49 protein-coding genes and 1 tRNA gene (1 of these 50 running past the window's edge) are annotated in these 42,695 nt (G+C 62.5%); 20 read left to right on the forward strand and 30 right to left on the reverse strand.

Translation table 11 applies throughout. From position 1 onward, the window contains the following. A protein-coding gene (locus P2PM1_RS08750; RefSeq protein WP_028034401.1) for a heavy metal translocating P-type ATPase crosses the window boundary here: on the reverse strand, positions 1-227 show its 5' portion. The gene continues 1,906 nt to the left of window position 1, outside the view; only the first 227 of its 2,133 coding nucleotides appear in the window; its start codon is at positions 225-227; its stop codon lies beyond the left edge, outside the window. Between the two features lie 66 nt (positions 228-293). On the opposite strand from P2PM1_RS08750, the gene P2PM1_RS08755 reads away from it, so the two are divergent. After that, entirely contained in the window at positions 294-710 is a 417-nt protein-coding gene (locus tag P2PM1_RS08755) for a helix-turn-helix domain-containing protein (RefSeq protein ID WP_012092652.1), read from the forward strand. Between the two features lie 7 nt (positions 711-717). On the opposite strand, the gene P2PM1_RS08760 is transcribed toward P2PM1_RS08755, so the two are convergent. Together P2PM1_RS08760 and P2PM1_RS08765 are read right to left on the reverse strand one after the other, a co-directional pair. Continuing rightward, on the reverse strand, positions 718-1,653 hold the full coding sequence (locus P2PM1_RS08760) for a bile acid:sodium symporter family protein (protein WP_012092653.1): 936 nt from the start codon (positions 1,651-1,653) through the stop codon (positions 718-720). 8 nt (positions 1,654-1,661) lie between these two features. Next, positions 1,662-2,027 carry a helix-turn-helix transcriptional regulator gene (locus P2PM1_RS08765; RefSeq protein ID WP_012092654.1) on the reverse strand — a complete coding sequence of 122 codons (366 nt, stop codon included), beginning with the start codon at positions 2,025-2,027 and terminating at the stop codon, positions 1,662-1,664. Positions 2,028-2,455: 428 nt separating this feature from the next. Between P2PM1_RS08765 and trbB the strand changes: the two genes are divergently transcribed. Genes trbB through P2PM1_RS08820 form a run of 11 tightly spaced genes read left to right on the forward strand, consistent with a single transcriptional unit; the run spans position 2,456 to position 12,102 of the window. Next, positions 2,456-3,454 carry a P-type conjugative transfer ATPase TrbB gene (gene trbB, locus P2PM1_RS08770; RefSeq protein ID WP_012092655.1) on the forward strand — a complete coding sequence of 333 codons (999 nt, stop codon included), beginning with the start codon at positions 2,456-2,458 and terminating at the stop codon, positions 3,452-3,454. Then, positions 3,451-3,780 (forward strand): TrbC/VirB2 family protein, encoded by a 330-nt coding sequence (locus P2PM1_RS08775; RefSeq protein ID WP_012092656.1) that lies wholly within the window; start codon positions 3,451-3,453, stop codon positions 3,778-3,780. The genes trbB and P2PM1_RS08775 overlap by 4 nt, the downstream gene beginning before the upstream one ends. Then, on the forward strand, positions 3,780-4,061 hold the full coding sequence (locus tag P2PM1_RS08780) for a VirB3 family type IV secretion system protein (RefSeq protein WP_012092657.1): 282 nt from the start codon (positions 3,780-3,782) through the stop codon (positions 4,059-4,061). Before P2PM1_RS08775 ends, P2PM1_RS08780 begins: the two co-directional genes overlap by 1 nt. Before the next feature lie 8 nt (positions 4,062-4,069). Further along, a complete protein-coding gene (gene trbE / locus P2PM1_RS08785) occupies positions 4,070-6,580 on the forward strand; it encodes a conjugal transfer protein TrbE (protein ID WP_012092658.1) in 2,511 nt (836 codons plus the stop codon). After that, a complete protein-coding gene (trbJ, locus tag P2PM1_RS08790; RefSeq protein WP_012092659.1) occupies positions 6,577-7,359 on the forward strand; it encodes a P-type conjugative transfer protein TrbJ in 783 nt (260 codons plus the stop codon). Before trbE ends, trbJ begins: the two co-directional genes overlap by 4 nt. 16 nt (positions 7,360-7,375) lie before the next feature. Continuing rightward, positions 7,376-7,663 (forward strand): putative entry exclusion protein TrbK-alt, encoded by a 288-nt coding sequence (gene trbK-alt, locus P2PM1_RS08795; protein WP_012092660.1) that lies wholly within the window; start codon positions 7,376-7,378, stop codon positions 7,661-7,663. A 3-nt stretch (positions 7,664-7,666) separates the two neighbouring features. Further along, positions 7,667-9,025, forward strand: a complete 1,359-nt coding sequence (gene trbL, locus P2PM1_RS08800) for a P-type conjugative transfer protein TrbL (RefSeq protein ID WP_012092661.1) — start codon at positions 7,667-7,669, stop codon at positions 9,023-9,025. After that, complete coding sequence (gene trbF / locus P2PM1_RS08805) at positions 9,022-9,711, forward strand: conjugal transfer protein TrbF (protein ID WP_012092662.1); 690 nt, start codon at positions 9,022-9,024, stop codon at positions 9,709-9,711. Before trbL ends, trbF begins: the two co-directional genes overlap by 4 nt. Beyond that, entirely contained in the window at positions 9,708-10,736 is a 1,029-nt protein-coding gene (gene trbG, locus P2PM1_RS08810; RefSeq protein ID WP_012092663.1) for a P-type conjugative transfer protein TrbG, read from the forward strand. Before trbF ends, trbG begins: the two co-directional genes overlap by 4 nt. Further along, a complete protein-coding gene (locus P2PM1_RS08815; protein WP_012092664.1) occupies positions 10,733-11,860 on the forward strand; it encodes a TrbI/VirB10 family protein in 1,128 nt (375 codons plus the stop codon). Before trbG ends, P2PM1_RS08815 begins: the two co-directional genes overlap by 4 nt. 2 nt (positions 11,861-11,862) lie before the next feature. After that, positions 11,863-12,102, forward strand: coding sequence for a DUF2274 domain-containing protein (locus P2PM1_RS08820; protein WP_012092665.1), 240 nt, complete (start codon positions 11,863-11,865; stop codon positions 12,100-12,102). Here the strand turns inward: P2PM1_RS08820 and P2PM1_RS08825 are convergent. The 5 genes from P2PM1_RS08825 to P2PM1_RS25415 all read right to left on the reverse strand — a co-directional run bounded on the left by P2PM1_RS08825 (position 12,056) and on the right by P2PM1_RS25415 (position 16,412). Then, positions 12,056-13,003, reverse strand: coding sequence for a LysR family transcriptional regulator (locus tag P2PM1_RS08825; protein ID WP_012092666.1), 948 nt, complete (start codon positions 13,001-13,003; stop codon positions 12,056-12,058). The two genes, P2PM1_RS08820 and P2PM1_RS08825, sit on opposite strands and share 47 nt — an antisense overlap. Further along, positions 13,003-13,179: a hypothetical protein gene (locus P2PM1_RS08830; RefSeq protein ID WP_012092667.1), complete on the reverse strand. Its 177-nt coding sequence runs from the start codon at positions 13,177-13,179 to the stop codon at positions 13,003-13,005. The genes P2PM1_RS08825 and P2PM1_RS08830 overlap by 1 nt, the downstream gene beginning before the upstream one ends. Before the next feature lie 213 nt (positions 13,180-13,392). Next, positions 13,393-13,707, reverse strand: coding sequence for a metalloregulator ArsR/SmtB family transcription factor (locus tag P2PM1_RS08835; RefSeq protein ID WP_012092668.1), 315 nt, complete (start codon positions 13,705-13,707; stop codon positions 13,393-13,395). Further along, complete coding sequence (locus tag P2PM1_RS08840; RefSeq protein WP_034658511.1) at positions 13,704-14,750, reverse strand: cation diffusion facilitator family transporter; 1,047 nt, start codon at positions 14,748-14,750, stop codon at positions 13,704-13,706. The genes P2PM1_RS08835 and P2PM1_RS08840 overlap by 4 nt, the downstream gene beginning before the upstream one ends. Positions 14,751-14,906: 156 nt before the next feature. Next, the gene (locus P2PM1_RS25415; RefSeq protein ID WP_012092670.1) at positions 14,907-16,412 is read right to left on the reverse strand and encodes an MFS transporter; all 1,506 of its coding nucleotides are present in this window, start codon (positions 16,410-16,412) and stop codon (positions 14,907-14,909) included. A 469-nt stretch (positions 16,413-16,881) separates the two neighbouring features. Here P2PM1_RS25415 and P2PM1_RS08850 point away from each other — a divergent pair, with 469 nt between their 5' ends. Next, positions 16,882-17,097 carry a heavy-metal-associated domain-containing protein gene (locus tag P2PM1_RS08850; RefSeq protein WP_012092671.1) on the forward strand — a complete coding sequence of 72 codons (216 nt, stop codon included), beginning with the start codon at positions 16,882-16,884 and terminating at the stop codon, positions 17,095-17,097. Between the two features lie 81 nt (positions 17,098-17,178). Here the strand turns inward: P2PM1_RS08850 and P2PM1_RS08855 are convergent, their stop codons facing one another. The 9 genes from P2PM1_RS08855 to P2PM1_RS08895 form a co-directional block, all read right to left on the reverse strand. Then, complete coding sequence (locus tag P2PM1_RS08855; protein ID WP_012092672.1) at positions 17,179-17,682, reverse strand: YqaA family protein; 504 nt, start codon at positions 17,680-17,682, stop codon at positions 17,179-17,181. Positions 17,683-17,750: 68 nt separating this feature from the next. Further along, on the reverse strand, positions 17,751-19,139 hold the full coding sequence (locus P2PM1_RS08860) for a DUF305 domain-containing protein (RefSeq protein WP_197465310.1): 1,389 nt from the start codon (positions 19,137-19,139) through the stop codon (positions 17,751-17,753). 283 nt (positions 19,140-19,422) lie between these two features. Beyond that, the gene (locus P2PM1_RS08865; protein WP_028034404.1) at positions 19,423-19,833 is read right to left on the reverse strand and encodes a hypothetical protein; all 411 of its coding nucleotides are present in this window, start codon (positions 19,831-19,833) and stop codon (positions 19,423-19,425) included. Further along, a complete protein-coding gene (locus tag P2PM1_RS08870) occupies positions 19,830-19,997 on the reverse strand; it encodes a hypothetical protein (protein WP_186398809.1) in 168 nt (55 codons plus the stop codon). The genes P2PM1_RS08865 and P2PM1_RS08870 overlap by 4 nt, the downstream gene beginning before the upstream one ends. 14 nt (positions 19,998-20,011) lie before the next feature. Beyond that, a complete protein-coding gene (locus tag P2PM1_RS08875) occupies positions 20,012-20,500 on the reverse strand; it encodes a DUF411 domain-containing protein (RefSeq protein WP_012092675.1) in 489 nt (162 codons plus the stop codon). Positions 20,501-20,800: 300 nt separating this feature from the next. Beyond that, a complete protein-coding gene (locus P2PM1_RS08880) occupies positions 20,801-23,188 on the reverse strand; it encodes a heavy metal translocating P-type ATPase (protein ID WP_012092676.1) in 2,388 nt (795 codons plus the stop codon). A 105-nt stretch (positions 23,189-23,293) separates the two neighbouring features. Further along, positions 23,294-24,265: a cation diffusion facilitator family transporter gene (locus P2PM1_RS08885; RefSeq protein ID WP_012092677.1), complete on the reverse strand. Its 972-nt coding sequence runs from the start codon at positions 24,263-24,265 to the stop codon at positions 23,294-23,296. Positions 24,266-24,328: 63 nt separating this feature from the next. Beyond that, on the reverse strand, positions 24,329-25,837 hold the full coding sequence (locus P2PM1_RS08890; RefSeq protein WP_012092678.1) for a multicopper oxidase family protein: 1,509 nt from the start codon (positions 25,835-25,837) through the stop codon (positions 24,329-24,331). A gap of 73 nt (positions 25,838-25,910) precedes the next feature. Continuing rightward, positions 25,911-26,387 (reverse strand): hypothetical protein, encoded by a 477-nt coding sequence (locus P2PM1_RS08895; protein ID WP_197057541.1) that lies wholly within the window; start codon positions 26,385-26,387, stop codon positions 25,911-25,913. On the opposite strand from P2PM1_RS08895, the gene P2PM1_RS08900 reads away from it, so the two are divergent. After that, on the forward strand, positions 26,386-26,847 hold the full coding sequence (locus tag P2PM1_RS08900; RefSeq protein ID WP_028034407.1) for a cytochrome c: 462 nt from the start codon (positions 26,386-26,388) through the stop codon (positions 26,845-26,847). The genes P2PM1_RS08895 and P2PM1_RS08900 overlap by 2 nt on opposite strands. 106 nt (positions 26,848-26,953) lie before the next feature. On the opposite strand, the gene P2PM1_RS08905 is transcribed toward P2PM1_RS08900, so the two are convergent. Genes P2PM1_RS08905 through P2PM1_RS08925 form a run of 5 tightly spaced genes read right to left on the reverse strand, consistent with a single transcriptional unit; the run spans position 26,954 to position 31,601 of the window. Continuing rightward, entirely contained in the window at positions 26,954-27,160 is a 207-nt protein-coding gene (locus P2PM1_RS08905) for a hypothetical protein (protein ID WP_028034408.1), read from the reverse strand. Between the two features lie 2 nt (positions 27,161-27,162). Next, positions 27,163-27,678: a Cu(I)-responsive transcriptional regulator gene (cueR, locus tag P2PM1_RS08910; protein WP_012092680.1), complete on the reverse strand. Its 516-nt coding sequence runs from the start codon at positions 27,676-27,678 to the stop codon at positions 27,163-27,165. Between the two features lie 20 nt (positions 27,679-27,698). Then, positions 27,699-28,715 (reverse strand): 2Fe-2S iron-sulfur cluster-binding protein, encoded by a 1,017-nt coding sequence (locus P2PM1_RS08915; protein WP_186398810.1) that lies wholly within the window; start codon positions 28,713-28,715, stop codon positions 27,699-27,701. A gap of 11 nt (positions 28,716-28,726) precedes the next feature. Next, positions 28,727-28,990 (reverse strand): glutaredoxin family protein, encoded by a 264-nt coding sequence (locus tag P2PM1_RS08920; RefSeq protein WP_012092682.1) that lies wholly within the window; start codon positions 28,988-28,990, stop codon positions 28,727-28,729. A 52-nt stretch (positions 28,991-29,042) separates the two neighbouring features. Further along, a complete protein-coding gene (locus P2PM1_RS08925; protein WP_028034409.1) occupies positions 29,043-31,601 on the reverse strand; it encodes a heavy metal translocating P-type ATPase in 2,559 nt (852 codons plus the stop codon). A gap of 159 nt (positions 31,602-31,760) precedes the next feature. On the opposite strand from P2PM1_RS08925, the gene P2PM1_RS08930 reads away from it, so the two are divergent. Both P2PM1_RS08930 and P2PM1_RS08935 read left to right on the forward strand, forming a co-directional pair. Beyond that, entirely contained in the window at positions 31,761-31,955 is a 195-nt protein-coding gene (locus P2PM1_RS08930; RefSeq protein WP_012092684.1) for a heavy-metal-associated domain-containing protein, read from the forward strand. A 14-nt stretch (positions 31,956-31,969) separates the two neighbouring features. Beyond that, positions 31,970-32,374 carry a DUF305 domain-containing protein gene (locus tag P2PM1_RS08935; RefSeq protein ID WP_012092685.1) on the forward strand — a complete coding sequence of 135 codons (405 nt, stop codon included), beginning with the start codon at positions 31,970-31,972 and terminating at the stop codon, positions 32,372-32,374. Positions 32,375-32,478: 104 nt separating this feature from the next. Here the strand turns inward: P2PM1_RS08935 and P2PM1_RS08940 are convergent, their stop codons facing one another. Then, positions 32,479-32,655 (reverse strand): hypothetical protein, encoded by a 177-nt coding sequence (locus tag P2PM1_RS08940; RefSeq protein ID WP_156122387.1) that lies wholly within the window; start codon positions 32,653-32,655, stop codon positions 32,479-32,481. 178 nt (positions 32,656-32,833) lie between these two features. On the opposite strand from P2PM1_RS08940, the gene P2PM1_RS08945 reads away from it, so the two are divergent. From P2PM1_RS08945 to P2PM1_RS08955, 3 genes are read left to right on the forward strand one after another with little or no spacing between them, the layout of a single operon-like run. Continuing rightward, complete coding sequence (locus P2PM1_RS08945) at positions 32,834-33,109, forward strand: metal-sensitive transcriptional regulator (RefSeq protein WP_028034411.1); 276 nt, start codon at positions 32,834-32,836, stop codon at positions 33,107-33,109. Between the two features lie 18 nt (positions 33,110-33,127). Further along, positions 33,128-33,895, forward strand: coding sequence for a glutaredoxin family protein (locus P2PM1_RS08950; protein WP_012092687.1), 768 nt, complete (start codon positions 33,128-33,130; stop codon positions 33,893-33,895). A gap of 22 nt (positions 33,896-33,917) precedes the next feature. Beyond that, positions 33,918-34,421: a DUF305 domain-containing protein gene (locus P2PM1_RS08955; RefSeq protein ID WP_012092688.1), complete on the forward strand. Its 504-nt coding sequence runs from the start codon at positions 33,918-33,920 to the stop codon at positions 34,419-34,421. Positions 34,422-34,552: 131 nt separating this feature from the next. Here the strand turns inward: P2PM1_RS08955 and P2PM1_RS08960 are convergent, their stop codons facing one another. The 4 genes from P2PM1_RS08960 to P2PM1_RS08975 all read right to left on the reverse strand — a co-directional run bounded on the left by P2PM1_RS08960 (position 34,553) and on the right by P2PM1_RS08975 (position 38,539). Further along, on the reverse strand, positions 34,553-35,353 hold the full coding sequence (locus P2PM1_RS08960; protein WP_012092689.1) for a TlpA disulfide reductase family protein: 801 nt from the start codon (positions 35,351-35,353) through the stop codon (positions 34,553-34,555). Position 35,354: 1 nt separating this feature from the next. Beyond that, a complete protein-coding gene (gene dsbD, locus P2PM1_RS08965) occupies positions 35,355-37,205 on the reverse strand; it encodes a protein-disulfide reductase DsbD (protein ID WP_012092690.1) in 1,851 nt (616 codons plus the stop codon). Next, positions 37,205-37,813 (reverse strand): DsbA family protein, encoded by a 609-nt coding sequence (locus P2PM1_RS08970; protein WP_037092232.1) that lies wholly within the window; start codon positions 37,811-37,813, stop codon positions 37,205-37,207. The genes dsbD and P2PM1_RS08970 overlap by 1 nt, the downstream gene beginning before the upstream one ends. A 186-nt stretch (positions 37,814-37,999) precedes the next feature. After that, the gene (locus P2PM1_RS08975) at positions 38,000-38,539 is read right to left on the reverse strand and encodes a thioredoxin family protein (protein ID WP_012092692.1); all 540 of its coding nucleotides are present in this window, start codon (positions 38,537-38,539) and stop codon (positions 38,000-38,002) included. A 335-nt stretch (positions 38,540-38,874) separates the two neighbouring features. Between P2PM1_RS08975 and P2PM1_RS08980 the strand changes: the two genes are divergently transcribed. Next, entirely contained in the window at positions 38,875-39,531 is a 657-nt protein-coding gene (locus P2PM1_RS08980; RefSeq protein ID WP_109707754.1) for a L,D-transpeptidase, read from the forward strand. A gap of 107 nt (positions 39,532-39,638) precedes the next feature. Here the strand turns inward: P2PM1_RS08980 and P2PM1_RS08985 are convergent, their stop codons facing one another. The 3 genes from P2PM1_RS08985 to P2PM1_RS08995 form a co-directional block, all read right to left on the reverse strand. Further along, on the reverse strand, positions 39,639-40,979 hold the full coding sequence (locus tag P2PM1_RS08985; protein WP_012092694.1) for an ATP-binding protein: 1,341 nt from the start codon (positions 40,977-40,979) through the stop codon (positions 39,639-39,641). After that, positions 40,979-41,641, reverse strand: a complete 663-nt coding sequence (locus P2PM1_RS08990) for a response regulator transcription factor (protein WP_012092695.1) — start codon at positions 41,639-41,641, stop codon at positions 40,979-40,981. Before P2PM1_RS08990 ends, P2PM1_RS08985 begins: the two co-directional genes overlap by 1 nt. 545 nt (positions 41,642-42,186) lie before the next feature. Continuing rightward, positions 42,187-42,277, reverse strand: a tRNA-OTHER gene (locus tag P2PM1_RS08995). Between the last annotated feature and the right edge of the window lie 418 nt (positions 42,278-42,695).

The raw sequence follows: 42,695 nt of genomic DNA on the forward strand, positions 1-42,695 counted from the left end.
TCGGTCTGCTCGATCACTGGTGTGTAGCCGAGCGCTCGGATCTTTTGCTCAATGGTGCCGAGAGCCGTACGGTCCTCATCCAGTTGCAATGCGAGCGTCTCGTTGGCGTAGCTGACATGAATGTCGCTAACGCCCGGCAGGCGTTGCATCACCGTTTCAATTTTCAACGCGCAGGAGGCGCAGTCCATGCCTTCTACACGCAGTCTGTAAGGGCTCGCTGCCGCCATGATGTCACCTCGACTTTCCCGATGTGACATTGTAGATAGACCCTGTAGTAACTATAGGGTCAAGAGATGAACGACAGAATTCTGATGATCGGCCAATTGGCTAGACGAACGGGGACCAAGGTCGAGACGATCCGGTTCTACGAGAAGAACGGTCTCCTGCCCGCACCCTCGCGTACCGATGGCAACTACCGTGCATATGAGCCGGGCCACCTCAACCGCCTCAGCTTCATCAGGCGTGCGCGCGAGCTTGGTTTCTCGCTCGATCAGATCAGGGAGTTTCTCAAGCTGGCCGACGATCGTTCGCAGTCCTGCGCGGCGATTGATGCGATTGCAAAGGAGCACCGGAAGGAAGTCGAGCGAAAAATCGAAGACCTAACTGCGCTCAAGTCGGAACTGGACAGGATGATAGACCAGTGTGGATGCGGGCTGGTCGCAGATTGTAGGATAATAGAGAGCCTGTCTCCGCTGCCAGCCAGAACCTAATGACTGCTCACCGCAGCGCCGGGCCTCTCGATGCCAAAATCTTTGCGGCGATCGGTGACGTAATCATCTGGATCACAGCGAAGAAGGCGGCAGGCACGGCGATTTCCGAGGGCAACCCGGACGCCGCTACGAACGCCGCCGCAATGGAGAACTCCTTTTTGCTCACCGTGAACAGGTAGGCGATCAGCTCTTGCCGGTCGGCCACAAAGACTTTTGCGATGGACCCGACCGCATAGCCGATCAGGTTCAGCGTGAGCGCGGCCAGCGCGATTAGGAGGGCGAACCAGCCATAGCCGAGGATTGTTTCGGCGTTTGGACCCACGACCGCCAGAAGCAGGAGCAGGTAGAGCACCGAACCAAGAGAGGGATAGAGGCCATCGTGTCGGCCGACCGCTTCCGGGTATCGCGTGCGTAGGTAGACCCCGATCACGGTCGGCAGCACCACGATCAGCACTAATTCCATGATGATCGCCCCGATGGGAACTTGCAGCTCGATTCCGGTGAGAAGCAGGAACAGGATCGGCACGATGAAGGGCGAAAGCACTGTGTTGACCGCATTGAGGACCGCCGCGAGGGCGACATTGCCGCGTGCGAGCAGGACCAGCAACGGAGCGGAAACGTCAGTCGGCAGAGTGCCGACAAGGGTTTGACCGGCGGCCAGCGGCCCAGAGCCGAAGAACAGCCGCCCGGTGAGCCATCCGGCGAGCGACATGGGACCATAGACGAGGCCAAGCGCCCAAAGCTGCCGGCTCGGCTTCCGGAAAACCAGCTTCACGGCGTGAGCGTCGAATGTCAGGCTGATGACCAGCATCAGCAATGCCAGAAGCGGGCTTATGCCGCTTTCAAGGACCATGCCGAGCGAAGGGACGAGCAGGCCAAGCGCGGCCGTTACAACGGCCAGCAGCAGGAGATTGTTTTCAACAAAGGCGAGGGCTTTCTGCATCGGCAGTCCTATTCGCAGCGGATCGTACCGGTTGGGCGGCCCTCGCATTTCGCGAACAGGGCAATCGCTTGATCGCAATATTTGCAGTGACCTTGGCAGCAGTCGTGCATGAGGAAGGCGACGAGATCGGAGAGCGCCGGCCAGTTGGCGCTGTAGATGATCGACTTGCCATCTCGCCGCCCCTGCACGAGTCCGGCACGCTCCAGTTCCTTGAGATGGAAGGAGACGCGCGACGGCGGCGCATCATCGAGCGCGCCGGCGATGGCACCAGCGGCCATGCCGTCAGCCCCCGCGACGACCAACATGCGGATTATCCGCAAGCGGTCCTTGTGAGAGAGCGCGGCGAAGCCCGCGAGCGCGTCGTTTTCGTCCATATCATTTCAACGTTTCATGTTTTGTTGAAATTATTGCTTATAGATGGAGCGCGCGCGCCTCAATCTCGCGCAATTCCTGAAACCCGCAATAGATCGGCTGCACCCGGAAAGTCGCGGCTATTCGTTTCACAAGACTTTATCGCAAGTGCTAAGCCACTTGCGACATGATTTCCGAGAGCGGACCACCTGGGGCGAACGTCGGCTCGGTCCCGGCGAGGCGGCCTGACGCCACGGGCCGGTCGAATCAGTCGAGAGCATGCCGGTGTGCCTGCAGATCATCCGACTGGTCAGGCACACCGCCGTTCTCCTGTAATTTTATCCCACACTACTACGACGACCGAAACTTGTTGAAACGACCTGTTTTGTGTCTCTTTTAGTGATCCCCATCCGGGGATCGTCTCTCGCCTCCCCGGTGGAACGGGGACGAGATGCCAGGCATCAACCACAAACAGGCAAATGTGGACCGCGGCGCGCGCATGCTCCGGACAGCGCTCGGGCCTGCCATCTCAACCCTGCTGCAAGACCCGTCTGTCGTCGAGGTCATGCTGAACCCGGACGGACGCATCTGGGTGGACCGGCTGTCCGAAGGGTTGGCCGATACGGGCGAAATACTGTCCGCCGCTGACGGTGAGCGCATCGTGCGGCTGGTCGCCCACCATGTCGGCGTCGAAGTCCATGCGCGCAGCCCGCGCGTCTCGGCCGAACTGCCCGAAACCGGCGAGCGCTTCGAGGGGTTGCTGCCGCCGGTCGTGTCCGCACCCGCCTTCGCCATCCGCAAGCCCGCGGTCGCAGTATTCACGCTAGACGACTATGTGGCCGCCGGCATCATGTCCGCCGATCAGGCGGAAACGCTCCGCGCGGCCGTCGCGTCCCGCGCCAACATCCTTGTCGCAGGCGGCACGTCCACCGGTAAAACGACGCTGACCAATGCGCTGCTCGCCGAGGTGGCGAAGACGCAGGATCGGGTCGTCATCATCGAGGACACCCGCGAACTGCAATGCGCAGCGTCGAATCTCGTGGCGATGCGCACCAAGGATGGTGTCGCCACCTTGTCGGAACTGGTGCGGTCTTCGCTGCGCCTGCGTCCGGACCGCATTCCGATCGGTGAGGTGCGCGGCGCCGAGGCGCTCGATCTCCTCAAAGCCTGGGGCACCGGCCATCCGGGCGGCATCGGCACCATCCATGCTGGTTCCGGCATCGGCGCCCTGCGCCGCCTCGAACAACTCATCCAGGAAGCCGTCGTCACTGTGCCGCGCGCGATGATCGCGGAGACCATCGACCTCGTGGCCGTCCTCGCTGGCCGCGGCTCCGCGCGCCGGCTGGCCGAACTTGCCTGCGTCGAAGGGCTCGGCCCCGACGGCGATTACCGGATTTCCCTCGCTTTTCCCGACACCTCAATCCCTCACGTTCCAGGAGAACCTGCATGATCCGTTGCGCCGTTCGTATCCGTCATCATCTGGCGACCGCCGCCGCCTTCACCTGGGCGAGCCTGATGACTGCCCCCGCCCAAGCGTCTGGCTCCTCCATGCCCTGGGAAGCGCCGCTGCAATCCATCCTTGAATCCGTCGAAGGCCCGGTGGCCAAGATCGTGGCAGTGATCATCATCATCGTCACCGGCCTGACGCTCGCATTCGGCGATACCGGCGGCGGCTTCCGTCGCCTCATCCAGATCGTCTTCGGTATCTCCATCGCCTTCGCGGCGTCCAGCTTCTTCCTCTCGTTCTTCAGCTTCGGCGGCGGAGCGCTGGTCTGATGGCGGTGAGTTTCGAGGCGCTCGACGCGGTTCCGGGATTCAGTGTGCCGGTTCACCGCGCCCTGACCGAACCGATCCTGCTTGGCGGAGCGCCACGCTCCGTCGCGATCCTCAATGGCACGCTGGCCGGAGCCGTGGGCCTCGGCCTCCAGCTCTGGCTGGCCGGCATCCTGATCTGGGCCGTCGGTCACATCGCCGCCGTCTGGGCCGCCAAGCGCGATCCGCTCTTCGTCGAGGTCGCGCGCCGCCACCTCCGCATCCCCGGTCATCTTTCGGTGTGAGGAAGCCCATGATGAATCTCGCCGAATACCGCCGTACCGCATCCCGCCTCGCCGATTACCTTCCCTGGGTAGCGCTGGTCGGCTTCGGCGTTGTCCTCAACAAGGACGGCTCGTTCCAGCGCACCGCGAAGTTTCGCGGTCCCGATCTGGATTCCGCCGTCGCGGCCGAGCTGGTCGCGGTCGCTGGCCGCCTTAACAATGCCTTCCGTCGCCTCGGCTCCGGCTGGGCGATCTTCGTCGAAGCACAGCGGTCGGAAGCCGCCACCTATCCGGCGAGCCGCTTCCCCGATCCCGCATCGGCGCTGGTCGATGCCGAGCGCAAGGCCGATTTCGAGGAGAAAGGCAGCCATTTCGTCTCTGGCTATTTCCTGACCTTCCTCTGGCTTCCGCCCGCCGAGGATGCCGCCCGCTCCGAGTCCTGGCTTTACGAGGGCCGCGAAACGTCGAGCGTGAACCCTTGGGAACTGGTGCGCGGCTTTGCCGACCGCACCGACCGCGTGCTGGCGCTGCTCGACGGTTTTATGCCGGAATGCCGCTGGCTCGATGACGCCGGGACGCTGACTTACCTGCATTCGACGATTTCGATCAACCGGCATCGCGTCCGCGTGCCCGAAACCCCGACCTATCTCGATGCGCTGCTGGCCGATCAGCCGCTGACCGGCGGGCTGGAGCCGCGCCTGGGCAATCAGCATCTCCGGGTGCTGACGATCACCGGCTTTCCGGCAACCACCACCCCCGGCCTGCTCGACGAAATGAACCGGTTGGCCTTTCCCTATCGCTGGTCGACCCGCGCCATCCTCATGGACAAGACCGATGCGACCCGGCTGCTGACGAAGATCAGGCGCCAGTGGTTCGCCAAGCGCAAGTCGATTGCCGCCATCCTGAAAGAGGTGATGACCAACGAGCAATCCGCGCTCGTCGACACCGACGCCGCCAACAAGGCGGCCGATGCCGACATGGCCCTGCAGGAACTTGGCGCCGACATGGCGGGCATGGCCTATGTCACGGCGACCGTCACCGTTTGGGACGAGGACGCCCGCCGCGCCGACGAAAAGCTGCGGCTGGTCGAGAAGATCATCCAGTCCCGCGATTTCAGCGTCATGGTCGAAACGGTCAACGCCGTCGACGCCTGGCTCGGCAGCTTGCCCGGACATGCCTATGCGAATGTCCGGCAACCGCCGGTCTCGACGCTCAACCTTGCCCACATGGTCCCTTCGTCCGCCGTGTGGGCGGGACCGGAACGGGACGATCACTTCGGCGCGCCCCCGCTGCTGTATGGCAGGACCGAAGGATCGACCCCGTTCCGGTTTTCCCTCCATGTCGGCGATGTCGGCCATACGCTTGTCGTCGGGCCGACGGGTGCCGGCAAATCGGTGCTGCTGGCGCTAATGGCCTTGCAGTTCCGGCGCTACGCGCGCTCACAGGTCTTTGCCTTCGATTTCGGCGGCTCGATCCGGGCCTGCGCCCTCGCGATGCAAGGTGACTGGCACGATCTTGGTGGCGAGCTGACCGACGCTTCCGAAACATCCGTCTCGCTGCAACCTCTGGCGCGCATTCACGAGACGGCCGAACGCGCCTGGGCCGCCGACTGGATCGTGGCGATCCTGACGCGCGAGAACATCCAGATCACCCCGGAGGTGAAGGAGCACATCTGGACGGCCCTGACCTCGCTCGCCTCCGCCCCGGTCGGGGAACGCACCATCACCGGCCTCGCCGTGCTGCTCCAGTCGAATGATCTGAAACAGGCGCTCCGCGCCTATTGCGTCGGTGGTCCCTATGGCCGGCTGCTCGATGCGGAGACCGAACATCTTGGTTCAGCAGACGTGCAGGCATTCGAAATCGAGGGCCTTGTCGGGACCGGCGCGGCGCCCGCGGTCCTCTCTTATCTCTTCCACCGCATCGGCGACCGGCTAGACGGGTGGCCCACGCTGCTGATCATCGACGAGGGCTGGCTGGCGCTCGACGACGAAGGCTTCGCGGACCAACTCAGGGAATGGCTCAAAACCCTGCGAAAGAAGAACGCCAGCGTCATCTTCGCCACGCAGTCACTGTCCGACATCGACAATTCAGCCATCGCGCCGGCGATCATCGAAAGCTGCCCAACGCGGCTGTTGCTGCCCAACGAGCGCGCCATCGAACCCCAGATCACCGCGATCTATCGCCGTTTCGGCCTCAATGACAGGCAGATCGAGATCCTCGCACGGGCCACGCCCAAGCGGGACTACTACTGCCAGTCGCGGCGCGGCAACCGCCTGTTTGACCTCGGATTGTCGGAAGTCGGGCTGGCGCTTTGCGCCGCATCGGCCAAATCCGATCAGGCCCTGATCAGCGAAATCCTCACCGAGCATGGCCGCGACGGGTTCCTCGCCGCCTGGCTCAAGGCGCGTGGCGTCGAATGGGCCGCAGAACTGATCCCGGACCTCAGCAATCTCGCGACCGAAAGCGAGGATCTGCCGTCCGTCATTTTCGATGAGGACGCGTTCGAGCTCACCCTGGAAGAAGAGGAAAGTACCCCATGACGCGCACAAAGACCCGGATTTCCCGCATGGCCAGCGCTTCGGCGCTCGCCCTTTCGCTTGCCGCGCCGCTGGCGCTCGCGCCGGACTTCATCACCCCGGCCCATGCCTTCTTCGGCGGGTTCGGCCGGATCGTCTATGATCCGACCAACCACGCGGAGAATCTGCTGACCGCCGCCCGTACGCTGGAGCAGATCAACAACCAGATCACCTCGCTTCAGAACGAGGCGCAGATGCTGATCAACCAGGCCCGCAATCTCGCGAGCCTGCCTCACAGCTCGCTTCAGGCGCTTCAGCAGAACGTCCAGCGGACCCAGCAGCTTCTCGGGCAGGCCCAGAACATTGCGTTCGACGTTCAGAACATCGATCAGATGTTCCAGCAGGACTACGGCAAGCTGTCTTTGACCGCGACCGACACCCAGATGATCGCCGATGCGCGCTCGCGCTGGGAAAACACCGTCGGCGGCCTGCAGGACGCCATGCGCGTCCAGGCCGGCGTCGTCGGCAATATCGACAGCAATCGCACGCAAATGTCGGAGCTTGTCGGCCAAAGCCAGGGGGCGACCGGCGCGCTTCAGGCGACCCAGGCTGGCAACCAGCTTCTCGCCCTCCAGTCGCAGCAGCTTTCGGACCTGATCGCTGTCATCTCGGCCAATGGCCGGGCGAATGCCTTGACCGAGGCCGAACGCGCCACGGCAGCCGAACAGGGACGCATTCAGCGCGAGCGTTTCCTGACGCCGGGGTCAGGCTATCAGCCCGGCAACGCGCGAATGTTCAACTGAGGAAAGGAGGCGGAGTATGGAGGGGAAGGTGCTGGCCCGGATCGCGGCCATTGTGTTCGTGGCCGTGGCCATCACGGCGGCGATCATCGAGATGTCGCGTGAGGAAGGCCCCGCGCCAGCACCTTCCGTCCCAGCGCTTCAGCCCGCCACCGATCCGCTGCGTCTGGAACAGCGGCGTTGCCAGGCATTGGGCGAGGCGGCGGCCAATGATGCCGACTGCCTCCGAACCTGGGCCGAGACCCGCGATCGCTTCCTCGGCAAGACACCCGCGCCAGCGACCCCCGCACAGAACGGGAGACCGTGAGCCATGGGCGGAACGGGGGTCATCGATAATTTTCTCGGCATCTTCACCAGCTATATCGACTCCGGCTTCGGCCTGCTCGGCGGCGAGGTGGCGTTTATCGCCACGACGCTGATCGTCATCGACGTGACGCTCGCCGCACTGTTCTGGGCCTGGGGCGCCGACGGCGACATCATTGCGCGGTTGGTGAAAAAGACGCTGTTCGTCGGCGTCTTCGCCTATCTCATCAGCAACTGGAACAATCTCGCACGGATCGTCTTCGAGAGCTTCGCCGGGCTCGGGCTCATGGCGTCCGGCACTGGCTTCTCGGTTGCCGATCTGCTGCGCCCCGGCCGCGTTGCCCAAACCGGGCTGGACGCCGGTCGCCCGCTGCTGGAATCTATTTCGGACCTGATGGGCTGGATCGCCTTCTTCGAGAACTTCATCCAGATCGCGTGCCTGTTGTTCGCCTGGGCGCTGGTGGTGCTGGCCTTTTTCATCCTGGCAATCCAGCTTTTCGTCACGCTGATCGAGTTCAAGCTGACCACGCTGGCCGGCTTCGTGCTGATTCCATTCGGCCTGTTCGGCAAGACCGCCTTCATGGCCGAGCGGGTGCTGGGCAATGTGATCTCCAGCGGTATCAAGGTGCTGGTCCTCGCCGTCATCATCGGCATCGGCTCCACGCTCTTCGGCCAGTTTACCGCAGGCTTCGGCGGTGCGACCCCGACAATCGACGACGCCATGGCGATCGTGCTGGCAGCCCTTTCCCTTCTCGGCCTCGGCATCTTCGGCCCCGGCATCGCCACCGGCCTCGTCTCCGGAGGCCCGCAACTCAGTGCCGGCGCCGCCGTCGGGACTGGCCTTGCGGTTGGCGGCGCTGCGATCGCAGCCGGTGGCGCGACCATGCTCGCGGCGCGGGGTGGCGCAGCCGCACTCTCGGGCGGGGCAGCACTTGCCCGCGGCGGTGCCTCGGCCGCCGGTGCGGCTTCGTCCGCCTATACCCTCGGCTCCTTGGGCGGGTCCGGCACGGCCGGGGTCGCCTCCGGCCTTGGCGGTGTGGCGCGCGCCGGAGCCTCCGCCGCCGTTTCACCACTCAAGCGCGCCGCCTCCCGCGCCAGCGACAGCCTGAAATCCAGCTATTCCGATGGTGCGAAAGCCGGATTCGCGGCATCCGGCGGCACGTCGACCATGGGCACCGTCGGCAGAGATTCGTCGCCTGCGCCGTCAACCCCCTCAACCCCTGATGGGCCGCCGGCCTGGGCGCAGCAGATGCGGCGTGGCCGGGCCATGAGCCACGGCGTCACGGCTGCTGCTCATGCTGTCCGATCCGGCGACAGCCACGGCGGCGGCTCCTCCGTCAGCCTTTCCGAAAGTGACCGCACATGAACATCTTCAAACGACCGACGACCCATTACGGCAAGGTGCCGGAACCCGAGACTCCCTATCAAAAAGCCGCACAGGTCTGGGACGAACGCATCGGCTCGGCCCGCGTGCAGGCGAAGAACTGGCGCTATATGGCGTTCGGCTGTCTGATCCTCTCGGCCGGCTTTGCCGCCGCGCTCGTCTGGCAATCGGCGCGTGGAACCGTCGTGCCCTGGGTGGTGCAGGTGGACAATCTCGGTCAGGCGCAGGCTGTCGCGCCCGCGAACGCCGATTATCGCCCGACCGATCCGCAGATCGCCTTCCATCTCGGCCGCTTCATCGAGCAGGTCCGCGCGATCCCGGCGGACGCGATCATCGTCCGGCAGAACTGGCTTCGGGCTTACGAGTTCACCACCGACCGGGGCGCGGCGGCCTTGAACGATTATGCGCGGGCCAACGATCCCTTCACCAAGGTCGGCCGCCAGCAGATCGCCGTCGAGGTGTCGAGCGTCATCCGGGCTTCGCCGGACAGTTTCCGCGTCGCCTGGACCGAACGCCATTTCGAGAACGGCCAGCTTTCCACGACCGAGCGATGGACCGCGATCCTGACTGTCGTGATCCAGCCCCCGCGCGATGCCGAACGATTACGCGCCAATCCGCTGGGAATCTACATCAACGCAATTTCATGGTCGCGGGAGATGAGCCAATGACCCGCACGACTTTCCGTAGAGCCGGTTTTCCGGTTTTCCGTAAACCCGCTTTCGCGGCTTTGCTGCTTTCCGCGACCATGTTGGCCGGCTGCGCGACCAACCGGACGCCGCAATTCAACTATGACGCCGACGTGCCGCCGCTGCCCACCGTGCAGACGGTCGCCACCGACGACCGGCCCCGGCCGCTTCACACGCCGCCGGCCTGGACGGTCGCGCGGGGCGGAACTGCTGCCAGCACTCCGGACGGCCGTGTCGAAAACGCCAATGCCGCCGCCCGTGTCGAACCTCGCCGTGAGGGCTATTACAACGCCATCCAGATTTATCCGTGGAGCGAAGGCGCGCTCTATCAGGTCTATGCGGCCCCCGGCCAGATCACAAATATCGCGCTGGCGCCGGGCGAAAGCCTGACCGGCGCGGGACCTATTGCGGCCGGGGATACGACACGATGGATCATTGGCGACACCGAATCCGGTTCGGGCGCGAACCGCCGCGTCCACATCCTCGTGAAGCCGACACGCCCGGACATTTCCACCAACCTTGTCGTGACCACCGACCGGCGCACCTACATGATCGAGCTGCGCGCGCGGGAATCGCTCTACATGCCTTCCGTCGCATGGGCCTATCCCGCGGCGCCGGCGGGAAGCCGTGCCACCACGCCCGCCGCGCCCATCATCCCCGCCGAGGCGGCGCGGAACTATCGCTACGGATTGCAGGTGCGGGGCGACAGCCCGCCATGGCGGCCGCTCTCCGTCTTCGACGATGGCCGCCGCGTCTATGTCATTTTCTCGCGCGGCATCGTGCAGGGCGAAATGCCGCCTTTGTTCGTCATCGGGTCGGACGGAGAAACGCAGATCGTCAACAGCCGTGTCCACCAGAATGTCCTGATCGTGGACCGCCTGTTCGGTGCGGCCGAACTGCGCCTTGGCAGCGGCGATCGGCAGCAAGTGGTCAGGATCGTCCGCATCAACCCGACGCAGGCCGCAGCAGAACCAGCCAGCACGACCACGGGAGGATCGTCGTCATGAGCGATACCGATACCGCCGCCCCCATGCGCCTGCGCGCCGAGCCGCCTCGTGTCACCCGCCTGTCCCGAAAGTTGCTGGCAAGCGTTGGCGCGGTCGCGCTTCTCGGCATCGCCGGAACCTTGATCTATGCGCTCCAGACCCGCGATGCGGGGCCGGGTGGCGGCGAACTCTATTCGACCGAAAACCGACCCACGGCTGACGGCCTCGCCGGTCTGCCGCGCGACTATACCGGCCCCGTCCTGGGACCGGCATTGCCGGGCGACCTTGGCCGTCCGATCCTCGACGCGCAGAACCGGGGGCAGCCAGTCGCGCCTCCGGCAATCACCACACCAGCCGTCGATCCCGAAGAGGAGCGCCGCCGCGCCGAGGAAGAGGCCGCGCGCTTGAGCAACGTGTTCTTCCAGTCCGGGTCGCGTTCTGGCGGGACAGCGGGAACGGCCATGCCAGGAATAGCCGGGATAGGCTTGCAGCCGGACGGCACAGGGCAGAACAGGCACGCGGCTTTCCTCAATAGCCCGGTCGACCGACAGACGGTTGCGCCAGATCGCGTCACGCCGCCGGCATCGCCCTACATCCTTCAGGCTGGAGCCGTCATTCCGGCCGCACTCATCACCGGAATCCGCTCCGATCTGCCGGGCCAGATCACCGCGCAGGTCACCGAAAACGTCTATGACAGCCCGACCGGCTCGCTGCTTCTGATCCCGCAGGGAACGCGCATCATCGGCCAATATGATGACGGCGTGACCTTCGGCCAGCGCCGCGTCCTGCTGGTGTGGAATCGCCTGATCCTGCCGGGCGGCCGCTCCATCGTTCTGGAGCGCCTGCCGGGCGCGGACGCTTCCGGTTACGCCGGGCTTGAGGATGGCGTCGATTATCACTGGTGGGATCTGATGAAAGCGGCAGGGCTTTCCACACTGCTCGCGGTCGGTACAGAGCTGGCGACCAGCGACGAGGACCGGTTGATCCGCGCCATTCGCGACGGCGCACAGGATACCGTCAATCAGGCCGGGCAGCAGATCGTCCAGCGCCAATTGCAGGTCGCGCCGACGCTCACCATCCGGCCCGGCTTTCCGGTCAGGATTATTGTGACCCGCGACCTGGTATTCGAGCCCGCAGGAGGTTGAGCATGACAAAACTGAAACTCGGTCCCATCGTCGAGGACAAGCCCGTCAAGGTTACGGTAGAGCTGCCGGGGCCGCTTCATCGCGATCTTGCGACCTATGCCGAGGTGCTGGCCCGCGAGACCGGCCAACCCGCCGCTGATCCTGTCAGGCTGATCGTGCCAATGTTGGAGCGCTTTATCGCCACTGACAGGGGGTTCACGAAAGCACGGCGCTCCGTCCTGTCTCCGAAGTCGCAGGTCTGACGGCCATTGCTTTCGCCAGACTGAGAAAGCGACGGAAGGCGGGATTGTCGTTGCTCGCCGACCAGACGGCCGAAAAGGGCAGAACCTCGCCGAGGATCGGTCGGTAAACCACACCCGGAAATTGTGCGACGGTGATGGCTTCGCTCACCAAAGTCAGCCCTCGGCCGAGGGCGACAAGCGGCACCAGATTATCCCGACCGACATATTGCACCTGGATCTCGGGATGCCTGCCGAGATCCGCCAGCCGCCGCACCAGATGATCGTAAATTTCCTGTCCCGGAGCAGTCTCGCTGACGATAAAGGACTCGTCGGCCAGATCGCGCCATACGACTTCCTCCCTGTTGGCTAAGGCATGATGGTCAGGCAAGACCACGAACACACGCTCCGACCACAAGAGGACGCGTTCGCAATCCGGCCAGTCTCGTGTTCCAGTGATGAAGGCGACGTCGAGATTGAGTTGCCGGATCGCTGCGACATGCTCTGCGGGGTTCCCGTCAGCCACTTCGATTCTCACCGCGCTATGTCGCCTGCCGTAAACTTCCAGCAACTCCGCCAAAAAGCCGGAAGCGATCGAGGAATAAATACCGATCCGGACACGTCCCTTTTCAGAACGACCTGCGGAGGCAACCTCTCGAGCGCCTTCTCCAACAGTCCTGATGACCCTGCGGGCGTGTACGAGGAATCGCTGGCCGGCATAGGTTTGCGATACGCCCCATGTATGCCGGTGAAACAAGGAGGCGCCAATCTCGTCTTCCAGCTTGGCAATGGACCGACTGATTGCAGCTTGCGACCGTCCAACCGCAGCTCCTGCTTTGCGAAAGCTGCCATGCTCGACCACAGCCACGAAATAGCGGAGATGGCGAAGCTCGACTTTATCCGAACACTTGACCCCTTTCCGCATTATGCGGCCACCTTGCTTCTGGTCGCCAACATCAATGTCTGGAGAAAGCCCAAACGAATCCGTATGTCGGCACCATCATCGAGGTCCGCGGCATCATCTGCATAAACGTACCCTTCCGCGATCAGCGAGCCGAATAATTTGTCGACGGACGAACGGTTCTTCGCTTGGTCCTTCATTTCTGCCGCCTTGCATTGACGAAACGGGTATCAAGCAAGATCGTGCAGCCTCCAACCATTGGAAGGTCAAGACCGAAATTGCTTAAGTCCCGGTCTTAACCGCAGCGTGAAGATTGCCCTGTCGGCGATAAGTGCTGCTGCCTGCTTCAACGAACGCATTAGCGGCCCGCTCTTCAGCGGTACAGGCATCACATCGCCAAGAAGCCTTGTTTGTCAGTCATCAAAGTGCTCCTCGTCGATGTGGGTTGCCATGTCGATCAGCATGTCGCTCACGTGACTGTCTGCCACTTCGTAGAAAACCTGCTTTGACCGACGCTCCCCCCTGACGAGCCGTGCACCTCTGAGCAGGCGTAAATGGTGGCTAACCAGTGTCTGCGACAGTCCCAGGCTCTCAACAATGTCGCCGACGGACTTTGGACCCGGCAGGCAAAAGAGCAGAATTCTCAGCCGTGTAGGATCGCCCAGCAGGCGAAAAGTCTCTGCCAGTACGGTTACGTCGTTCTGCGACAGGGACGGGGCTTGCTTCAACGTTCATGCTCCTGCTTGCTGTGGACATGCTCAGGCCCATGGTTGTGGTGATGCCCATCATGGTCGTGTCGATCCCCATGCGCGTGCCCCGTCAAGGCAGAGGCTTGCGACAGGCTGCACGCGTCCGCATCGTCATTCCAGTCGATGGCGATGGTCGGATGTTCGATCTTAAACTGTGACTTCAACTCACGCTCGACCGCGCGCATCACCGAGCGAGCATCGACATCGGCTTTCGGCCGCACATGTAGGGTGGCCAAGGTCCGCCCGGACGTGATCGACCAGACATGGATGTGGCTCACCGACGCCACGCCAGCGATGTTCTCGACAAGATGGCGTTCGATCTTCTCGGGCGTCGCGTTATCTGGCGCACCTTCAAGCAGGATATGTATCGACTTGCCGAGGAGATTCCACGCGGCGCGCAGGATCAGCAGGGAGACAAACACCGAGAGGATAGGATCGATCAGCGTCCAACCCGTGTACATGATCACGATGGCGGCTGAAACCGCTGCCACAGAGCCGAGGAGGTCGCCCAACACATGAAGGATGGCACCCTTGATGTTCACGTGCTCGGTATCTCCGCGCGTCAGAATCCAGAACACGAGAATATTGATGAGGAGCCCCGCAATGGCGACGCCAAGCATCGGACCCGCGAGGATAACATGCGGTTCCTGAAAGCGCTGCCAGGCTTCATAGACAATCCAGACGACGATCGCGAATAGCGTGATTGCGTTGATAAAACCGGCAAGGACCTCGAAACGCAGATAGCCAAAGGTCCGCTTGGAGTCTGCCGCCCGCCGTCCGAACCGAAAGGCGGCATAAGCTAGCGCCAGCGCAGCCGCGTCGCTCAGCATATGTCCAGCGTCGGCGAGCAGCGCCAGCGATCCTGAGATCAGACCGCCGATCACCTCCACGATCATGAACGTGAGGATCAGGAAGAACGAGAGAAGGACCTTGCGCTCATTATCGCTCGTGACGGTCGGCGCATGGGAGTGATCATGGGAATGGTCATCATGAGAATGACCATGGCTGTGTGAATGGGACATTTCAGGGCTCATGCGGTTGACATACAACACATGAATATGTGTTCATATGTTGTATGTCAACCGCTCCGCTTGCAATTCGTCCAAGCAGGCGTCTGCGCAAGGCCTACGGCGGGTAGCGCGCCACGGAACCGCGCCGTAGGCTTAATGACTATCCTGTCAATGGACAGCGATCGTGCCGGTAGAAACCTGTCCCCTCTTAGCGTTGACCAGAACCGCGGCAATGACTGCGGCAATCACGAGGGCAGCTCCAGCTCCCGCAAGCGCAAGACCATAACCGTGGATCAGCGCATCGCTGGCCGATCTCACTAGCCCGGCGTCACCCGTCTCCCGCCCGCGATAGAGGGCGGCGAGTGCACCCGGCAACCTGCCAGCCGTGGCAGAGACTGCGATGGTCGAAAGGACGGCCAGCCCCAAGGCGACGCCGATCTGTTGCGAGGCGTTGAAGAGCGCCGATGCGATGCCCGTCTCCTGTGTCTGCACGCCTTTGACGGCGGTCAGCGCCAGTGCAATCACGGCCCCCACGAAACCGAAAGCGGTGAGGAAGGCCGCGGGCATGAAGTGCCACATATAGTTGAGTTCCTGTCCGATATTGGCGAGCCAGAACAAGGCAGCGCCGCCTATTAGTGCGGCGGGCGCTGCCACCTCGCGCGGCGCAAACCGCGTGACAAGCTTGGAACTGACAATGGCCCCAACGATAATACCCGCACCGAATGGCAGGAACGCCAGCGCGGTCATGATCGGGCTGTAGCCGAGGATGTGCTGCAAATAGAGCGTCAGCAGATAGATCATCCCCATCGGACCGAAGCCCAGCAGCAGCATGGCGAGGTAGGAACCCGCCCGGTTGCGCTCCTTGAACAGACGTGGCGGCAGAAGCGGGTCTTTGCTGCGCGACTGCAAGATCAGGAACAGCGGCAGCAGGATCGCGGCGGTAGCGAACGAGGCGAGCGTGATGCTGTCCGTCCAGCCATGTTCGCCGCCACGGGTGATCCCATAGACGAGCGCGGCCATGCCCACAATGCTGGTGAGCGCGCCGGTGAAGTCCGGGCGGCCTTTGTGCAGTTCCGCCTCGACAAGCGTTCTTGACCCCGCCAGCACAGCCAGGCCGATGGGAATGTTGATGAAGAAGGCCCAGCGCCAGCCCAGCAGCCCCGTCAGCAGCCCGCCGAGGATCAGCCCGGCGATGATACCAAGGCCGGACATTGCTCCGTAAACGGCCATCGCTCCGTTGCGCGCCTTGCCTTCGGGGAAGGTCGTCGCGATCAAGGCAAGAGCATTGGGGGCCGTCAGCGCCGCACCCACGCCCTGTAGACCGCGTGACGCGATTATGCTCATGCTGTCCTGGGCAAGCCCGACGAACAGGGAAGCAATGGTGAAGATCGCCATGCCCGCCTGCAGCATGCGCCGCCGGCCATAGATATCGCCCAACCTGCCGCCGAACAGCAGCAGTCCACCAAAGGCGAGAACGTAGGCGTTGATCACCCAAGGCAGGCTCGCAGCCGACATTCCGAGTTCGTTCTGGAGTGTCGGCAGGGCGATGTTCGCGATGGTATCGTCAAGCACCACCATGAGCTGAGCCGTCGCAATGACGGCCAGCGGCAATGTCGTGCTTGCAGGTGACGAAGCCACCGGAGGCTTCGGCGTTTGGGGGGAGAGCGTAGACATCCGGAGTTCCTGTTATTTTTCATGGGGCGTTCAGATGTCGCAGACCCCTAATCCTTCCAACGGCTGGAAGGTCAAGAACAAATTGCTTCCCAAATCCGCTGAAACTTGATCTATAAGCCGATGAGCTGCACATCGCCCACATTTTGCATGCGAGAAGCGCCGATCAGGCAATGGCGATCAGTGGTCTAGCTGGCCATGACATGACCAGATTCGTCGTTCACGGACGGGCCGAGCGGCCTGGCGCGGCAGGAACGGGCGGCGGTCAGACGGTCCTAGCAGCAAATTCGCCGGAACAAGGTTCGTCTTGACATGCTTCCTTCCTGATCCATTGCACCCCAGATGGGGCTTCCAACAATGGGAAGGTCAAGGCCGCCTTGGCCGCGATATCATTTTTCCTCGTTGACCCTTGACCTTGCCAACGTGGCAAGGACCAGATTTGTCCGTGAACGCCCAACAGAGGAGAGTTCGCATGTTCCGATTCACTGCTCCCGACATGACTTGCGGCGGCTGCGCGCGCCGGGTCAACAACGCGCTTCTGAGCGTCGATCCGGCGGCTGATGTCACCACCAATCCACCCACCCGCGAAGTGACGGTCACCACGAAGGTGGACGAGCAGGTACTCCCCGCCGCCTTAACCGAGGCAGGCTATCCGGCCGAACGCAAGGACCAGTCGGCGGCCGCGTGAGGCTTCTGGGCGCGGTGGCGGCTCGGCTGCGCCCCTTCGTCTCCGCCATTCTCAACAGCTCGACTCGACGTGCAAGTACACTCAAGAACCGCTCCACCAGAGAAATGCGCCGGCGACAAAGAGATAGCGTGCCGCTTTGCCGATCGACACGAATATGAGAAAACGAGAAAGGTCAACTCGCAGTGCTCCTGCCACAACTGTCAGCGGATCGCCGATAATCGGCAGCCAGGACAAGAGTAGAGACCACACGCCATAACGTCCGTACCAATCTGATGCACGGCTAAATGACCTGTCGTCAATCGGAAACCAGCGATGGTCTCGAAACCCTGAGAGGAACCTGCCCAGCGCCCAGTTCACCAAGGAGCCGAGCACATTTCCTGCCGTTGCGACGCCCACTAGGGTGACGAGGTTGGCCTGTCCCATTGTTAGAAGAGTCAGGAGCGCTGCCTCGGACGACCCTGGTAGGAGGGTCGCCGACGTGAACGCGCTTACGAAAAGGGCGGCATATGCGACAAGATCAGTTCCGATGTCTGCAACCAATGCCGTGCTGCCTCGAAGTTCGTCATGCACGCCGGCTCTGCTCATCGACGCCAATAGCTATTCTCAATTCTCAAGTCTGGCGCCAGAGCTGTTTCGCTCCGGCGCCGCGCTGCTTACTGGTTCGATCCGGCGTAGACTATGCCGTTCGGGCGATCGCCGACCGGCACGGTCTTGAGCACTTCCTGGCTCGCCACGTCGATGATCGAAACGCTGTCATCGGCAATGTTCGTTACGAACACGAATGCCCCGTCAGCCGATGCCGAGACGCCGTGGGCGCCGCTCCCGGTGGTGATCGTCTCGATCACGTTTCCGGACTCAATCTCGATCACGGAGACCGTGTCGTTCGGTTCCGCCTCGGTGCCCTGATTGGCCACATAGACGTAGGCTCCATCCGGGGTGGCGAACATCTGGATCGGGTTCGGCCCGACGTCGATCCTGTTCGTCACCTCGCGGGATGCGGTGTCGATGACGGCCACCCGGTTCTCGTCTCGAAGAGAGACGTAGACCTGATCGCCCGAGGGCGTGAACCCGACCTGAACAGGCGCTGCGCCCACCGGAATGCGCGCAACCTCGGTCAGCTCCTGCGTGTCGATGACGGAGACCGAGCCGTCCTCGACATTGGCCACATAGAGCTCGCTCTCATCCGGGTTGAGGCGCAGCCCGTGCGGATAGGCTCCGGTCGTGATGTGCTCGATCACCGAAGCCGCTGCGAGATCAACGACCGCAATCTCGTTCCCGCCGGACAGCGAAACATAGGCGCGGCCGCTACGATCGGCGACGACATGCGCCGGATGCGCACCGACTTCTACAGTGCCGACGGGTTGTGACAGCTGCTGCGGATCGAGCACCACCAGAAGCCCGTTGCCGGCATCGGCATGTCCCTGGTCATCCGATCCGTGAGCGTGATCGGAGGCAGCGCTCCCGACGGCGAGCAACAGCCTCCCGTCCGGTGTCCGATCGACATTGTGCGGTGAGACTCCGATCTGCACCGTCTCGACCGAACCCGTGCCGAGTTCGATGGCGCTGATCGAATTGTCGCCCTCGTTGGCGGAGTACACGGTTCCGCCTGTCTCGACCAAGCCGGCAGGCTGCTGGCCGGCATTCCTGTCCAGCCACGCCTGCATTTCGGCGATCTCACGTTCCTGTGCTTCAATGATCTGAGACGCCCACTCTCTTGTCTGCGGGTCATCTCCGTATCGCTGCACGATCTTCGCCATGTCGACCGCACCCTGATGGTGCGGGATCATGCCCCGGATGAAAGCGACGTCCGGGTCCTCGGCCATGACGCCCTCCATCATCGGACCGTGCATCTCCTCCATCGCATCGACATAGGCCTTGGTGAAGTCGGCGACATCGGCGTCGGCTGGAGCCGACTCTCCGCCTTGGGGAGCGGCCATCCCACCGTGCATCATGCCGCCCTGCATCATCTGCTGCATGGCGTCCATGCACGCTTGGGGCATGGTCTCCATCATGGCCCGGCATTCCTTCGGCATGTCCTGCATCGAAGGCATCTGTCCTGAAGGGGACATGGAGGCAGGGGCCCGTTCCTCCTGGGCCTGCGGCGTCTGAGGGTGATGGGCGTCATGCTCTGCCTGCTGCGCCAGAGCAGCGCCGGAGACTCCCATCAAGAGACTGGCAGAAAGGGCAACTATTGTTCGGTACGTCATGGTTCATCCTTTGGCACCGGAGAGCCGCGTCTAATTTCTGGACGCGCGCCTACCGTGGCTTCGTCTGACTGTTTGCTGCTTGAGTGCCGAGAAGAACACCTCCCGGCCGATGCGTTCACTACGCAGGGGCGGTCAGACGCGGTGGTGTCAGGAGGACTGAAGGATTTCGGCCCAGATCGCTGGCCTGGAAACCGAGCAATGGCTCGCCGTCCGAGGATGGCATCACAGGCGGCGCCTCGGGTAGCAGGGCAACAATGGTGCAGAGCTGGCCGCAATCGCGGTCCGGCGCCGTTTCAGTGTGACAGCATCGTTCGTCCGCAGCCTTGCTTCGGTCGTCGGAGTAATTCGAATGGGCCTCATGCTGTGCACCCGCAACGGTCTGATCCTGATACGAGCCGTGTGTGCCCGGGCTGGCATGCGCCGCTGCCAGGAAAACAAAAGCGCTGAACGCAAGCAGCAGCAGGCCTGTCAGGAACTGGCGGAGCCAGTCGCCTTTCGATCCGAAAGCCGCAGTCGAGCTCCTGCTCATGGCTTGGCTTCTTTGTCGAGGTCGGGATGGAGAGTTGCCACGCACCAGATGACATCCTTGCGGCCGTCAGTATCCGAGCCCAGGCAACCAGAGCTCCTGACAAAGGCAGGGTCTGCCCCGCAGGCCCGGTTCTGGATCGGACTGATGGCGACCGGATGGATCATGAGCACCGTTCCACTCAGATCTCCCGCGCGCCGCGGAAACGCCCGAAGGTTTTCTGGACGGAAGGGCCGAACAGGAACACCTCGTATGGCTCGGGGACCACGCCGGGAAAGTCCATGCCGGGGGAGCCGGCGGGCATTCCGGGAACCGCAAGCCCTGTCGCGAGCGGGCGCGCGGCCAGGAGGCGGCGAAGCGCGGCGGCCGGCACATGTCCTTCGATGACATAGCCGTCCACTTCGGCCGTATGGCAGGAGTACAACGCCGCCGGGACGCCGAGCCGCTGCTTGAGGCTTTCGACCTCGCTCGATTCCACGACGCTCACCGGGAAGCCGGCCGCCTCGATATGCTCGACCCATGCGCCGCAGCACCCGCAATTCGTATCCTTGGTGACGGTCACCAGAGGCAGTCCTGCCGAGCGAACCGTTCCCGCCGTTGAGAGCAGGAGGGGGAACGCGGTGGCGCTGGCGAGGAAGGAGCGCCTGCTGATCATATGGATGGTTTGCATCTCAGTTCCTCCATCTGGGCCGCAACTTCGTCAAAGCTGGATCACCGGAAAAATACGTATTTGATCAAAGCGGCGGCGGTAAGGAGCACGAGCACCAGAAGAACGATGCCCCACATCATCCCGCCCGACATCATGACATTGCATCATGGCCTGTTCTGCCCTTCCGTCGCAAAGATACTCATAGCGGCCCCCTTCGCCGCAGACTTTGACTTAGCGCAAGGATGGGACGGTATCCGGGCTGTTGGCGCCACCATCGTCACCAATTTTTCCAGATGGAGGACCTTCGCCCACGTCAGCCTCCTACAATCTCGTGACCCGCAGCCGGGAGGCGTTCGCGATGACGCTCACCGACGACAGCGCCATGGCGGCGGCCGCGATGATCGGCGACAGCAGGATGTCGAAGAACGGGTAGAGCACCCCGGCCGCCACCGGCACGCCGAGCGCGTTGTAAATGAAGGCGAAGAATAGGTTCTGGCGGATGTTGCGCATGACAGCCTCCGAGAGCCGGCGCGCGCGGACGATGCCCGTGAGATCGCCCTTGAGCAATGTGACGCCTGCGCTTTCCATTGCCACATCGGTACCGGTGCCCATGGCGATGCCCACATCGGCCGCCGCCAGCGCCGGTGCGTCGTTCACGCCGTCGCCTGCCATCGCCACCACCTCGCCTGCCGCCTTGTGACGCTGCACGACCGCGCTTTTCTGGTCGGGCAGGACCTCGGCCTCGACCTCGTCGATGCCGAGCCGGCGGGCGACCGCCTTGGCCGTGGTCCAGTTATCACCCGTAAGCATGACAACGCGGATTCCCTGCGCCTTCAGCGCGGCAAGCGCCTCGGGCGTCGAGGGCTTGACCGGATCGGCGATGGCGAAGATGGCAGCGATGCGGTTGTCCACTCCCATGAAGATCGCGGTTGCCCCGTCCTCGCGCAGCCGGTCGGCCTCATCCGCCAGTGGGGCGACATCAACGCCTTGCTCGGCTAGGAACTTGGCATTTCCAAGGGGAATGCGCTTGCCTTCGACCGTGCCGTAGGCGCCTTTGCCGGTCGGCGAGTCGAAATCCGCGACCGGTGCGGTCACGATCCCCCGCTCCTCGGCAGCGCGAACGATGGCCAGCGCCAGCGGATGCTCGCTGGCCCGCTCCACGCTGGCGGCAAGCCGCAAAGCCTCGTCCTCGGTGAACCCCGGCGCCGGCACGATTGCGGTGACGGCGGGTCGTCCCTCGGTCAGCGTACCGGTCTTGTCGACTATGATGGTATCGACCTTCTCCATATGCTCCAGCGCCTCGGCGTTCTTGATCAGCACGCCCGCCTGTGCGCCACGCCCGACGCCGACCATGATCGACATCGGCGTTGCCAGCCCGAGCGCACAGGGACAGGCGATGATCAGCACGGAAACCGCCGCGATCAGACCGAAGGAGAAGCGCGGCTCCGGACCCCAGATCGACCAGGTTATGAAGGCAAGGATTGCGACCACGATCACCGCCGGCACGAACCAGCCCGACACCTGATCGGCGAGGCGCTGGATCGGCGCGCGACTACGCTGCGCCTCGGCGACGAGCTGGACGATCTGCGACAGCATGGTGTCGCGGCCGACCTTCTTCGCCTCGATCACCAGCGCGCCGGACTGGTTCATGGTGCCGCCGATGGCGGTGGCGCCGACCTCCTTGGTGACCGGCATCGACTCGCCAGTCACCATCGATTCATCGACGGCGCTGCGTCCTTCCAGAACTTCGCCATCGACCGGCACCTTCTCGCCGGGACGCACCCGCAGGCGGTCGCCGACCCGAACGGTGTCGAGTTGAACCTCCTCCTCGGTGCCGTCGTCACGAATGATCCGGGCGGTCTTGGGGGCGAGGTCGAGCAGCGCCCGGATCGCGCCGCTGGTGCTCTCGCGCGCCCGCAATTCCAACACCTGCCCGAGCAGCACGAGCACAGTGATGACCGCGGCCGCCTCGAAATAGACCGCGACCGAGCCGTCATGCTGGCGGAATGCATCTGGGAAGATGCCCGGCGCCAGCGTGGCGACGACGCTGTATATCCACGCCGTTCCCGTGCCCATGGCGATCAGTGTAAACATGTTGAGGCTGCGGTTGACGAGCGACTGCCAGCCACGCTGGAAGAACGGCCAGCCCGCCCAGAGAACGACCGGCGTTGCGAGGATCAGTTGCAGCCAGTTCGAGACCTGCTGCCCGATGGCATGAGTCAGCCCGAACAGATGCCCGCCCATCTCGAGAATGAACACCGGGATCGCCAGAACGAGGCCGATCCAGAAGCGGCGTGTCATGTCGATCAGTTCGACATTGGGCTCGGCCTCAAGGCTGACCAGTACCGGCTCCAGCGCCATGCCGCAGATCGGGCATGATCCGGGGCCGTCCTGCCGGATCTCAGGATGCATCGGGCAGGTATAGACCGTCCCCTCGAGAATCGGTACTACCTCCGCCGCCGCCGGATCGAGATAGCTTTCGGGCTCGGCCAGGAACTTCGCGCGGCACCCGGCCGAGCAGAAATAATAGGGCCGGCCCGCATGCTCGGCCTTGTGCTGGGCCGTGTGGGGATCGACAATCATGCCGCAGACCGGGTCCTTGACCTTGTGCGTGTCGTCCTGCGCGACGGCCCCGTGATCATGCGCATGACCTTGGGCGGAATGAGCGTGACTCTGATTCTGGTGATCGTGTTCGGTCTTGCTGGCCATTTTCACGCCTCCTCGGCGTCTTATCCTAAGCTTGCTCTTCGCCTATTCTGCGCCTTCCAACCGTTGGAAGGTCAAGAGGTGATCGGAATCCGGGGTTCCTGCCAATCAGTGATTGTCGTGGATCTTTCCGATGCTGGTCCGTTCTTGCCCCGTCTGAGACTGCATGATGTCAATCTCGGCCGCAGAGTCCTCGCCGTCGAGGCAGTATTCCTCGATCTGCAACGTCGAGAAGTAGATGTTGAAACGCTCGCGCAGGAGATTGCTTGCTTGTCGCAGCACCCGTTCGCCTTCCTGAAAGTCCCCAACGCAGACGTGGCTTGAGAATACATTGCGCCCGGATGTCAGACTCCAGGCATGGACGTGGTGCACGTCGGTAACCCCCTCTAGCTGCCGTATGGCCTCGATGGCGGCCTCCAAGTCGAGGTCTTCGGGCGTGCCTTGCAGCAGGATGTGCAATGCCTCGCGCATAATACCCCAGGAAGCCCAGAGCAGCAGCAGTCCGAAGGCCATGCCAAGCAGCGGATCGATGGCCACAAAGCCCGTGAATCGGATCACCAGCGCCGAGACGATGATGAGGAAGCTGCCGACGAAGGTCTGCAGGATGTGCCAATACGCACCCCGCATATTCAGGTTGTCCTTCTGGCGCTCGTACATGAGCCAGAGCGCGACAAGCTCGGTGGCGATGCCGCCCGCTGCGGCGATCAACATCGGCGTCGTGGCCAGTTCGATGGGCTCCATGAGGCGCATCGCGCCCATCCACAGCACGTAGAGAGCCATGGCGACGAGGAAGAGGCCGTTGAAGAGGGCCCCCAGGATCTCCGCCCGAATGTAGCCGAAGGTGCGCGAGGGGCTGGATTTTCGCTCACCCAGACGCATGGCGACCAGCGCAATGAGCACGCCGCCCACGGCCGAGAAGGTGTGGAAGGCATCCGACATGACGGCGACTGAGCCCGTCCAGATGCCGATCCCGAGTTCCACGATGAAGTAAAGGCCGGTAAGCCAGCCCGAAATGACGAGCGCTTTGCGATCACCACTCGCCGGCATGTGGCCGGCATGACCGCCGTGAGACATTGACATAGGGTTCACCTCCTTGTTGCACAGGAGGACGCCGGTGCCGGCGTCCTCCTGCCAGCACGCTGCCTATGCGCTGACCGCGAATTCGGTCATCATGCCTGTTTCAAGATGCGGCATGTGATGGCAATGCAGCATCCAGCGCGCGGCTTCTCCGGCATCGAGTGCCACGTCGACCATCGACATCGGCGGCACATACACCGTGTCCCGCTGCGCGCCCGTGACCGCACGTCCATTCAGCCCGACGACCTGGAACACATGGCCGTGGAGATGCATCGGGTGACCCATCATCGACATATTGTGGAAGGACAGCACGATCCGTTCGCCGCGCCTCGCGGTAACCGGGCGATGCTGGCCCCAGACGGCACCGTTGATCGTCCACACATAGGGCTGCATCGAGCCGCCCAGCATCACCATGTGGCTGCGGTCCACCGGCCGCTCCGGCAAGGATTCGGAAGCGATCAGGCGCGTCTCCTGCGCAAGGTCGGTGTCAAAGGCCGGTGCTTCGGTCTCTGCCAAAGCATCAATGTGCCGTATCTCGGCGCCCGGAGTGGCAAGGATCAGACCGGTGCGCTCCCGCGCGCCTTCTCGCAGCGCGAGGATCGGCCAGGCACCGCCCTCCGAAGGCAGGTCGATCTCAAGGTCGAGCCGTTGGCCCATGGCCAGACCGAACCTCGTGCCGGAGAGCGGCTGAACGGCATGGCCATCAACCGCGACGAGCCGGGCCTGCGCTTCGCCGGTGTCGAGCCAGAACACCGTCGCCGCAGCGGCGTTGATGACCCGCAGGCGGATACGCCCGCCGCGCTCGACCTGCACCACTTCCGGGTCCGAGAGCGTACGATCATTGGCAAGATAGGCGTCCCAGTCGTAGTCGTTGAGGTCCATCGTCATGCCGTCCATGGTCCCCATTCCCATCATGCCGCCCTTGGCGCCGTGATCCATGCCAGTCATCGGCATGTTTCCCATCGCGCCGTGGTTCATACCTGACATTCCGCCCGTGCCTGTGCCTGTGCCGCTTCCGTGATTGCCCGTGGCACCATGGCCGGACTTGATCTCCGCCATCACCTCTTCGGGTGCCTTGAATGAGAAATCATGCAGAAACAGTACCACCTCCTGCCGGTCAGCGGCGACATCCTCGGCGCTGCGCACGATCAGGGGCGCGGCCAGAAGGCGCATCTCGTGCAGCGGAACATGCGCGTGCATCCAATAGGTGCCGGGCAGCGGTGCGAAGTCATAGGCGCGAGTCTCGCCGGGGGCGAGCATCGGCAAGGGCATGTCGGGCACGCCATCCTGCGCATTGGGCGGGATCTGGCCGTGCCAGTGGATCAGTGTGGCGGTGTCGAGTTCGTTCGTTAGATCCACCCGGAACGGCATGCCGGGATCGAGTGTCAGGCCCTGTCCGGATGGCCCGGCAAGGCCCCAGACAGTGGCGGCGCGTCCGTCGATGTCGAGCGTGCGGCTGGCGGCGCGAAGCGATAGCGGCGTGGCGTCCTGCGCTGCCGCCATCCGGGGCACCTGAGCGTAGGCCAGCATGGCCGCGCCAGCGGCGAGAAAGCCGCGTCGTGAAAGGGTATTCATGGTCGTCTCCTCGGGACCGCAGTCCCGTTCCTCAAAGCTGTCGGAAGGCCGCGGGCCGAATGCCCGGGCGCGATCAGAGGAGACGGATCTTCGGAGGGCGTTCGTTCAGTCCGAGCGCCCGACCGGGAATGCTGGCATCAGGCGGCAGAACATAGGCGGTTGACGTGTATTGGTTTCCAGAACCACCGCTCGGTGATACGAGAAAGATTGAAAAACCTGCACAAACCAGTTCACAGGTTCCCGCATCCATGTCTGCCGATCCGCAGTGTTTGCTGGTGCATGCAGGCTCAATGCCGGCTGCAGAGTTTGTAATCTCGCCCACATGCACAGCCTGTTCCGGCGGTATGCTCATTCGTGCCGCGTGCGCGGAGAATGCCATCGTCATGACGGCGACGCCGATTATGGCAAGCATGGAGACAACGCGCGCAAACATACTGGAACGATAGGTACTACTCACCGGAATGTCTATTGCAAATGGTGTCGCACCACTGGCAAATCCTCCTTGCCATCTCGTGCGTTGCAATTCCTCGTTACTGAACATGCGTGCCATGCGAAAGAAGCTCCTAAATACATTCTGGGCAGGGTCGCTCCTCGCAGGTGCGATCGTGGCGACATTGGCTGGGTGGCATTACGCCCGTTCCGAATCCATCGCTGCGGCATCAGCGGAGGTCGTCGAGCAGGGCCGACAAGTCTATGCGGATCAATGCGCGTCTTGCCACGGTGCGAATCTCGAAGGGCAGCCGGACTGGCGCTCGCCGCCTCCCTCCGGTCGGCTGCCCGCACCGCCGCACGACGAGAGCGGCCACACCTGGCACCATGCCGATGAGATGCTGTTCCGCATCGTCAAGGAGGGTACAGCGGCCATCGTCGGAGGGAGCTATGAGAGCGACATGCCTGGTTTTGCCGATGCCCTGAGCGACGGCGAGATCCGGGCTGTCCTCGCTTTTATTAAGAGTACTTGGCCGGAACGAGAGCGCGGATATCAGGAGGAGGTCTCCCGCCGCCGCTGAGTTTCGGAGTCCCGCCTACGCGGGCAGTTGTTGACCTGCGAAGTCGGCATTGACCCGTCCCGTTTCCGGCTCATCCATCCTTGGGCCTCATTGAACGGATGATGTCCTAGTGATGCCGCTGACATTTTTTCGGAGGCACAGGAAGTTCTCCGATAGCCAGATAAGCTTGAGACAACGGCTTGTGCGAAGCTGCGACGCCGAGCCCTCGCGCATCAATCAGTTCAAGAGCCTGCAATAGCTTCTCGGCAACTTCCATGTCGCCGTCCGAACATGCCCGTTTGAACAGGTGCAGGATTTCGCCGGCAAGCGTCATGGCTATTGCTCCCTGGCACCGTGACCGCTTCTTTCCGCCTTCGCCGACACGACGGGCCTCGTGTGCTCGAACCTGTTCCCTGTCGCGCCGGAACGATCGCGGGTGTGTGTGGGGCTGGTCTCAGGGTCATCAGTCGTCGCCAACTCATCGATGATCGGGCAGTCCGGCCGGGCATTGCCCCGGCAGTTCTCGGCAAGGTGCTTGAGCGTCATGCTCATCTCCCTGAGTTCACGCGCCTTCCGTTCAAGTTCTTCGACATGCTCGAGCGCCACGCGCTTGACGTCCGCGCTCGCCCGGTCTCGGTCTCGCCAGAGCGCAAGCAGTTCCGTCATTTTCTCGACCGAGAAACCGAGATCGCGCGCACGCCTGATAAAACGCAACGTATGCACGTCCTTATCGGAGTAATCCCGGTATCCGCTATCCGTCCGCGACGCTTCCGCGATCAATCCGATCGATTCGTAGTAGCGGATCATCTTCGCCGAGACGCCTGATGCCGCCGCTGCTTTACCGATGTTCATCGCTGGTTCCTTTCTTCGACTTATGTAGGCGCTTCTTCGGGCGTAAAAAACACGTCCGCATGTATGTCCTCGCCGCGCAAGCCCAGTTCGCGAAGCATGATGCCGGAAGCATCGATCATGGCAGGCGGTCCGGCCATATATGCCTTCCAGCCATTGAGGTCCTGCACGTCACTCACGATCGCATCCGTTACCAGGCCGGTTCGGAAGTGATCGGATCGGCTCACCTCCGAAAGCACGGGCATGAAGGTGAGGTTGTCGTAGGTGCTCGCCAGAAGACTGAAATGATCGACGAGATAGAGATCACGTTCCGTCCGTGCCCCGAAATAGAGATGGATCGGCTGCCGCAGGCCGCTTGCCAGCGCCGTTTCGACAATCGACTTGATCGGCGCCAGTCCCGATCCGCCGGCGACCGCCAGAATTGGACCCGTATGCTGTTCGCACAGAAACGAACTGCCGAGCGGCCCGCGAACCGAAACCTCGTCGCCGACCTTGAGTGACCTGGCGACGTGTTCGCTCGTCGCTCCACCGGGCACATGCCTGATGTGGAATTCGAGATGGTCTCGACCCGGCTGGTTCGCCATCGAATAGTCGCGCGCCGGAACGCCATCGAACGTCACCTGCGCATACTGGCCCGCCTTGAACGCGACGGCCTCTCCCGTTTCGACCTCCAGCCTGATTTGCCGGATGTCGTGGGTTGCGTCATCGATCGCGACAACCCGCGTGCGATAGGTGCGGACGGGAAGATCAAGCTGTTCTTCCTCCTCATCGAGCCATGCGACCGTGCAATCCGTGAGCGGCTGCGCGCGGCATGCAAGGATCAGTCCCTGAGACCGCTCATCGTCCGTCAGGGCAAAGCGCGTGTGCGGCAGAAGATCGACCTCGCCGCTGACCAGTCGGGACTTGCACGAGCCGCAGCGGCCCGAACGGCATCCATGAGGATATGCGATCCCTTCTTCTAGCGCTCTCTCCAGAATGGTTCGGCCATCCGGCACGTCGATGATGCGCCCCGCCTGCCGAATTTCGATTTGTCTTCCCATGACAATCTCCCTCAGGCGGCGCCCGATGACAGGGCTTCCGCCAGACGAGGTTTCTGGTCAGCAAAGGTGCCATAGAAGACCTGTTCGTTGACAATCGTGATCGGGGCAACGCGCACGCCGGTCCGCGCTTTCGCCTCTTCGGCGATCTGCGGATCTGACAGGTCACGCTCTTCGAATGGGACACCCTGGTCAGCAAGCCATCGCTTGACGGCATGGCAATCGGGGCAGGTTGGCGTGGTATACAGCACCACTGACGGAGTTCCCGTATTGGTCATCGCTTCATTCCTTTACATGTGGCGAGCCTGCCGAAGCAGGCTCGCCTGTTTCTCATTCCGCAGGCGCAAGTTCAGGCTGACGGGGCCGGACTGCGCCGCTTTCCGCCTGCGCGGGCGCGCGGAAGGTCTTGAGCCTCAGCGCGTTGCCGAGGACGAAGACGCTCGACAGGGCCATCGCGCCGGCGGCAAAGACCGGCGACAGCAGGATGCCGTAGGCCGGATAGAGCAGACCGGCGGCAACGGGGATCAGAGCCGTGTTGTAGGCAAAGGCCCAGAACAGGTTCTGCCGGATGTTGCCGATCGTCGCCTTGGACAGTGCGATCGCGTTCGGCACGCCTTGCAGGCTGCCCGACATCAGCACCACGTCGGCTGCCTCGATGGCAATGTCCGTACCCGTGCCGATGGCAAGGCCCACATCCGCTTCGGCCAGCGCCGGAGCGTCGTTGATGCCATCGCCGACGAAAGCGACCTTGCCATGCTGGGCTTTGAGGCGGCGTACAGCGTCGACCTTGCCGTCCGGCAGCACTTCCGCCACCACCTCGTCGATCCCCAGCCGAGCCGCGATGGCTTTTGCCGTGCGGGCATTGTCGCCGGTGATCATCGCGACCTTGAGGCCGAGATCGTGCAGCGCCTTGATCGCTGCGGGCGTCGTCTCCTTGATCGGATCGGCCACGGCGATAATCGCCGCGAGCTTGCCGTCGATGGCGGCATAGAGCGGTGACTTGCCCTCATTGCCGAGACGTTCGGCAATCTTGGCGAAGGCAGCTACGTCGTGGCCGAGGTCTGCCATGTAGCGGTCAGCGCCAATCTCGACTTGGCTGCCGCCGACCATGGCCTTGACGCCGAAACCCGTCACCGACTCGAAGTCCGACACGGCCGGCAGCGGGATGTCCTCCCCGGCGGCCGCATCCACGATCGCACGGGCGATCGGATGCTCCGACTTCGCTTCGACGGCCGCAACCAAACCGAGGACATTTGCCCGGTTGAATCCGATGGCCAGTTCCAGATCGGTGAGCGCAGGCTTGCCTTCGGTCAGTGTGCCCGTCTTGTCGACGGCGACGACCCTGGCGTCCTTGAGCAGCTGCAACGCTTCGCCCTTGCGGAAGAGCACGCCCAGTTCCGCACCGCGGCCCGTGCCCACCATGATCGAGGTCGGCGTCGCCAGACCCATGGCGCAGGGGCAGGCGATGATCAGGACGGCGACGGCATTGACCAGAGCGAAGGTCAGCGCGGGCGACGGGCCGAACCACATCCATGCGGCGAAGGTGAGGATCGCTACCGCAAACACCGCCGGCACAAAATACATCGTGACCTTGTCGACCAGCGCCTGGATCGGTAGCTTTGAGCCTTGCGCTTCCTCGACCATGCGGATGATCTGCGACAGCACCGTGTTGCCGCCGACCGCCGTCGCACGGATGGCAAAGGCGCCCTTCTGGTTCACCGTTCCGGCCACGACCTCGCTGCCATTCGTTTTGGACACCGGGATCGGTTCGCCCGTGATCATCGATTCGTCGACATAGCTCTGGCCTTCGATGACCTCGCCATCCACCGGGATGCGATCGCCGGGACGAACCTCGACGATGTCTCCCGACAGCACGGCGTCGATCGGCAGTTCGATCGTCTTGCCGTCCCTGCGCACGCGCGCCATCTTGGCCTGAAGGCCGACGAGACGCTTGATCGCCTCGGAGGTGCGTCCCTTGGCACGAGCCTCCAGCAAACGGCCGAGCAGGATCAGCGTCACGATGACGGCGGCAGCCTCGAAATAGACGTTCACCGTTCCGGCAGGCAGGAAACCGGGCGCGAAGGTCGCGACCAGCGAATAGCCATAGGCGGCGAGCGTGCCGACCGCGACCAGCGAGTTCATGTCGGGGGCGAGCCGCCACAGGGCGGGCAGCCCCTTGTCGTAAAAGCGGATACCCGGAACGAACAGGACGATGGTCGTCAACACGAACTGGATATACCAGTTCGTCTGCATGCCGATGGTTGAAGCGATCAGGTCATGCATGCCCGGAATGACGTGTGAGCCCATCTCCAGGATGAAGACAGGCACCGTCAGCACCGCCGCGATGGTGAAATCGCGGGTCAGTTCACGACGTTCCGCTTCCTTCTTTTCGGTACGATCATCCGTCTCGCCCTGGCTGGTTCCTGCCGCCGTGGCGATCACCCTGGCGTCGTATCCCGCGCCCTCGATGGCAGCCACCAAAGCCGCCGCATCGGCGCTGCCCTGGATCGTGGCCTTCTCGGTCGCGAGGTTGACGACGGCATTAGTGACGCCGGGTACGGCCTTGAGCGCCTTTTCGACGCGTCCCACGCAGGATGCGCAGGTCATGCCCTCGATCGCCACTTCAAGCGAGGCTGCCGTCGGCGCGGAGAAGCTTGCCGCAACCTCATAGCCTACATCCTCCACGGCCTTGACGAGAGTGGCAGGATCGACCGCAGCGTTCGTGGTGATGCTCGCCTTTTCGGTCGCCAGATTGACGACCGCATCGGCGACGCCAGGCACGGCCTTGAGGGCTCTTTCGACACGACCTACGCAGGATGCACAGGTCATCCCCTCAATGGGGAGTGATATCGTTCCAGACAGGTCTGTTGCTCGAACGGGGGCATTCATAGCCGCCTCCTTTTTTGTCCCGAAATTCCAGTTCGGACAGAAGATGGGATTTCCAACCATGGGAAGGTCAAGAGGACAAACAGAGAAAAATCGCCATTGACCTTCCCATGGTTGGAAGCCCCACATTTGGCAACGTGAGACCAAACAAGGAGAATTCTCATGGAACTCAGAATCGAGAACATGACCTGCGGTGGCTGCGCAAAATCCGTCACCAAGGCGATCCAGTCAGTCGACCCCACCGCCAGGGTGGAGACGAATCCGGAGGCGCGGGCGGTCAAGGTTGAGACGACTGCTAGTGCGGGGGCTATTCAGCAGGTTCTCGAAGAAGCCGGCTATCCTGCAACTGTAAACTGACCAGGAGCTGTGTCATGAACAAGCTCACCCCGATCTTCATTGCCGGCGCGTTCGTCATTGCTGGCGGACTCGCCTACGCACAGTCTCAGATGGACGAGCAAGGCCAAGGAGCGACCATGAATCACGGCGAACATGCCGGACACGGCGCCACCGCGCCTTCGGATAACCCTGTCATTCGCGCCTACCAGCAAGTCAACGACAAGATGCATGCCGATATGGCGATCGAGTTTACGGGCGATGCGGATGAGGATTTCATGCGCGGCATGATCCCCCATCACCAGGGCGCCATCGACATGGCTCGTGTCGTTCTCGAACACGGATCAGACCCCGAGGTGCGAGCACTTGCTGAGGAGGTCATCTCCGCCCAGGAGGCGGAAATCGCGCAGATGCAGGAATGGCTGGCCAAGCGCAGCCAATGAGACGGTGAAGGGCGGATCAATTCCGCCCTTTTCCTTTGCCGGTCATCAGCACGAGGACGGTTGCCACCGCGAAGGCGACAAGCGCCCCATCGGTGCGCCTTCGGTCAAGGCAAACGGCTCGCGTGGACGCTGAACCACGTCTGGAACCCTGTTTCGAAAATGGTGATGCGTCCGCGGGCCTCGACCAGGGATAACAGCGTATCGGCCAGATCCCTGACCGCAAGCAACCCGACCCGAAGCTCTCCAACTGCGGCGATCAGATTCTCGGCTCTGATCTTCATGTCCATCTCCTTCGTTTGGCCCTCCAAGATGAGGGTTCCAACCATTGGAAGGTCAACCCCACTGATGATCGCGACAATGGTGCAAAGCAGACAGAAAGCGCCGGCGAGATTTTTTGATCGGAGGGAACCAAGATGGCTCTCGAACCTTAAATATACCCATACGGGGTATTTTACGGCCATGTGCCAGAAGGACAACAAAGCCCTCCGCGCGAGGCTCAAGCGAATCGAAGGACAGGTGCGAGGGGTCAGCCAGATGGTGGCCGATGACCGTTACTGCATCGATATCCTGCATCAGATCCACGCCATCAAGGCGGCGCTGGCCAAGGTCGAGACCGAAATCCTCAAGACCCACGCCGCTTGCTGTGTCGAGGAAGCGATAGCGGCAGGTGATGCGGACGCGCAACGCCGCAAATTCAGCGAGTTGGTCGAGGTGTTCGCAAAAGCAAAACTCTGAAATCGAAGGACTGACGACATGGCCACTTCCACCGCAAAACGCGCCGACCTGCACAGGATGGTGACCCACGAACATACCTGTCCCTACGGTCTCAAATCGCTCGACCTCCTGAAACGGCAGGGCTACGAGGTCAACGATCATGAGCTGACGTCGCGCGCCGAGATCGATGCTTTCAAGAAAACGCACGGCGTCGACACCACACCGCAGACCTTTATCGGCGGCAATCGCATCGGCGGCTACGACGATCTTCTCGCCTTCTTCGGCAAGGAGGTAAAGGACAAGGACGCCACCACCTATACGCCGGTGATCGCGTTGTTCGCGATGGCTGCGTTGATGGCGCTAGCGACGAGTTGGGCCGCGTTCGGTACCCTTGCGACCGTTGCGGCGGCAGAATGGTTCATTGCCATCGCCATGTGTCTGCTCGCCCTGCAGAAGCTCAAGGACGTGGAAAGCTTCGCTACCATGTTCCTCAACTACGATCTGTTCGCCCAGCGCTGGGTGCGCTACTCCTACGTCTATCCGTTCGCCGAAGCGCTGGCGGGCATCCTGATGATGGCCGGCGCGCTGATGTGGCTGTCGATCCCCGTTGCCCTCTTCATCGGCACTGTCGGAGCCGTATCGGTCTTCAAGGCGGTCTATATCGACAAGCGCGAACTCAAATGCGCCTGCGTTGGCGGTGACAGCAACGTTCCGCTCGGCTTCGTCTCGCTGACGGAGAACCTGATGATGGTCGGAATGGCGATCTGGATGCTACTCAAGCCCATGGGCATCGGTCTCGGACATTAAGCGAAAACCAAGGAGCCACGAGATGACCCAATCGTCCCATAATGGCAAGCACGAACACGCCGATCACGGCGAAGGACGTCCCTACCTGATGTTCTGGATCAACATGGCGCTCGGCCTGATCGTCATGTACGTCGTCATGTTCTCGATGATCGACGGATTTCAAGATTTCCGAAACAATCTCAACATGTTCTACATGGCCGTGACCATGTGGGCGCCGATGGGCATCTTCATGCTGGCAACGATGCCCGGCATGTTTCCGCGAAAAGGGCTCAATATCACCCTCTACGCCGTCTTCCTCGTCTTGACGATCGCCTCATTCGCAGCCACACGAAGCCAAACCCTGATCGGTGACGGGCAGTTCATCGATTCGATGATCCCGCACCACTCGGGCGCGATCCTCATGTGCCGGGAAGCAGACCTGCGCGATGCTGAATTGCTGACGCTTTGCGAAGAAATCATCGCAGCCCAGCGCAGCGAGATCGAGCAGATGGAGACAATTAAGGCTCGTCTCGATCAAAGGCCCTAAGACCTGTTGCCTTGCCCAATAGCGTCCGAGAATGGCAGGCTCAATGAGGATTGCATGACAAAACATCATGAGGATGGTCGCAGCTTCGTCACGGTCGTCAGCAAAAGCCAGCCGTGCCGGACCTGCGGCGGCTATTCGAGACCTTGAATGCCGCTCACGAGGGCTTCTCTTGAGATCTCGCCCATGTGTACCGATTGCAGCGTCCCGTCGCTCTTGAGGAACAACGTAGCCGGCAGGCCCGGTACCTCGTAATGACGACCGAACTCACCGAGTCCGTCGAGCACCACATGCTCAAGCTCAAGATTCTCGGCTGTGAGGTAGCGCTGAATGATCTCCTGGCCTTCACCTTGGTTGACGAAGACAAGTTCGGCAGCGTCCGTATTTGCGGCAACGTCCGCCATCATCGGCATTTCACGGCGGCAGGGCGGGCACCACGTCGCCCACAGGTTGATGACCACAGGTTGACCTTCGAGTTCACTTGGATTGAACCGTTCTCCGGCCAGCGTGCGGTAGATGTCTCCGGTCGGCAGCGGTGTCGCCGGCACGCCGGCGCTGAGCTGCAGTACGAAGAACGCGACATAGGCCGCAGCGGCGCTCGGCAGGGCCGTCCACAATGTGAGCCGCAATTCGCGCCGGAAGCGAAAGAACGTGTAGGCGAACGCCAGCGCAATGCCGGCTTCGATCATGAAGCCGCCCTGCCACATGTAGAATACGCGCAGCGGCTCGGCGAGGAAACTGCTCGCGTGCTGGATGACGTGCCCGACGCGCGCGCCGACCACGAAAGCGACGGTCGCGCCCCAGGCCCAGGACGAAAAGCGCTGATCGACCTTGCGGGCGAGGATCTCGCTCAGCAGGAGAAAGGCGGCGATGGCGAGGATCGCGGCGAAGCGGTCGGGTGCGAAGACGAAAGGCCCGATGGCGACTGCGTTCATCTCACTGCCTCGCCTGAGAGACCGATGTCAGCAACGTATCGGTTGTCACATCGCCGATGAGGCGGGAGCCGTTTGCCTCCGAGGCATTTCGGTTGAAGAAGATCATGGTCGGTGGGCCGACCACAGCAAGATCGCGCATCAGACCCTGACTGGCCTCATCCAGTCCGGTCAGATCCACCTTGACACGCTGGAAGTCGTTCAGTGCGGCAACGATTTCCGTGCTCGAAAAGACGTCGCGTTCGATCGTCTTGCAGATGACGCACCAGTCGGCCGTGAAATAGACCAATGTCGGACGTCCGTTGGCAGAGGCAATCGCTTGCTCGACCTGCGGCGTCGAGTTTGCCTCGATGAATGTCATCTCGGACTGGGCGATCTGCTGGCCCGAACCGGTCATGACGAAGTGGGCGAGCGGACGTAGCGGGTCGGTCCCGCCCGACGCCGCCCCGATCGCCAGGATGACGCCGCCGAGGGAAACCCCAAGTCCGGCGGCTTTGCGGAAACGTGGCCAGGCACCCGCATCGGCCAGGAGCCGATCAGCGACGCCGATGAAGACCGCAACAATCAAGAGGAGGCCCGCCCAAAGCGCCAGCGTCACTTGCGGCGGCAGGATTCGGGAGACCATCCAGATCGCCGCGCCGAGAAAGACGAAGCCGAACGCGTATTTGACCTGCACCATCCACGCCCCCGCACGCGGCAGAGCGCGGCTCCCCATCGTGCCAAAGGCGATCAGCGGAATGCCTTGGCCGAGCCCGAGGGCAAACAGCGCACTCGCGCCGATCCAGGCATCGCCCGTATGTGCGATATAGAGAAGTGCCGCGGCGAGCGGCGCGGTGACGCAGGGACCGACGATCAGCGCGGAAAGGAAGCCCATTCCGGCGGCTCCGCCCACCGAGCCGCGCGTGCCGGCCTGTACCCCTGCCATCCGGCTGACCCAGGTGGTCGGCAGTTGCAGTTCGAACAGGCCGAACATCGCCGTCGCCAGCACGACGAACAGCGCTGCGACGGCGCCAATGGCGTAGGGCGATTGCAGCACCATCTGGAGGTTTTGGCCGGACCACGCGGCAACCACGCCAAGCAGGCCAAACGCTGCGGCCATTGCCAGCACATAGGCCAAAGACAGGATGAAGCCGCGCCGGGCCGTCAATGCCTCGCCCTCGCGCGCCAGGGTCGCGCTCAGGATCGGATACATGGGCAGCACGCAGGGCGTGAAGGCGAGCAACAGCCCGAAGGCGAGGAAACTCACGATCACCCAGATCGCACCGCCGCTGGCGAGAAGCGAGCCGACCATGCCGCCGTCCTGCGTGTCCTCAGCCAGGCTGAAGCCGCCGTTTCCCGTCCCTCCGGCAGGGGCGGCCGGAGTTGGACCTATGCCAAAGCCGACAACGGGTTCGGAAACCTGAAGGTTTGCCGTGTTGACCGTCAGGGTCAGCGGCGGATAGCAGATCGAATCCTTCTTGCAGCCCTGATAGGTGACTGCGACCTGCCCGGGCGCTTCAGTGCCGAGACGTGCCACCGCTTCAAGATAATAGACCTCCGAAGGACCGAAGTTGGCATCCTCTGTCTCCACGACGCCCGGTCCAGTCGACAGCGGGATCGGCTCGCCGGTCGCGGCATCCTTCGCTTCCAGATGATCGCGATAGAGGTAATAGCCTTCCTCGATTTCCCACCGGAGTTGGATCTGCTGATCCGCATTCCGCTCAACCGAGAAACGGAAGGCTTCCTCGGCTTGCAGGAGATCCTCCTGTTGCGCCGCGGCGGGCAGCGACAGGAAGACGAAGAACAGGCCAGCAAGGAGGCGGAGTATGGGCATTGAGGACATGAAATTACTCGGATGATCGCGATCGGGATGCATCAAGACGCTTCGCGAGCGTCTGCGACAACCTGGCGGAAGCCGTCCTCGTCGAGGGCGGAGGCGACGAGAAACCGACCGATCAGAAACACGGGCGTGCCACGCAGACCGAGCCCCTCGGCCTGCGCGTTATTGCGCTGAAGCAAGGCGGTGATCTCGGCGTCGCGGCGGTTGGCTTCGGTCTCGAGACCCGCCGTGTCGAAGCCGGCACCTTCCAATGCCTGTCGCATCTGCTCTTCTGGCACCCGCGACCCTTCGATACCCATCAACGCCAGATAGGCTTCCTCGTAGCGGTTCTGATACCCGGCCGCCAACGCCAGCTTTGCGCCATAGACCGAAGACTGCGCGAGGATCGGCCAGTCCTTGTAGACGTGACGCACATTGCCGTCCGATTCCAGCACCGTATTCAGCGGCTCGACGGTGCGCTTGCAGAAAGGACAGTTATAGTCAAAGAACGAGACGATCGTCAGGTCGCCGTTCGGGTTGCCGCCGACCGGCGCCTCCGGGTCGTTCAGGATCATCTCGGCTGACATGTCGTCGGCACGCACGGGCATGGCAAAGCCGGCGGCAGCGAGCGCCGCCAGGCCCGAGAGCAAGGTCCGCCGACTCAATGCACCGCGGAACGGCGGCCTACCCATAGCGAAAGGATGAGGTCTACGTGTGCAGAGGCGCCGATCGTGCATGGTCTCAAAGCTCCAGATCATGGATATTGAAGCGAGCGCACTCTCCCGAGCTTAAGACAGTCTTAAGGACCGCATTGAGCCGAAGATGCGACGGCAGTTTATCCTGACTCCGGACTATCGGGTGAACGGCCGCAACCGCCGCATGAGATCGCGCCTGCTGAACGGTCCGACCGAACGGGTGCCGTTGTATTCCTGTCCGGTGGCTGCATCCACGACGAAGAATGTCGGCGGGCCGCTCGCTCGAAGGTGGGAGAGGAGCTGGCGGTTTCCCTCGTCCATCGCCGTGACGTCCACCTTGACGAGAGGGACAGCCTCAAGGTGTTGCAGCACAGCAGGGTGGGCGAGGATTTCCCGCTCAATGCGGTGGCACACCGCGCACCAATCCGCACGGATGTCGATGAGCGCGAAGCTATGTGTTCGTGCGATCTGCTCCAGTCTCTCCCGGTAGGAAGCGACGTCCGTGACCATTGCAGCCGGATTGGCGGCGGCCATCCCGCTGGGAGTCGCCAACAATCCTACCGGCACCACCAGGCCCCCGAGCAGAAGCTCGCGGCGGGTCCATTGGTCATTCTTGCGTCGAGCATCAGCATCGATGCCGCATCCAACACCTTCCGCGGACGCTACGGCGTTGTTTCTTAAAAGTCGCGTCCGCATCCTCGTCTCCTTCACAGGACCGGCGGCAAAGCGGGCGTTCCTTAAGGCCCGCTTAAGGGCGGAAAAGTGCTCCTCGCCTGCGACGCAAGCCCGCGTTTCCAACAAAGTGCCCCCACCCAATCGAAAACCTGTTCGGCCGGATCACTTGAGCCGCAGGCCGGCGCCTGAAGTCCCCGCCGCTTCGCTATCTTCGGCCGCGCTTACCTTAAGCTGCTCTTAAGATGGGCATCGTGCTGTGCGGCCTGATTGATCGCAAAGCAGAGAGCGTACGAAACGTGAGCAAGCTACCGACACCCGCAATCGCGCGACGCGCTTTCCTCATTGGCGCCAGCGCAATGACTCTCGCCGGATGCGTTTCCACGAGGCAAACACCGCAAGTCGCGCAGCCGGTCTCGATGCCTCCTCCGCCGCCGACGCCCCCGATGTACTACGCACTGCCGAACGAGCGCTTCCCGATCCCGGAAGTCGACGTTTCCAAGGTCGATCCGAAATGGTGGCGGACGGAAGTCGACTATCCAACCGATGAACGAGCCGGAATCGTCATCGTCGATACGCCAAACCGTTACCTCTACCACGTTCAGCCTCACGGCCGCGCAACCCGATACGGTGTGGGTGTCGGCAGGGACGGTTTTTCGTGGGCTGGTCGAGGGCGTCATATCGCATACAAGCGGGAATGGCCGCGCTGGACACCTCCCGATGAAATGGTTGCGCGCCAACCCGAGTTAGAGCCCTACTCAATCGCCAATGGCGGCATGGACCCGGGGCTGAAAAATCCACTTGGAGCACGCGCCCTCTACATTCATGAAGGAAACCGGGACACGATCTATCGCATCCACGGAAACCCGGAATTCTGGACCATCGGCCAGGCCGTTTCATCAGGATGCATCCGGATGATCAATCAGGATGTCATCCACCTCGCCGACAACGTTCGCGACGGGAGCCCGCTGGTTGTGATAGCAGATCCGGCTATGGGGCATCTTTTGGTGGGATAGCTTCGTCGCGCGGCGAGAAGATCACTCCCTGCGTTGGCGCATCCTGCTGGCACTCCATCTTCTTGAAGATGAGTTGGCTGCGCCCCGCACCATGTATGTGCAACGGGTCACGCGGCGTTCGCCATCACCGCTTGCAGCCCTCCGCAATCGCGATTCTGAAGTCGTAGGTGCCAACCACTCCGCCCGAGCGCCAGTTCGACGATCGCGAGACCGAGACCGCTGCCGACCGGTACTTTGTTGCGGCCGCGAAAGAAGCGTTCGGTGACGCGGGCCAACTCCTCCTCGGGGATACCGGGACCATCATCCTCGATGATCATCTGGCCCTCTTCGGCGGGGCCGGCCACACGACACCTGACGACGCCTCCGGGCGGCGAATGGTTCACAGCGTTCTCCATCAGATTCCGGGCAGCAAGAGCGAACAGATCCGGCTCGATGTCCAGCTCGATGCGGTCAAGATCAGGGGAAACCTCGACCGCAACGCCCCTGGTCGGATCTGCTAATTCGTCCGCGAGCGCTCTCAGTATACTCCCGGGCCATACCTTCCCACTACGCTCGCCCTGGTCGAGCGCCTCAACCGCCGACATATCCAGCAATTGCCGAACGAGCCGGCCGGTGCGGTCTACGCCAACCATGATCTGACGCAATGCCTGCTCGCGGATCGTGCCATCGCCGCTTGCAAGCGCGACCTGCGCCTGCGTCTTGAGGCCGGCCAACGGCGTGCGCAGTTCGTGGGCGGCAAAGGCGGTGAAGTTGCGCTCGCGTTCCCGAAGCCCGGCCACGCGTGCAAACAATCCGTTGAGCGACTGCAAGACCGGCGCAATCTCCTTCGCGGTCTGCACGTCCTCGATCGGGCTGAGGTCGGAGGCGGGTCGTGCTTCCAGGTCGCCTGCGATCTTCCTTAGCGGCTCAAGGCCGCGCCTGACGCTGAGCCAGATCAGGACAGCAAGAACCGGCAACATCAGCAGGACCGGCAGGAGAAGACCGCGGATGACGTCGTTCACCAACCCGTTACGGATACTCAGATTGTCGCCGACCAGAACGCGAACACCGCGCTCGGTATTGGTGATTGCATAAACCCGCCACCGCTCACCATTTATCACGGTTTCGGAGATCCCGTCGGTGTGCTCCGACATTGCTTGATCGGGCGCCGCATCCGATCGCCCGATCAATGTCCCCTGCAGCGACCAGATCTGGCACGAAAGCTGGCGGTCATAGGCGCTGTGGCCGCGCACCGGCAGATCGGACGTGATCGTTTGCGTCGGATCGATGGCGATCTCCTGGCTGACGATCAATGAGGAAACCATCCGGCCGGCTTCCATCAGCCGCGCGTCGAGAACCCGTTCCACCTCCGCGCGCGTGGAAAGGAAAATCCAGACGACCGCCGACAGCCAGACGAGACCGGTGGTCAGGGCGAGGATCAGGAACAGCCGTTTGGAGATCGACGGCATCACGGTTCGTCTCCGAGGCGATAGCCGATCCCACGGACGGTCTGGATCATGCCCGGTCCCAGCTTGCCGCGAAGATGATGGATGTGGACCTCGACAGCATTGCTCTCGACCTCCTCCTGCCAGCCGTAAAGCTTCTCCTCGATCTGGCTCCGCGACAGGATCCGGCCGGGATGGATCATGAGGGCATGCAAAATCGAGTATTCGCGCCGCGACAGGCGGATGGGTTCGCCTTGGTGTTCGACATTCTGGTTTGCAGGATCGAGCCGCAGGCCGCGCCATTCGATAAGCGCCTGCGGCCGGCCAGCGGCACGGCGGACGAGCGCGCGCAGCCGCGCCGCGACCTCGTCGAGGTCGAACGGCTTGCCGAGATAGTCGTCGGCCCCCGCATCCAGTCCGTGAATCCGGTCGGCGACCTGATCACGCGCAGTCAGGAGGAGGACGGGCGTGGCGTCCTGCCGTTCCCGCAGGGATTTCAGCACGTCGAGGCCGGAACCGTCGGGAAGCATCAGGTCAAGCACCAGCGCATCGAACTCATGGTTCGTGAGAGCTGCGCCGGCTTCTTCGCAGGTTTTGACCGCATCGGCGGTGAAGCCGCCAATCGAAAGGCCCACCGTCAATCCGTCTCTGAGGACGGCATCATCTTCGACTATCAGCACGCGCATGGTTATCACCCGAGGTTCCAGGTCGCATTTCTATACGAGGCTTAAGGCAGCCTTAAGGATCGAACTTGAGCGCGCTCGATATCGTTCGGGGATTGGGCGCCTGTGATGTACCTCATCTTACCTGAGCCAAGAGTCGGACGTCTTCGAGACTTGGAATCGCGCCGGCAAAAACGCCGTTCTCGCCCTGATCCTTATGGGCATCTCCAGCCCAGCGCCGAAACAAAACGCTGGCATGGCGGCAGTGTACCCGTCATTCCGGCCCTCCTGTCCATCGGGCTGTTGCTGGTCGCGGTGAAGGAACTCGCCCGGCCTGAAACGATACGCGGGTCCACTTGTCTGCCCGAGCCAGTTGGGCAATGCGCATTGGAGACGGACTCGAATCAGTTCGGCTCGCCGAGGCATCGTCCGGCTGGTGTTCAGGCGATCATCCCGTCCTGCCTGCTCAGGCGTCATTCGTGTTGACCAGGTGTTGGCCAAGCCCAAAAAGGGAAGGGCCACCCGAAGATGGCCCTTACTCAATCCTTTGATTTCCTTTAGAAATCTGAAGAGAGCGAAGGGATTCGAACCCTTGACTCCAACCTTGGCAAGGTTGCTATGCGGCGGCCCGAAACAGCAAGTTATGATGGGTGCGCCCTCCCGCAACCATCTTTACCGGCGTCGATCGCAAGTTATGATCGACGCCGGTCCCCGCAACCATCTTTACTTGCTTGGGCAGCAAGTAAAGATTAGATCTTGCCCCCGCAACCAAGATACCCAAGCAAAATCAACGCTTGAGACGAAAGCCCCGATCCTCACGGACGGGGCTTTTTCGCGTTTTGGCACAGATTTGGCACACTCAGACCCAAGCTATGCCAACAAATCACCATCACCGCCCGGTGGTGCGTCGACCTGATCGCCAGTGGCGATTCCTCGCCTATATGCCTGCTTTTGACCTGCTCCCCTGAATTGTCTCCGCTTTGAGGTTAGCCTGCCCCTGACGAAGGAGACAGGTAATGAAACGATCCAGGTTTTCCGATGAGCAGATCATCGGCATTTTGAAGGAGCACCAGGCGGG

It is taken from the genome of Stappia sp. P2PMeth1 (genome assembly GCF_900185735.1).
In the GTDB taxonomy this organism is placed as follows: domain Bacteria; phylum Pseudomonadota; class Alphaproteobacteria; order Rhizobiales; family Stappiaceae; genus Stappia.

Coding starts and splice junctions, on each gene's coding strand:
- P2PM1_RS08755 (WP_012092652.1), top strand. CDS start 294: ATGAACGACAGAATTCTGATGATCGGCCAATTGGCTAGACGAACGGGG.
- P2PM1_RS08760 (WP_012092653.1), bottom strand. CDS start 1,653: ATGCAGAAAGCCCTCGCCTTTGTTGAAAACAATCTCCTGCTGCTGGCC.
- P2PM1_RS08765 (WP_012092654.1), bottom strand. CDS start 2,027: ATGGACGAAAACGACGCGCTCGCGGGCTTCGCCGCGCTCTCTCACAAG.
- trbB (WP_012092655.1), top strand. CDS start 2,456: ATGCCAGGCATCAACCACAAACAGGCAAATGTGGACCGCGGCGCGCGC.
- P2PM1_RS08775 (WP_012092656.1), top strand. CDS start 3,451: ATGATCCGTTGCGCCGTTCGTATCCGTCATCATCTGGCGACCGCCGCC.
- P2PM1_RS08780 (WP_012092657.1), top strand. CDS start 3,780: ATGGCGGTGAGTTTCGAGGCGCTCGACGCGGTTCCGGGATTCAGTGTG.
- trbE (WP_012092658.1), top strand. CDS start 4,070: ATGATGAATCTCGCCGAATACCGCCGTACCGCATCCCGCCTCGCCGAT.
- trbJ (WP_012092659.1), top strand. CDS start 6,577: ATGACGCGCACAAAGACCCGGATTTCCCGCATGGCCAGCGCTTCGGCG.
- trbK-alt (WP_012092660.1), top strand. CDS start 7,376: ATGGAGGGGAAGGTGCTGGCCCGGATCGCGGCCATTGTGTTCGTGGCC.
- trbL (WP_012092661.1), top strand. CDS start 7,667: ATGGGCGGAACGGGGGTCATCGATAATTTTCTCGGCATCTTCACCAGC.
- trbF (WP_012092662.1), top strand. CDS start 9,022: ATGAACATCTTCAAACGACCGACGACCCATTACGGCAAGGTGCCGGAA.
- trbG (WP_012092663.1), top strand. CDS start 9,708: ATGACCCGCACGACTTTCCGTAGAGCCGGTTTTCCGGTTTTCCGTAAA.
- P2PM1_RS08815 (WP_012092664.1), top strand. CDS start 10,733: ATGAGCGATACCGATACCGCCGCCCCCATGCGCCTGCGCGCCGAGCCG.
- P2PM1_RS08820 (WP_012092665.1), top strand. CDS start 11,863: ATGACAAAACTGAAACTCGGTCCCATCGTCGAGGACAAGCCCGTCAAG.
- P2PM1_RS08825 (WP_012092666.1), bottom strand. CDS start 13,003: ATGCGGAAAGGGGTCAAGTGTTCGGATAAAGTCGAGCTTCGCCATCTC.
- P2PM1_RS08830 (WP_012092667.1), bottom strand. CDS start 13,179: ATGAAGGACCAAGCGAAGAACCGTTCGTCCGTCGACAAATTATTCGGC.
- P2PM1_RS08840 (WP_034658511.1), bottom strand. CDS start 14,750: ATGTCCCATTCACACAGCCATGGTCATTCTCATGATGACCATTCCCAT.
- P2PM1_RS25415 (WP_012092670.1), bottom strand. CDS start 16,412: ATGTCTACGCTCTCCCCCCAAACGCCGAAGCCTCCGGTGGCTTCGTCA.
- P2PM1_RS08850 (WP_012092671.1), top strand. CDS start 16,882: ATGTTCCGATTCACTGCTCCCGACATGACTTGCGGCGGCTGCGCGCGC.
- P2PM1_RS08855 (WP_012092672.1), bottom strand. CDS start 17,682: ATGAGCAGAGCCGGCGTGCATGACGAACTTCGAGGCAGCACGGCATTG.
- P2PM1_RS08860 (WP_197465310.1), bottom strand. CDS start 19,139: ATGCAGGACATGCCGAAGGAATGCCGGGCCATGATGGAGACCATGCCC.
- P2PM1_RS08865 (WP_028034404.1), bottom strand. CDS start 19,833: ATGAGCAGGAGCTCGACTGCGGCTTTCGGATCGAAAGGCGACTGGCTC.
- P2PM1_RS08870 (WP_186398809.1), bottom strand. CDS start 19,997: ATGATCCATCCGGTCGCCATCAGTCCGATCCAGAACCGGGCCTGCGGG.
- P2PM1_RS08875 (WP_012092675.1), bottom strand. CDS start 20,500: ATGCAAACCATCCATATGATCAGCAGGCGCTCCTTCCTCGCCAGCGCC.
- P2PM1_RS08880 (WP_012092676.1), bottom strand. CDS start 23,188: ATGGCCAGCAAGACCGAACACGATCACCAGAATCAGAGTCACGCTCAT.
- P2PM1_RS08885 (WP_012092677.1), bottom strand. CDS start 24,265: ATGTCAATGTCTCACGGCGGTCATGCCGGCCACATGCCGGCGAGTGGT.
- P2PM1_RS08890 (WP_012092678.1), bottom strand. CDS start 25,837: ATGAATACCCTTTCACGACGCGGCTTTCTCGCCGCTGGCGCGGCCATG.
- P2PM1_RS08900 (WP_028034407.1), top strand. CDS start 26,386: ATGCGAAAGAAGCTCCTAAATACATTCTGGGCAGGGTCGCTCCTCGCA.
- P2PM1_RS08895 (WP_197057541.1), bottom strand. CDS start 26,387: ATGGCACGCATGTTCAGTAACGAGGAATTGCAACGCACGAGATGGCAA.
- P2PM1_RS08905 (WP_028034408.1), bottom strand. CDS start 27,160: ATGACGCTTGCCGGCGAAATCCTGCACCTGTTCAAACGGGCATGTTCG.
- cueR (WP_012092680.1), bottom strand. CDS start 27,678: ATGAACATCGGTAAAGCAGCGGCGGCATCAGGCGTCTCGGCGAAGATG.
- P2PM1_RS08915 (WP_186398810.1), bottom strand. CDS start 28,715: ATGGGAAGACAAATCGAAATTCGGCAGGCGGGGCGCATCATCGACGTG.
- P2PM1_RS08920 (WP_012092682.1), bottom strand. CDS start 28,990: ATGACCAATACGGGAACTCCGTCAGTGGTGCTGTATACCACGCCAACC.
- P2PM1_RS08925 (WP_028034409.1), bottom strand. CDS start 31,601: ATGAATGCCCCCGTTCGAGCAACAGACCTGTCTGGAACGATATCACTC.
- P2PM1_RS08930 (WP_012092684.1), top strand. CDS start 31,761: ATGGAACTCAGAATCGAGAACATGACCTGCGGTGGCTGCGCAAAATCC.
- P2PM1_RS08935 (WP_012092685.1), top strand. CDS start 31,970: ATGAACAAGCTCACCCCGATCTTCATTGCCGGCGCGTTCGTCATTGCT.
- P2PM1_RS08940 (WP_156122387.1), bottom strand. CDS start 32,655: ATGAAGATCAGAGCCGAGAATCTGATCGCCGCAGTTGGAGAGCTTCGG.
- P2PM1_RS08945 (WP_028034411.1), top strand. CDS start 32,834: ATGTGCCAGAAGGACAACAAAGCCCTCCGCGCGAGGCTCAAGCGAATC.
- P2PM1_RS08950 (WP_012092687.1), top strand. CDS start 33,128: ATGGCCACTTCCACCGCAAAACGCGCCGACCTGCACAGGATGGTGACC.
- P2PM1_RS08955 (WP_012092688.1), top strand. CDS start 33,918: ATGACCCAATCGTCCCATAATGGCAAGCACGAACACGCCGATCACGGC.
- P2PM1_RS08960 (WP_012092689.1), bottom strand. CDS start 35,353: ATGAACGCAGTCGCCATCGGGCCTTTCGTCTTCGCACCCGACCGCTTC.
- dsbD (WP_012092690.1), bottom strand. CDS start 37,205: ATGCATCCCGATCGCGATCATCCGAGTAATTTCATGTCCTCAATGCCC.
- P2PM1_RS08975 (WP_012092692.1), bottom strand. CDS start 38,539: ATGCGGACGCGACTTTTAAGAAACAACGCCGTAGCGTCCGCGGAAGGT.
- P2PM1_RS08980 (WP_109707754.1), top strand. CDS start 38,875: ATGACTCTCGCCGGATGCGTTTCCACGAGGCAAACACCGCAAGTCGCG.
- P2PM1_RS08985 (WP_012092694.1), bottom strand. CDS start 40,979: ATGCCGTCGATCTCCAAACGGCTGTTCCTGATCCTCGCCCTGACCACC.
- P2PM1_RS08990 (WP_012092695.1), bottom strand. CDS start 41,641: ATGCGCGTGCTGATAGTCGAAGATGATGCCGTCCTCAGAGACGGATTG.